Annotated in this window: 50 protein-coding genes (2 of these 50 cut by a window edge); 29 read left to right on the top strand and 21 right to left on the bottom strand. The window is 67.6% G+C overall.

The window, feature by feature from the left end; translation table 11 throughout:
• Nucleotides 1-527, bottom strand: the 5' portion of a protein-coding gene (locus HIV01_RS14125; RefSeq protein WP_200608104.1) for a LysR substrate-binding domain-containing protein. It extends 451 nt beyond the left edge of the window; the window shows 527 of its 978 coding nt (coding positions 1-527); the start codon lies at nt 525-527; its stop codon lies off the left edge, out of view.
• Between the two features lie 159 nt (nt 528-686).
• Here HIV01_RS14125 and HIV01_RS14130 point away from each other — a divergent pair, with 159 nt between their 5' ends.
• From HIV01_RS14130 to HIV01_RS14150, 5 genes are all read left to right on the top strand, one after another.
• Nucleotides 687-902 (top strand): hypothetical protein, encoded by a 216-nt coding sequence (locus tag HIV01_RS14130; RefSeq protein ID WP_200608106.1) that lies wholly within the window; start codon nt 687-689, stop codon nt 900-902.
• 146 nt (nt 903-1,048) lie between these two features.
• On the top strand, nt 1,049-1,312 hold the full coding sequence (locus HIV01_RS14135; protein WP_200608107.1) for a hypothetical protein: 264 nt from the start codon (nt 1,049-1,051) through the stop codon (nt 1,310-1,312).
• Nucleotides 1,313-1,419: 107 nt separating this feature from the next.
• Nucleotides 1,420-2,241, top strand: a complete 822-nt coding sequence (locus HIV01_RS14140) for an AraC family transcriptional regulator (RefSeq protein ID WP_200608109.1) — start codon at nt 1,420-1,422, stop codon at nt 2,239-2,241.
• Between the two features lie 57 nt (nt 2,242-2,298).
• Nucleotides 2,299-3,267 carry a DMT family transporter gene (locus tag HIV01_RS14145; RefSeq protein WP_200608111.1) on the top strand — a complete coding sequence of 323 codons (969 nt, stop codon included), beginning with the start codon at nt 2,299-2,301 and terminating at the stop codon, nt 3,265-3,267.
• A gap of 122 nt (nt 3,268-3,389) precedes the next feature.
• A complete protein-coding gene (locus tag HIV01_RS14150) occupies nt 3,390-4,454 on the top strand; it encodes a DUF4344 domain-containing metallopeptidase (RefSeq protein WP_200608113.1) in 1,065 nt (354 codons plus the stop codon).
• Between the two features lie 75 nt (nt 4,455-4,529).
• Here HIV01_RS14150 and HIV01_RS14155 read toward each other — a convergent pair whose 3' ends face one another.
• Entirely contained in the window at nt 4,530-6,755 is a 2,226-nt protein-coding gene (locus HIV01_RS14155) for an NADP-dependent isocitrate dehydrogenase (RefSeq protein ID WP_200608115.1), read from the bottom strand.
• Nucleotides 6,756-6,986: 231 nt separating this feature from the next.
• Nucleotides 6,987-7,694, bottom strand: coding sequence for a UPF0149 family protein (locus HIV01_RS14160; protein WP_207526975.1), 708 nt, complete (start codon nt 7,692-7,694; stop codon nt 6,987-6,989).
• Between the two features lie 116 nt (nt 7,695-7,810).
• Here HIV01_RS14160 and HIV01_RS14165 point away from each other — a divergent pair, with 116 nt between their 5' ends.
• Nucleotides 7,811-8,179: a YchJ family protein gene (locus tag HIV01_RS14165; protein ID WP_245156814.1), complete on the top strand. Its 369-nt coding sequence runs from the start codon at nt 7,811-7,813 to the stop codon at nt 8,177-8,179.
• A gap of 83 nt (nt 8,180-8,262) precedes the next feature.
• On the opposite strand, the gene HIV01_RS14170 is transcribed toward HIV01_RS14165, so the two are convergent.
• The 3 genes from HIV01_RS14170 to queF all read right to left on the bottom strand — a co-directional run bounded on the left by HIV01_RS14170 (nt 8,263) and on the right by queF (nt 10,075).
• Nucleotides 8,263-8,754, bottom strand: coding sequence for a hypothetical protein (locus tag HIV01_RS14170; protein ID WP_200608121.1), 492 nt, complete (start codon nt 8,752-8,754; stop codon nt 8,263-8,265).
• 52 nt (nt 8,755-8,806) lie between these two features.
• Complete coding sequence (locus HIV01_RS14175) at nt 8,807-9,106, bottom strand: LysM peptidoglycan-binding domain-containing protein (protein WP_200608122.1); 300 nt, start codon at nt 9,104-9,106, stop codon at nt 8,807-8,809.
• A 147-nt stretch (nt 9,107-9,253) separates the two neighbouring features.
• Nucleotides 9,254-10,075: an NADPH-dependent 7-cyano-7-deazaguanine reductase QueF gene (queF, locus tag HIV01_RS14180; RefSeq protein ID WP_200608124.1), complete on the bottom strand. Its 822-nt coding sequence runs from the start codon at nt 10,073-10,075 to the stop codon at nt 9,254-9,256.
• 127 nt (nt 10,076-10,202) lie between these two features.
• On the opposite strand from queF, the gene HIV01_RS14185 reads away from it, so the two are divergent.
• Nucleotides 10,203-10,844, top strand: coding sequence for a glutathione S-transferase family protein (locus HIV01_RS14185; protein ID WP_200608126.1), 642 nt, complete (start codon nt 10,203-10,205; stop codon nt 10,842-10,844).
• A 7-nt stretch (nt 10,845-10,851) separates the two neighbouring features.
• Here the strand turns inward: HIV01_RS14185 and HIV01_RS14190 are convergent, their stop codons facing one another.
• The 10 genes from HIV01_RS14190 to HIV01_RS14235 form a co-directional block, all read right to left on the bottom strand.
• Nucleotides 10,852-12,201: a M20 family metallopeptidase gene (locus tag HIV01_RS14190; RefSeq protein ID WP_200608128.1), complete on the bottom strand. Its 1,350-nt coding sequence runs from the start codon at nt 12,199-12,201 to the stop codon at nt 10,852-10,854.
• A gap of 80 nt (nt 12,202-12,281) precedes the next feature.
• Complete coding sequence (locus HIV01_RS14195; protein ID WP_200608130.1) at nt 12,282-13,592, bottom strand: M20 family metallopeptidase; 1,311 nt, start codon at nt 13,590-13,592, stop codon at nt 12,282-12,284.
• Between the two features lie 74 nt (nt 13,593-13,666).
• Nucleotides 13,667-14,032: an MmcQ/YjbR family DNA-binding protein gene (locus HIV01_RS14200; protein ID WP_200608132.1), complete on the bottom strand. Its 366-nt coding sequence runs from the start codon at nt 14,030-14,032 to the stop codon at nt 13,667-13,669.
• Nucleotides 14,033-14,068: 36 nt separating this feature from the next.
• Nucleotides 14,069-14,860, bottom strand: coding sequence for an HvfC/BufC N-terminal domain-containing protein (locus HIV01_RS14205; RefSeq protein ID WP_200608134.1), 792 nt, complete (start codon nt 14,858-14,860; stop codon nt 14,069-14,071).
• The gene (gene bufB, locus HIV01_RS14210) at nt 14,857-15,744 is read right to left on the bottom strand and encodes an MNIO family bufferin maturase (RefSeq protein WP_200608136.1); all 888 of its coding nucleotides are present in this window, start codon (nt 15,742-15,744) and stop codon (nt 14,857-14,859) included. Before bufB ends, HIV01_RS14205 begins: the two co-directional genes overlap by 4 nt.
• Nucleotides 15,741-16,190 (bottom strand): BufA2 family periplasmic bufferin-type metallophore, encoded by a 450-nt coding sequence (gene bufA2 / locus HIV01_RS18185; protein ID WP_245156815.1) that lies wholly within the window; start codon nt 16,188-16,190, stop codon nt 15,741-15,743. Before bufA2 ends, bufB begins: the two co-directional genes overlap by 4 nt.
• A 300-nt stretch (nt 16,191-16,490) precedes the next feature.
• A complete protein-coding gene (locus tag HIV01_RS14220) occupies nt 16,491-20,174 on the bottom strand; it encodes an indolepyruvate ferredoxin oxidoreductase family protein (RefSeq protein ID WP_207526976.1) in 3,684 nt (1,227 codons plus the stop codon).
• Between the two features lie 198 nt (nt 20,175-20,372).
• Entirely contained in the window at nt 20,373-21,509 is a 1,137-nt protein-coding gene (gene nagA / locus HIV01_RS14225) for an N-acetylglucosamine-6-phosphate deacetylase (RefSeq protein ID WP_200608139.1), read from the bottom strand.
• 4 nt (nt 21,510-21,513) lie between these two features.
• Nucleotides 21,514-22,548, bottom strand: a complete 1,035-nt coding sequence (locus HIV01_RS14230; RefSeq protein WP_200608140.1) for an SIS domain-containing protein — start codon at nt 22,546-22,548, stop codon at nt 21,514-21,516.
• A gap of 82 nt (nt 22,549-22,630) precedes the next feature.
• Nucleotides 22,631-23,374, bottom strand: coding sequence for a GntR family transcriptional regulator (locus HIV01_RS14235; protein ID WP_200608142.1), 744 nt, complete (start codon nt 23,372-23,374; stop codon nt 22,631-22,633).
• 172 nt (nt 23,375-23,546) lie between these two features.
• Between HIV01_RS14235 and zwf the strand changes: the two genes are divergently transcribed.
• The 5 genes from zwf to HIV01_RS14260 all read left to right on the top strand — a co-directional run bounded on the left by zwf (nt 23,547) and on the right by HIV01_RS14260 (nt 29,902).
• Nucleotides 23,547-25,022 carry a glucose-6-phosphate dehydrogenase gene (gene zwf / locus HIV01_RS14240; RefSeq protein ID WP_425600235.1) on the top strand — a complete coding sequence of 492 codons (1,476 nt, stop codon included), beginning with the start codon at nt 23,547-23,549 and terminating at the stop codon, nt 25,020-25,022.
• The gene (pgl, locus tag HIV01_RS14245; RefSeq protein ID WP_200608143.1) at nt 25,006-25,800 is read left to right on the top strand and encodes a 6-phosphogluconolactonase; all 795 of its coding nucleotides are present in this window, start codon (nt 25,006-25,008) and stop codon (nt 25,798-25,800) included. Before zwf ends, pgl begins: the two co-directional genes overlap by 17 nt.
• Nucleotides 25,801-25,827: 27 nt before the next feature.
• Complete coding sequence (gene edd, locus HIV01_RS14250; protein ID WP_200608145.1) at nt 25,828-27,654, top strand: phosphogluconate dehydratase; 1,827 nt, start codon at nt 25,828-25,830, stop codon at nt 27,652-27,654.
• An 80-nt stretch (nt 27,655-27,734) separates the two neighbouring features.
• Complete coding sequence (gene eda / locus HIV01_RS14255; protein WP_200608147.1) at nt 27,735-28,361, top strand: bifunctional 4-hydroxy-2-oxoglutarate aldolase/2-dehydro-3-deoxy-phosphogluconate aldolase; 627 nt, start codon at nt 27,735-27,737, stop codon at nt 28,359-28,361.
• 80 nt (nt 28,362-28,441) lie between these two features.
• Complete coding sequence (locus HIV01_RS14260; protein ID WP_200608149.1) at nt 28,442-29,902, top strand: DUF1254 domain-containing protein; 1,461 nt, start codon at nt 28,442-28,444, stop codon at nt 29,900-29,902.
• Between the two features lie 77 nt (nt 29,903-29,979).
• On the opposite strand, the gene HIV01_RS14265 is transcribed toward HIV01_RS14260, so the two are convergent.
• From HIV01_RS14265 to HIV01_RS14280, 4 genes are all read right to left on the bottom strand, one after another.
• Entirely contained in the window at nt 29,980-30,345 is a 366-nt protein-coding gene (locus HIV01_RS14265) for a cupin domain-containing protein (protein WP_200608151.1), read from the bottom strand.
• Nucleotides 30,346-30,739: 394 nt separating this feature from the next.
• On the bottom strand, nt 30,740-32,068 hold the full coding sequence (locus HIV01_RS14270; protein WP_200608153.1) for a peptidase MATCAP family protein: 1,329 nt from the start codon (nt 32,066-32,068) through the stop codon (nt 30,740-30,742).
• Nucleotides 32,069-32,218: 150 nt separating this feature from the next.
• Nucleotides 32,219-33,253: a LacI family DNA-binding transcriptional regulator gene (locus tag HIV01_RS14275; RefSeq protein WP_200608155.1), complete on the bottom strand. Its 1,035-nt coding sequence runs from the start codon at nt 33,251-33,253 to the stop codon at nt 32,219-32,221.
• Nucleotides 33,254-33,415: 162 nt separating this feature from the next.
• Nucleotides 33,416-34,729 (bottom strand): sugar MFS transporter, encoded by a 1,314-nt coding sequence (locus HIV01_RS14280; protein ID WP_207526977.1) that lies wholly within the window; start codon nt 34,727-34,729, stop codon nt 33,416-33,418.
• A 369-nt stretch (nt 34,730-35,098) separates the two neighbouring features.
• Here HIV01_RS14280 and HIV01_RS14285 point away from each other — a divergent pair, with 369 nt between their 5' ends.
• The 7 genes from HIV01_RS14285 (at nt 35,099) to HIV01_RS14315 (ending at nt 45,895) form a co-directional block, all read left to right on the top strand.
• Nucleotides 35,099-36,109: a glucokinase gene (locus HIV01_RS14285; protein WP_245156816.1), complete on the top strand. Its 1,011-nt coding sequence runs from the start codon at nt 35,099-35,101 to the stop codon at nt 36,107-36,109.
• 139 nt (nt 36,110-36,248) lie between these two features.
• Nucleotides 36,249-38,933: a TonB-dependent receptor gene (locus HIV01_RS14290; RefSeq protein WP_200608161.1), complete on the top strand. Its 2,685-nt coding sequence runs from the start codon at nt 36,249-36,251 to the stop codon at nt 38,931-38,933.
• Between the two features lie 152 nt (nt 38,934-39,085).
• Entirely contained in the window at nt 39,086-41,107 is a 2,022-nt protein-coding gene (locus HIV01_RS14295) for a beta-N-acetylhexosaminidase (protein WP_207526978.1), read from the top strand.
• A gap of 27 nt (nt 41,108-41,134) precedes the next feature.
• Entirely contained in the window at nt 41,135-41,437 is a 303-nt protein-coding gene (locus tag HIV01_RS14300) for a carbohydrate-binding protein (protein ID WP_207526979.1), read from the top strand.
• Nucleotides 41,438-41,657: 220 nt separating this feature from the next.
• Nucleotides 41,658-42,266, top strand: coding sequence for a tetratricopeptide repeat protein (locus tag HIV01_RS14305; RefSeq protein WP_207526980.1), 609 nt, complete (start codon nt 41,658-41,660; stop codon nt 42,264-42,266).
• A 232-nt stretch (nt 42,267-42,498) separates the two neighbouring features.
• A complete protein-coding gene (gene ggt, locus HIV01_RS14310; RefSeq protein ID WP_200608166.1) occupies nt 42,499-44,226 on the top strand; it encodes a gamma-glutamyltransferase in 1,728 nt (575 codons plus the stop codon).
• 1 nt (nt 44,227) lies between these two features.
• On the top strand, nt 44,228-45,895 hold the full coding sequence (locus tag HIV01_RS14315; protein WP_200608168.1) for a putative 2OG-Fe(II) oxygenase: 1,668 nt from the start codon (nt 44,228-44,230) through the stop codon (nt 45,893-45,895).
• Between the two features lie 30 nt (nt 45,896-45,925).
• Here the strand turns inward: HIV01_RS14315 and HIV01_RS14320 are convergent, their stop codons facing one another.
• Nucleotides 45,926-47,413 carry an AAA family ATPase gene (locus HIV01_RS14320; RefSeq protein ID WP_200608170.1) on the bottom strand — a complete coding sequence of 496 codons (1,488 nt, stop codon included), beginning with the start codon at nt 47,411-47,413 and terminating at the stop codon, nt 45,926-45,928.
• A 125-nt stretch (nt 47,414-47,538) separates the two neighbouring features.
• Between HIV01_RS14320 and HIV01_RS14325 the strand changes: the two genes are divergently transcribed.
• From HIV01_RS14325 to HIV01_RS14370, 10 genes are all read left to right on the top strand, one after another.
• Nucleotides 47,539-48,444 carry an AEC family transporter gene (locus HIV01_RS14325; protein ID WP_200608171.1) on the top strand — a complete coding sequence of 302 codons (906 nt, stop codon included), beginning with the start codon at nt 47,539-47,541 and terminating at the stop codon, nt 48,442-48,444.
• A gap of 78 nt (nt 48,445-48,522) precedes the next feature.
• A complete protein-coding gene (locus tag HIV01_RS14330; protein ID WP_200608173.1) occupies nt 48,523-49,155 on the top strand; it encodes a ParA family protein in 633 nt (210 codons plus the stop codon).
• A 99-nt stretch (nt 49,156-49,254) separates the two neighbouring features.
• Entirely contained in the window at nt 49,255-49,731 is a 477-nt protein-coding gene (locus HIV01_RS14335) for a SixA phosphatase family protein (RefSeq protein WP_200608174.1), read from the top strand.
• A gap of 23 nt (nt 49,732-49,754) precedes the next feature.
• Nucleotides 49,755-50,369, top strand: a complete 615-nt coding sequence (locus tag HIV01_RS14340; RefSeq protein WP_200608176.1) for a YceI family protein — start codon at nt 49,755-49,757, stop codon at nt 50,367-50,369.
• On the top strand, nt 50,369-52,438 hold the full coding sequence (locus HIV01_RS14345) for a phospholipase D family protein (RefSeq protein ID WP_200608178.1): 2,070 nt from the start codon (nt 50,369-50,371) through the stop codon (nt 52,436-52,438). Before HIV01_RS14340 ends, HIV01_RS14345 begins: the two co-directional genes overlap by 1 nt.
• Nucleotides 52,439-52,830: 392 nt before the next feature.
• Nucleotides 52,831-53,028 (top strand): hypothetical protein, encoded by a 198-nt coding sequence (locus HIV01_RS14350; RefSeq protein ID WP_200608180.1) that lies wholly within the window; start codon nt 52,831-52,833, stop codon nt 53,026-53,028.
• Nucleotides 53,029-53,073: 45 nt separating this feature from the next.
• Nucleotides 53,074-53,262: a hypothetical protein gene (locus tag HIV01_RS14355; protein WP_200608182.1), complete on the top strand. Its 189-nt coding sequence runs from the start codon at nt 53,074-53,076 to the stop codon at nt 53,260-53,262.
• A 364-nt stretch (nt 53,263-53,626) separates the two neighbouring features.
• Entirely contained in the window at nt 53,627-53,986 is a 360-nt protein-coding gene (locus HIV01_RS14360; RefSeq protein WP_245157008.1) for a hotdog fold thioesterase, read from the top strand.
• Nucleotides 53,987-54,074: 88 nt separating this feature from the next.
• On the top strand, nt 54,075-56,648 hold the full coding sequence (locus tag HIV01_RS14365; RefSeq protein ID WP_207526981.1) for a glycoside hydrolase family 3 protein: 2,574 nt from the start codon (nt 54,075-54,077) through the stop codon (nt 56,646-56,648).
• A gap of 170 nt (nt 56,649-56,818) precedes the next feature.
• A protein-coding gene (locus HIV01_RS14370) for a lysophospholipid acyltransferase family protein (protein WP_200608187.1) crosses the window boundary here: on the top strand, nt 56,819-57,533 show its 5' portion. The gene runs 92 nt beyond the window's last position; only the first 715 of its 807 coding nucleotides appear in the window; it begins with the start codon at nt 56,819-56,821; the stop codon falls past the right edge of the window.

Genomic DNA, 57,533 nt, shown 5'->3' on the forward strand with positions numbered 1-57,533 from the left:
TAGCCCAGGCGTTCGAGCAGTGCCGGACTCGCGGTCGGCGTCACCCAGTCGTCGAACAGGTGCACCGCTTCCAGTCCCGGCCACTTGCCCGGACCGAAGCGGATGCCGGCATCGATCACCGTTTCGCGGGCGAAGTCGACCACGCCGATGTTCGATTGCAGGCTGATCTCCAGTTGCGGATGCGCGGCGAGGAAGCGCGGCAGGCGTGGCACCAGCCAGCTCGATGCGAACGACGGCATCAAGGTGATCGTCAGCGAGTCGTCGCGGCAAACGCGCGGCTGCAGCGCACGCTCGATTGCGTCCAGGTGCGGCGCGATGCGTTCGTACAACGCCTGGCCGTCGTCGGTGAGGCGCACGCCGCGTGCGCCGCGCACGAACAGGCGTCGTCCAAGCCGCTCTTCGATGGCGCGGATCTGATGACTCAGGGCGCTGACCGTCAGGTGCATCGACTCGGCCGCGCGGGTGAGGTTGCCCATGCGCGCGGCGGCGGCGAATCCGATCAGGGCCTGCAGGGGCGGACGACTCATGGACGGTTTCCAGTGCCGGTTGTCATGCCAAGACTTGAGCAGAACTCAATCCTTGGTTGCAAAACTGTCGCTTTTACTTCGAAACCTGCGGGCCTATCTTGCATCCTGTTCAAGGAAGTTGTCCACGCCAGGCAGGCAAGATCAATCCGGGAGTCCGCCATGAACATCTTCACCAACCTGCTGTTCCTGCAGACCAATCAGCCCGATCCGCACCCGTTCGACGAGGACGATGACCGTTACTCGCACGGCTACGGCAATCGCGCCGCATCGGAGAAGTACTTCGCTCCGCTCGGCCACGCGCGCGCTGCCCGCCGCGCTGAGGAGACGCGCTCCACTCCTGAGTTGGATGCCTGCGCCGTCGGCTGCTGCGCCTGAATGGCCCGGTTGGCAACGCGGAACAAAACGGCAACGCACGCGAAGGCGTGATGTAACCGTCGACCGCTAGCCTGGACATGAAGTCGAGAGGGCGCCACGGATGGCGCCAGGGCTCGGCTACTCCCTCCCCCCAACGGAGTAATGCCATGCAGCTGTTCAAGAACGAGTCCTTGCGCGACACCGGTCCCATCGGCCACGAGCTGACCTTTGGCAACCCGCTGTTTGGCCAGCGCTACGCTCGCCACCCCGGCCAGCCACGCGCGTTTGCACTCTCGAGCGCAGGCCTGCACGGCGACGACATCGATGAATCGGCGTTCGCCCGCTCCATCCACGCTCCCGAAAGCGAGGCCCCCGAAATCGAGGCCGAGCCGCCCCTCGTCTATCCGCCGCTGCACCTGATGCGCCTCTGAATCGCCGCCGTCCGAATCCGCGCCCTCGAAATCCGCGCCGTCATGCCCGCCGATCAGCACGGGCATGACGGCTGCAGGCAGGGCGCGGCGAGTGGCATCATCGGCGCATGCAAGGCGTCCCCCTCCAGTTCGAGCACCCGCAGGACGTGGCGCAGTTCCGCCGGCCGGCGCACCGCCCCGGCATCGAGCTGTATCGCGCGCACATCGTCCGCCACGCCTTCGAGCCGCACACGCACGAAGCCTTCGGCCTGGGCGCGATCGAATCCGGGGTCGAGCGCTTCCGCTATCACGGCAGCGAGCACCTGGCACCGGCGGATTCACTGGTACTGATGAATCCCGATGCGTTGCATACCGGTCGCGCCGAGACCGATGGCGGCTGGCGCTACCGCATGGCCTACATCGATCCGGACGTGGTGGAGTCCGTCACCGGCGAGCGCGGCTGGTGGTTCGCCGATGCCGTCGCCCACGATCCTGCAAGCGCGAAGCAAGTGACGGCGTTGCTCGACGGCCTGTGGTGGGCACGCGAACCATTGGCGTTCGACAGTCTGTTGTCGCAGTTGCTCGACACCTTCGCCCGCCAGGCCCGGCGCCCACCGGTTGCACGCCAGGCTGCGCCGCGCTTCGCGCCGGTCATCGAGTACCTGCGTGCGAACCTCGACCGGTCGATGACGCTGGAAGAACTGGCCGGCGTGGCGGGACTGAGCCCCTTCCACTTCCTGCGCAGCTTCCGCGCGGTCCACCACGCCACGCCGCAGCAGATGCTGATGGCGTTGCGCCTGTTCGAAGCCAAGCGACTGCTGGCGGGTGGCCAGGCACCCGCACGGGTGGCTGCCAGCGTCGGCCTGAGTGACCAGGCCCACCTCACGCGCGCCTTCGCCGCCCGTTACGGCGTGACGCCGGCGCGCTACCGCCGGCAGCTGCGCCAGTAGCCCGCGACCGCAATCTGGTTCAAGACAAATGCCGCCGATCCGCCCACGCTGCACCCCATGTGGATCGGAACCCTCTACGCGCTAGCTGCCGGCCTGATGTGGGGCCTGGTCTTCGTTGGCCCGCTGTTGCTGCCCGAGTATCCCGCGGCGCTGCAGTCGGTCGGCCGCTACCTCGCCTTCGGCCTGATCGCGCTGCCGCTGGCGTGGATGGACCGCGCCGCGCTGCGACGGCTCTCGCGCAGCGACTGGCGCGAAGCAGTGAAGCTGGTCCTCATCGGCAACCTGCTCTATTACCTGTGCCTGGCCAGCGCCATCCAGCTTGCCGGTGCACCGCTGCCGACGATGATCATCGGCACCTTGCCGGTGGTGATCGCGATCAGTGCGAACCTGCGCGACCACCGTCGTGATGGTCGCCTGCCGTGGCGCGCGCTGCTGCCATCGCTGTTGCTGATCGCCGCCGGCATCGGCTGCGTAAACCACGTCGAACTGCAGGCACTGCGTGCCGATCCCGACGCTGATCCGGCTCGCTACGCCCAGGGCGCGCTACTCGCGATCGTCGCCGTCGCCTGCTGGACCTGGTACCCGCTGCGCAACGCCGACTGGCTGCGTGCCCACCCGGACCGCAGCCCGCGCACCTGGGCGACGGCGCAGGGCGTGGCCACGCTGCCGCTGGCCGCGGCGGGCTATGGCCTGCTGTGGATCGGCATGGCGCTAGCCGGTGCGGAATTCCAGATGCCGTTCGGTCCGCGGCCGTGGTTCTTCATCGGCCTGATGGCGGCGATCGGCCTGTTCGCCTCCTGGCTGGGCACGACCTGCTGGAACGAAGCCAGCCAGCGCTTGCCGACCGCGCTGGCGGGGCAGCTGATCGTGTTCGAGACCCTGGCAGCGCTGGCCTATGCCTTTGCGCTGCGCGGTCAGATGCCGGGCGCATTGACGCTGCTGGGCATCGCGCTGCTGATTGGCGGCGTCATGTGGGCGGTGCGGATCCGCCCGGAGCAGGCCGTTGCCGAGGTCCACGCTTCCTAGGGTCCACGCTTCCCAGGGTCCGGGCACCTGAACACGACGACGGTTCCGTCGTCACGCCCAAGCCGCTACGATCCGGGCGTGGCCGTGGTACGCCACGCCTGTGAAGCGCAACGGGGAAGCGCATGTCGCCAAGAGTCCTGATCGTCACGTTGTCGTTGGCCCTGGGTGCGGTCAGCGGTGCCTTCGGCTATTCGTTGATCGTCGCCAAGCGTGAGCCGGCGAAGCTGGCCGCGGCACGCGCCGAGGGCCGGGCCGAAGGTCGCGCCGACGCCGAGAAGGCGGTCAGCGACGAACTGGCCGCGCTCAAGCCGGTCGTGTTCGGCAAGGCCGCCAATGCCGAGTCCAAGGTCGGTGGCGTGCAGTTCGGCTTCGAGTACGTCAAGCCGAAGACACCGGCGCTGGAGGAGTACTACAAGCTCGCCCATGACGGCGACATGCTGCACAAGCTGCCGGAAGTGCAGGCCATCGACGGCATGCTGATGCTGCCGCGACAGATCAACTACCTCACCGCCGAGTGCGGCGAGCCCAACGCGTTCTACTCGCCCGAACGCGGCGAAGTGGTGATGTGCTACGAGACGATGAAGGTGCTGCTCGAGCGCGGTCGCGAGATCGCCGCGCAGAACAAGCTCGGCGACGACTATGCGCAGCGCTACCTCGAGGCGAACGTGCGCTTCATCCTGCTGCACGAGACCGGCCACGCGCTGATCAACATGCTGCAGATCCCGATCACCGGGCGCGAGGAAGACGCGGTCGACCAGCTGGCCACCACGCTGATGCTGCGTTTTGCAGGCCTCGACGAGTCGACCACGGTGGTGACCGAGAACCTGCGCATGGCCTCGAACTGGTTCCTTGCGCGCAGCACCGGTGAGTACAACCTCGATGCCTACGCCGACCAGCACGCGCTGGGCGAGCAGCGCTACTTCAACCTGCAGTGCCTACTGTACGGCAGCGATCCGGCGCGTTACCTCAGCATCGTCACCGATGGTGACCTGCCGGAAGCGCGCGCGAAGGGTTGTCCGGAAGAGGCACGACGCATCAGCCGTTCGTGGCTGCGCCTGCTGCTGCCGTACGTGGCGCCGAAGTTCGAGATGACCGAAGAGAAGGCCAACCGCTTGTTCCAGCAGCGCGAGCAGGAGCGGGATCGCAACGCATCGTTGCCTTACGTGCGTCCTTCGACGTCGCAATAGCGCAATCGCGCTGGCCAGACAAAAAAAGGCCCGGCTTGCGCCGGGCCTTTTTCATGCAGCGATGGTGATCCGGCCTTACAGCGCCGCCACCGCCGCATTGAACGTCTCGCTCGGGCGCATCGCCTTCGACATCAGCGCGACGTCCGGGTGGTAGTAGCCGCCGATCTCCACCGGCTTGCCCTGCACCGCGGCCAGCTCCTCGACGATCTTCGTCTCGTTGCTCTCCAGCGTGGCGGCGAGCTTGGCGAAGCGCGCCTTCAGGCCTGCATCGGCATCCTGCGCGGCCAGCGCCTGGGCCCAGTACATCGCCAGGTAGAAGTGGCTGCCACGGTTGTCGATACCGCCGACCTTGCGCGACGGCGACTTGTCGTTGTCGAGGAACTTGCCGTTGGCGGCATCGAGGGCATCGGCGAGCACGCGTGCGCGCGCATCGCCATGGCGCTCGGCCATGTGTTCGATCGAGGCAGCCAGCGCCAGGAACTCGCCGAGCGAATCCCAGCGCAGGTAGTCCTCTTCGACGAACTGCTGCACGTGCTTGGGGGCCGAACCGCCGGCGCCGGTCTCGAACAGGCCACCGCCGGCCATCAGCGGCACGATCGACAGCATCTTGGCACTGGTGCCCAGCTCCATGATCGGGAACAGGTCGGTCAGGTAGTCACGCAGCACGTTGCCGGTCACCGAGATCGTGTCCTGGCCCTTGCGGATGCGCTCGAGCGACAGCTTCATCGCCTCGACCGGGGCGAGGATGCGGATGTCCAGGCCGCTGGTGTCGTGGTCGGCGAGGTAACGCTCGACCTTGGCGATCACGTTGGCGTCGTGCGCGCGCTTCGGATCCAGCCAGAACACCGCCGGGGTGTGGCTCAGGCGCGCGCGGTTGACGGCGAGCTTGACCCAGTCCTGGATCGGCGCGTCCTTGGTCTGGCACATGCGCCAGATGTCGCCGGCTTCCACCGCGTGCTCCATCAGCACGTTGCCGGCCTCGTCGAGCACGTGCACGGTGCCGTCGGCGGGGATCTGGAAGGTCTTGTCGTGCGAACCGTACTCTTCGGCCTTCTGGGCCATCAGGCCGACGTTGGGCACGCTGCCCATCGTCGCCGGATCAAAGGCGCCATTGGCCTTGCAGTCGTCGATCACCGCCTGGTAGATGCCGGCGTAGCAGCGGTCCGGGATCACCGCCTTGGTGTCCTGCAGCTTGCCGTCGGTGTTCCACATGCAGCCCGAGTCGCGGATCATCGCCGGCATCGAGGCGTCGACGATCACGTCGCTGGGCACGTGCAGGTTGGTGATGCCCTTGTCGGAGTTGACCATCGCCAGTGCCGGGCGGCGGGTGTACTCGGTGACGATGTCGGTCTCGATGGCGGCGGCCACGTCGGCCGGCAGCGACGACAGGCGCGCGTACAGATCGCCGATGCCGTTGTTGGGATCGAAGCCGGCCTGCTCGAGTTCCTTGCCGTGCTTGGCCAGCACGTCACGGTAGTAACGCTTGACCACGATGCCGAACATGATCGGGTCGGAGACCTTCATCATCGTCGCCTTCAGGTGCAGCGAGAAGAGCACGCCCTGCGCCTTGGCATCCTCGATCTGCGCATCGACGAAGCGCGACAGCGCCGAAGCGCTCATCACCGAAGCGTCGATCAGCTCGCCGGCTTTGACCTTGATGTTGGTCTTGAGCATGTTGCGGCGGCCGTCCTTGCCAACCAGGTCGATGGAGACCGTGCCGGCCTTCTCGACCAGGTACGACTGCTCGCTGCCGTAGAAGTCACCGGCGTCCATGTGCGCGACGTGCGACTTCGATTCGCTGTTCCACTTGCCCATGCGGTGCGGATGCTTGCGGGCGTAGTTCTTCACCGACAGCGGGGCGCGGCGGTCGGAGTTGCCTTCGCGCAGCACCGGGTTGACCGCGCTGCCCTTGATCTTGTCGTAGCGGGCCTTGATCTCGTTCTCGCGCTCGCCCTGCGGCTCTTCCGGGTAGTCCGGCAGCGCATAGCCCTGCTGCTGCAGCTCGACGATGGCGGCCTTGAGCTGCGGCACCGAGGCGCTGATGTTGGGCAGCTTGATGATGTTCGCGTCCGGCGTGGTCGCCAGTTCGCCCAGCTCGGCCAGGTGGTCGCCGATCTTCTGATCGTCCTTCAGGAAATCAGGGAACTGCGACAGGATGCGACCGGCCAGCGAAATGTCGCGCGTCTCGACAGCTATGCCCGCGGTGGCGGTGTACGCCGCGACGATCGGCAGCAACGACTGCGTGGCCAGGAACGGCGCTTCGTCGGTCAGCGTGTAGATGATCTTGGGGGTGTTGGACATGTCGGCGTGACTCGCTTGCAGATGCAGTGTGGTCGGGAGGCCTGGGCAGGCCGGGCAGCACCGGGCGGCTCACGCCGGTGCTTGCCGATGGCGACGCGCGCCCGCAGGCGCGCAACCGTCGCATTGTCGCGGTTTAGCGGGGGCGGGCAAAGCGCCGGGGCGCAACGGTGTGGGTCATGAGCGCGTGGCCAGATCCATACGCGGCCGTGTTGAACCCGTCCCGCCCCGACCTCAGGCGGCTCCGCAGCACTTCTTGTACTTCTTGCCGCTGCCGCACGGGCACGGCTCGTTGCGATCGGGCGTGGCTTCGCGGCGGATCGGCTCGCGCGGCGTCAGCGACTCGATGCGCTGGTGATGCAGGTCGGCAAGCATGCCCGGCAGGCTGGCGATGATCTCCAGGCGCTCGCGGTAGCTGACCGGCGTGCCGGGCTGCTCCGGATCCTCGCCGATGACCTCGCCGCTGGCGAGACGGTCGAAGCGCAGGAAGATCTCGTCGATCCACTCGTGCTCGTCCAGCCACGTGTCCCAGGGGATCTCGCTCAGTTCGACGCCGCGGAAGAAGCCGAAGGCCCAGTCGCGACCGACATCGAGGTCGTCCTCCTGTTCCTCTTCCGGGTCCTCGGGCAGCCACAGCAGCGGCGCCAGATGGTCGGGCAGGTCGTCGTCACCAAAGCGCACGCGCTGGCTGACCATATTCCAGTGGCCCTGCAGCAGGGCTTCGACGGTCTCGCGCTCTTCGTCGTCCTTCCAGCGCGGCTGCGTGCCCCAGACCGGGCCTTGCCACTGCTCGAACGGGATGACTTCCGGGCCGACCGCGAGCGCGGACAGATAGCCGTCGAGTGCTTCCAGGTTGAAGCCCTTGAAGGGCACCGCGCGCTGTTCCAGCAGCTCGGCCAGTTGTTCGATCTGGGTGTCGTCGAGATAGGCGGGGACTTTCATGGGGGAACTCGCGATCACAGAAACGCGACATGGTAGTCGCATGCGTGTTTTCTCGCCGAGAATGGGGGTCCCCGTATCCCGGGCAGCCCGGTTCAGCGTCGCATTCCATGACAGTCATGTGTCCCTGCGGCCTCGGCCGCCCGTATGCCGCCTGCTGCGGGCTGCTGCACGCCGGCGCCATTGCCGAAACCGCCGAAGCGCTGATGCGATCGCGTTACAGCGCCTATGTCCTGGGCGACATCGACTACCTGCTGGCGACCTGGCATGCCGATACCCGACCCGCCCGGTTCGACCTGGGCGATGCCGCGGCAACGCGCTGGCTCGGGCTGGAGGTCAGGCGGCATGCGATGACAGGCGCCGACAGCGCCATCGTCGAATTCGTCGCCCGTTACAAGTCGGGCGGATCGCCGGCGGTGCGACTGCACGAACTGAGCCGCTTCGTGCGCGAGGACGGACGCTGGTTCTACGTCGACGGCGATCACTGATCTACGCGCAAAAAAAGGGGCGCGGCAAAGGACCGCGCCCATGCTTGCCCACCATGAGGTGGGGGAGAGAGAGTGTTGACGCCTTACTTGACCTCGAACTCGGTGGTCGAAGCCGGCGCGCCGTTGACGGTCACTTCGGCCTTGTACTTGCCGGTCGGCCACGGCTTGGCATTGGTGAACTCGAAGTTGGTCGTTTCCGCGCCCGTGGTGTTGAGGGCCTGCTTCATCTCGCCGGCGGTCTGGCCGTCCTGGAAGACCAGGCGGGTGGCGACTTCGGCATTGCTGGCCGTGCCGTCGGTGGCGACCGAGACGATGATCTTGTCCTTCGGCGTGAAGGCCATGGTCGGTGCGGCGATCTTCTTGTCGGCGCCCGCGGCCGTGCCGAGGGTGACGCTGGAAACGGCCACGCCTGCCGGCACCGGAGCCGGCATCGGTTCGGCCGGCGCAACCGGCGCGGTCTCGACCGGCGGCGGGGTTACTGCGACGGGTTCTTCTTTCTTCTTGCAGCCCACCACGGCGACCGATGCCAGCAAGGCAACAGCGACGGCGTAGTGCAGGCGATTGCGGTTCATCATGAGTCGATCTCCTTGGAACTCTGACGCAAAGGGAAAGGGGGAGGGAGTGAGGTCAGTCCTGCGGCGGAATCTTCAGCACCTGCCCTGGCTGGATCCTGTCGGGATCGTCCAGCTGGTCGCGGTTGGCCTCGAAGATCGCGTTCCACTTGTTCGCACTGCCGTAGAACTGCTTGGCGATATGCGAAAGGGTGTCGCCCTTGGCGACGGTATAGGTCTGCTCGCCGACTTTTTCGGCGGTGGTGTCGACCGATGCGGTCACGCCAGAGAAATCGGCCTTCTCGACCTTCTCGGCGGTGGTGTCGACGTTGGCGCTGACGCCGGAGAAATCGGCTTTCTTGTCCGGTGTGGTCATGGGTGGGCGGCTCCTGCCGGAATGGCGGGAGCACCATGACATGCGCCTTGTTAAGGAAATATGGCGGCCGGGTGAGCCTTGTCTCAGTTCACCGGCGCTTGCATGAGTCCGGTCTCATTTCGCTTGCGATGAGATGAACGAACGCTGTTACTGCCGTTCGTCGCGCCCGGCGGTGGGCTGCTCGCTGCCCGGTGTTGCGCGCCACGGATTGATGTCCAGGCCACCGCGACGCGTGTAGCGAGCCTCCACCGACAGACGCTGCGGTGACGCATGCGCGACCAGATCGGAAAAAATGCGTTCGACGCACTGCTCGTGGAACTCGGCGTGGTCGCGGAAAGAGACCAGGTAGCGCAGCAGGCCAGCGCGATCGAGCTGCGGACCGTGGTAGGTGATCACCACGCGCGCCCAGTCGGGCTGTCCGGTGACCGGGCAATTCGACTTCAGCAGCGAACTGGTCAGCGTCTCGGTGACGACATGCGCTGGATCGGCGGCAAGGTGCGCCGCATTCGGCGGGCCGTAATCGTCGATGGCGACATCGAGTCCGTCGATGCAATCGACGATGGCGTTGTCGGCACTCTCGTCGATCGGCGGCAGGCCGAAGGCGACCTCCACCGGCGCACCCGCGGCGCGCGTCAGATCGGCGGCCATGCGTTCGCGCACGGCCTGGTCGCTGTCGAAGCGCGAGGAGTTGAACGAGTTGAGGTACAGCTTCAGCGACTTCGACTCGATCAGGTTCGGTGCCGTCGCCGGCACCGTGATCGTCGCCGTGCCGACGTGCGGCTTGCCATGGGCATCGAGCCAGCTCAGCTCATAGGCATGCCAGCGGTCGAGGCCGATGAAGGGCAACGCATCGTCGTCGATGCCGATGTGGCCGCGGCCGAGCGCACGGGCGATCGGGAACAGCAGGGACGCGTCGTACTCGCGCGGGTAGTCGACGTGGCGGCCGAGCGGCAGGTCTTGGTGGGTCATGGCGGCGATTTTACCTGCGGTGGCGAGCGCCAACCTGACCGGTGAGCGGGCGGCGCTGCAAGGATCGGATAGCGGGGGCCGTGGCAGCGGTCGAAACTGCCGCCATCGACCACACCGGGACCCTCCTATGCTCACCCTCTACGACTACCTGCCTTCCCGCAACGCCTGGAAGGTGCGCCAGCTGCTGCAGCACCTGGGGCAGCCCTGGCAGACCCGCATCGTCAGCATCTTCGAGGGCGAAGGGCGCCGGCCGGACTACCTGGCGATCAGCCCCACCGGCACCGTGCCGGCGCTCGAACTGGACGACGGACGCACGATCGCCGAGTCCAACGCGATCCTGATGTACCTCGCCGAAGGGTCGCAGTACCTGCCCGACGATGCCTACGGGCGAGCCAGGGTCTGGCAATGGCTGTCGTTCGAGCAGGAGCGCATCGAGAGCCAGATCGGTGCGCTGCGCCATTGGACGCTGACCGGAAAGCTGGCGCGCCGGCCGGAGGCGCTGGTCGCGATCAAGCGTGCCGCCGGTGCGAACGCACTGGCCATCCTCGAACGCGAATTGTCGACGCGCGAGTTCATCGCCGGCGACCGCTATGGCATCGCCGACATCGCGGTGTTCGCGTATGCCGGCGTGGCCGGTGAAGCGGGATTCAATCTGGATGCCTATCCGAACGTGAGCGCGTGGATCGAGCGCGTGACGCAACAGCCGGGGCACCTGGCGCAGGTGCACCCGTACTCGATGGATCCCAACTCGGTGAAGGAGTTGGGATGACGGGCTCTCAGTCGTTGCCCGTCTGCGCCACCGCAACCGCCTGCGGCTGATGCAGGTAGTCCAGCGTCACCTGCAGCAGCGCGCGCAGGCCCAGGTCCAGCGCCGACTCGTCCAGTGCGAACTGCGGCGAGTGGTTGCTCGGCGCCGTCACCGGGTCGATGCCCTTGGCCGTGGCGCCGACGAAGAAGAACATCGACGGCACTTCCTTGGCGAAGTAGGAGAAGTCCTCGGCGCCCATCTGCAGCGACGGCTCGACCACGTTGTCGGCGCCGGCCACCGCCTGCAGGCTTGGCAGCATGCGCGCGGTCAGCGCCGGATTGTTGAACGTCACCGGATTGCCCTGGCTGTCGGGGACATTGGCGATCGCGGTGGCGCCGTTGGCGCTGCTGACATGCTCGGCGACGTTCTTCAGGTCGCTGAAGATCTTCTGCCGCATGCCTTCGTCGAAGGTGCGGATGGTGCCGACCATTTCGACTTCGTCGGGAATGATGTTGTAGCGGATGCCGCCGTTGATCGCGCCGAAGGTGACCACCGCCGGCAGCTTGGCGATGTCGGTGCGACGGCTGACGATGGTCTGCGCGGTGCCGATGACGTCGGCGGCGGCGACGATCGGATCGATGCCGCCCCACGGCCGCGAACCGTGCGTCTGCCGGCCCTTGATCTTGATGGTGAACTTGTCCGAGGCCGCCATCAGCGGACCCTGGCGAACGCCGATCTGCCCGGCCTGCAAGGTCGAGAACACGTGCAGTCCGAACATCGCGTCGGGCTTGAAGGTCTTGAACACGCCTTCTTCCAGCATCAGCGATGCGCCGCCCTCCTCGCCATCGGGCGCGCCTTCCTCGGACGGCTGGAACACCAGCATCACCGAGCCGGGCAGGTCGGCCTTCATCTTCACCAGCGCATCGGCGATGCCGAGCAGGATGCCGGTGTGGGCATCGTGGCCGCAGGCGTGCATCACGCCGACGGTCTGCCCGCGGAAAGTCGCGGTGGCCTTCGAGGCGAACGGCAGGTCGACCTGCTCGGTCACCGGCAGTGCGTCCATGTCGGCGCGCAAGGCGACGCGCGGGCCGGGCTTGCCGCCCTGGATGATCGCCACGACGCCGTTATGGGCGATGCCGGTCACCGGCTTCAGGCCGAGCGCGCGCAGGTGCTCGGCGACCTTGGCTGCGGTGCGCGTCTCGCGGTTGGACAGCTCCGGGTTCTGGTGGAAGTCGCGGCGCCAGGCCACGACCTTCTGCTGCACGGACTTGGCTGCGGCGGTGACCTCCGGCCGCTCGGTGCCTTCCGCGGCATGGACCGGTGAGGCGAGCAGGGCGGCAATCAGGGCAGGCAGGACGTGCAGGACGGGACGACGCATCGATTACTCCGGTGTGGTCGGTGCCGCGATCGACGACCGCGGCAGGGATTCGAAAGGGAAAGTTTGCCGGGGCGCCGGGGTCAGCCGCCGCCGTGCAGGTAGTCCAGCGCCACCTGCAGCATCGCGCGGGTGCCGACGTCGAGCGACTGCTCGTCGAGCAGGAACTGCGGCGAGTGGTTGATCGGTGCGCGCGCCGGATCGATGCCGGCCGAAGTGGACCCGACGAAGAAGTACAGGCCCGGCACGGTGTTGGCGAACTGGGCGAAGTCCTCGGCCACGGTCACCATCGGCATCTCGACGACGTTGTCGGCGCCGACCGCGCGCTGCAGCGACGGCCGCACGCGGGTGGTCAGCGCGGCGTCGTTGATCGTCGCCGGTGCATTGCTGGCCACCTCGAGCTTGGCGGTCGCGCCGCTGGCGTGGGCGAAGTCCTCGGCGGTGCGACGGAAGCGCGTGATCACGTCCTCGCGCACCTTGGCGTCGAAGGTGCGCAGCGTGCCGACCACCTTGGCCTCGTCGGGGATGATGTTGAAGCGCACGCCGGCATTGAACTGGCCGGCGGTCAGCACCACCGGCGTCGCGGCGATGTTGACCTGGCGCGCGATCAGGCTCTGCGTGCCGAGCAGGATCTGCGCGGCGACGGTGATCGGGTCGACGCCGTCCCACGGACGCGAGCCATGGGTCTGCTTGCCGTTGACCGTCAGGCTCCACTCGTCGGCGGCGGCGAGCATCGGACCGCTGCGCACGCCGACCTGCCCGACCGGCAAACCGGCCCAGACATGCAGGCCGAACACGGCGTCGGGCTTGAAGTCGCGGAACACGCCTTCGTCGAGCATGAGCTTGGCGCCGAAGGTCTCACCCGGATTCGGCGGACCTTCCTCGGCCGGCTGGAAAACGAACATCACTTCGCCCGGCAGCTCCTGCTTCTGCGCCGCCAGCGCGGTCGCCACGCCCAGCAGGATCGCGACATGGGCATCGTGGCCGCAGGCGTGCATCACGCCGACCGCCTGGCCGCGATACTGCGAGGTCACCTTCGATGCGAACGGCAGGCCGGTCTGCTCGGTCACCGGCAATGCGTCCATGTCGGCGCGAATGGCGATGCGCGGACCGGGACGGCCGCCCTTGAGCACGGCAACGACGCCGGTATGGGCAATGCCGGTGCGCGGTTGCAGGCCGAGCTTGCGCAGCTGCTCGGCAATCACTTTCGCCGTGCGGACTTCCTGGTTGCCCAGCTCGGGATGCTGGTGGAGGTCGCGGCGCCAGGCGACGACCTGCGGCTGCACTGCCTTGGCGGCGGTGGTCGCATCGGGTGACGGGGCATCTGGCGTCTGCGCGCTCGCGGACGGGGCCAGCAATGCGGCGAGCAGGGCAGGCAGGATCAAAGGGCGCATCAAGCAGGCACTCCGGGACACTCCGGGAATAGAACCCGATGCTAGCCGGCGCGACCTGCCCCGTGTAGTCCGGATCAGGCGTCGTTGCCCAGCACCTGCGCCTGGCGCTTGCGGCTCAGGCCGTCCAGCGCGCGCCGGTACGACCACTCCACCAGCTCGACCAGGTAGTCCTCCGGTACCCGGCGCACATCGACGATGGTTATCCAGCGGAAGCGGCCCATGAAGCGTGCCGGCTTCATGCCGGGGACATCGGTGAGCTCGACGAAGCGCTCCGGCGAGACCTTGATGCTGAAGCGCCAGCGCTCGGGTTCGCTGGTCTTGAAGTAGGCGAAGGTCTTGTCGCCGACGTTGTAGACCAGGATGTTGCGCGGCTCGGGATGCAGCGTCACCGTCGCGCCGCGCAGGCCCGCGCAATGGGCCTGCAGTTGCAAGGTATCCATGGGCGGGATTCTGGCACCGTCGGCTGCCAGAAACTGTCAGTACAGTCGCGACAGCCATCCTTCGGCGCACCATGACTGCAGATGGCCGATGGCGACGACGGGCACGTCACTCACCTCAAGCTCAGTGGCCAGTGCCTCGCACAGGCCGGCGAAACTTCCGCCGTGGAGGAGGTGGCTGATCGCCAGCCGTTCGACCGGATCGATCGAGCGGAATCGGCAGACCCGCTCTTCGTCGCGCCACAGCGCCCAGCTCGCGTGCGCGGCAACCGCGGCCGGCGGCGACTGCCCGGCCTTGATCGCCTGCCAGGTCTCGACGCTGTTGTACCCGCCCTCGAACAGCCGGAAGCTGGGATGCAGCGCCAGCCGCAGGCTCGCCCAGTCCGCCTGAGGCAGAGCCCGCAGGTCGTCCCAGGCCAGGCGAACGCCATCGGCCGCGTCGAATCCGTCGAGCAGGCAGCGCTCGAACCGGGCCAGCTCCGCCAATTGCGGGTGCGCAGCGAAGGGATCGGCCCTGGCAAGGAAACCGGGCAGGCCCGAGCCGAAATCGCGCAACGAGCGAACACGTGAGGGATGCATTGCGATGAAGTCCTCGCACATGCGCGCCCACAGCTCATCGCCCAGGTAGGTGCCCAACACCGGGTGGTCGTGCTCGAGCGCCTCGCGCAGCCGCGCGCCATAGGCGTTCCCATAGATGCCAAGGCCAAGCTCCGCGGGCATCCGGCCAGCGGCGAGCAGGCCGTCGACGTTGTCATCGCTACCGCGAACCTGCGCCAGGAACTGTCGTTGCAGCCGCGCCAGCGGATCACTCGTGGCCGATCGGGAAGTCATGCCGCCATCGCCGGCATGGCGCGCGCAAACGCCGCGCGTGCCAGATCGAGTTCGGCCAGCAGCTCCGGCAGCGGCGGAAAGTGGTCGTCCCGCTCGATCATCGTGCTGACCGCGCCGAACCGTGCGATCGCATTCTCGTACAAGGACCACACCGAGTCGGGCACTTCGTGGTCGTGGGTATCGACGCAGTACGTGCCGTAGTCGCTGTGGCCGGCCAGGTGAATCTGCCAGACACGATCGGCGGGAATCCCGGCGAGGTAATCGTGCGGATTGAATCCGTGATTGCGCGCGCTGACCTGGATGTTGTTGACGTCCAGCAGGATCCGGCAGCCGCTGCGCCGTGCGATGCAGGCAACGAACTCCCATTCGGGCATGTCCGACCCGTGGAACTCGACATAGCTGCTCAGGTTCTCCAGCAGCAGTTCACGGCCGAGATACTCCTGCACCCGCTGCACGCGTTCGACCACGTGGGCGATGGTTGCTTCGTTGTACGGCAGCGGCAGCAGGTCGTGGCTGTTGATGCCATCGACGCCGGTCCAGCACAGGTGATCGGAGACCCACGCCGGTTCGATGCGATGCATCAGCTCGCGAAGACGCTTGAGGTAGGCGCGGTCGAGCGGGTCGGTGCCGCCGATCGACAGCGACACGCCGTGCATGGCGATCGGATGCTGCGCGCGGATCCGATCGAGATAGTGCAGCGGCTTGCCACCGTCGACCATGAAGTTCTCGGAAATGATCTCGAACCAGTCGACCGTCGGCGGCGAAGCCAGGATCTGTTCGAAGTATTCGGGGCGCAGCCCCAGCCCGAAGCCGAGCCACGGACGGGACTCCGGCGCACGCGCGCCGGAGTCGCCTGCGCCGCTGTTCGCGACGCGCTTGCTCACCCGGCGTTGCCGCCGGTGTTGGCGCAGCTGGCGGCCGGCAGGGTGACGAAACCCTTGCCCTTGCAGCTGCCGTGGCCCTTGCAGGCGTTGTCGGCGGTCTTGCAGTCGTTGTGTCCCTTGCAGGCGTTGACGCCGTAGCAGTGCACCTGGCTACCGGCCTCGGCCTTGAAGCTGATCCTGGGATCGACGCGGGTGCCGCCGATGTCGCCACAGGCCTTCTTGGATGCGGCGACAAAGCCCTTGCCCTTGCAGCTGCCCTCGCCCTTGCAGGCGTTGTCGGCGGTCTTGCAGTCGTTGTGGCCCTTGCAGGCATTGACGCCGGAACAGTGCACCAGCTCGGCCGCGTCCGATGACTTGGCCTTGGCGCTGGCGGGTGCGGCGAAGGCCATGCCGGCGGCGATCAGCGCCAGGGCAACGCCGGAAACGGGAACGATAGGGGACTTCATATGGGGATATCTCCAGTAGCGGGGCAGGGACGCGAACTTGCGAATCGGCCGCGACGGCTGGGAGATGGGCGTTGCCCTCGCCGTGCCACCGCGTCCTCGGTCCATAAGAGGTGGCACAGGGGTAGGAAGGTGCGCACGAGGGCTGGCATCGCAGAGGCAACGGCATTGCAAAACGCGGCGAACCTCCTCGATGCGCTGCCGGGAGGCTTCCCGTCGATGCAAAAAGAAAAGGCCGGCTCCTCGGAGCCGGCCTTCGCATTCAAACGATCGCGCGCTGGAACCAGCGTCGCGCCGGGGCGCTTACGCCACCTTGACGATCCGCAGCGGGTTGTCCCACTCCTTCAACAGCTCGGCCTCGCGCGCCTTGGCCTTGTGCAGGTGGTCTTCCTTGACGTGGCCGTAGCCGCGAATGTGCTCGGGGATGCTGGCGATCTCGGCGGCGAGGCCGACATTGCTGCGGTCGAGCTTGCCGAGCAGGCCTTCGATCGTCTTGAAGTAGTCGACGATCAGCTGGCGCTCCATCTTGCGCTCCTCGGTCTTGCCGAAGATGTCGAAGGCGCCACCGCGCAGGAAGCGCAGCTTGGCCATCCACTTGAACGCGGTGAACACCCACGGACCGAACTCCTGCTTGATCAGGCGGCCCTGCGCGTCCTTCTTCGCCAGCAGCGGCGGCGCGAGGTGGAACTTCAACTTGTAGTCACCGTCGAACTGCTGCTCCAGCTTCTTCTGGAAGTCGCCGCTGGTGTACAGGCGCGCGACCTCGTACTCGTCCTTGTAGGCCATCAGCTTGAAGGCGTAGCGGGCGACGGCCTCGGTCAGGTCGGTGGTGCCGGCGACGTTGCGCTCGGCGGCGTGCACGCGGGCGACGAAATCGCTGTAGCGGCGGGCGTAGGAGGCGTCCTGGTACTCGGTCAGGAACGCCACGCGGCGCGAGATGACCTCGTCGAGCGAACGCGACAGGCGCGCGTCGTCGAGCGGCAGGAACGCGACGTTGTCGCCGCCATGGGCAGGCACGTGGCGCAGTTCGTCTTCCTTGCGGGTCGTGCGCGGCGCGCTTGTGGCGCCCCACTCGTTGCCTTCCCAGGCACCCGGCGACAGCATCGGCAGCTCGTGCGGGGTCGACTCGGCAGCGGTCTGGGCGTTGCGCACCAGGCCGGCCGACTCGGCCACGGCCTGCGGATCGATCACGGCCAGGCGGCCCCAGGCGAACGCGGTCTTGTTCATCTCGATCGCGGCGCCGTTGAGCTCGACCGCACGCATGATCGAATCCAGCGACAGCGGCACCAGGCCCTGCTGCCAGGCGTAGCCGAGGATGAAGAGATTCGACGCGATCGCATCGCCCATCAGCGCGGTGGCGAGCTGGGTGGCGTCGACCACGTGCGGATCCTTGCCACCGAGCGCGACCTTGATCGCGGCGATGATGTCGGTCGCCGGGAACTGCATGTCCGGACGCGTGGTGAACGTGCCCGGCATCGCTTCATAGCTGTTGAGCACGACCGAGCTGCGGCCCGAACGCACCTTCGACAGTGCCCAGTAGTCGTTGACCACGACCATGTCGCAGCCCAGCACCAGGTCGGCCTCGCCGGCGGCGATGCGCACGGCGTGGATGTCGGCCGGAGTGCGGGCGATGCGGATGTGGGTGGTGACCGCGCCGCCCTTCTGGGCCAGGCCGGTCTGGTCGAGCACGCTGGCGCCCTTGCCTTCGAGGTGGCCGGCCATGCCGAGCAGCGCGCCGATCGTCACCACGCCGGTACCGCCGACGCCGGTGATCAGGATGTTCCAGGGCTGGTCGAGCGACGGCAGCTTCGGCAGCGGCAGGTCGCTCAGGCGATCCTTTGCACCGGAACCCTTCTTCTTGCGCAGGCCGCCGCCTTCCACCGTCACGAAGCTCGGGCAGAAGCCGTTGACGCAGGAGTAGTCCTTGTTGCAGTTGGATTGATCAATCTCGCGCTTGCGGCCGAACTCGGTTTCCTTCGGCAGCACCGACACGCAGAACGACTTCTTGCCGCAGTCACCGCAGCCCTCGCAGACCAGCGAGTTGACCATCACCCGCTTCTGCGGATCGACCATCTTGCCGCGCTTGCGGCGGCGGCGCTTCTCGGTGGCGCAGGTCTGGTCGTAGATCAGGACGCTGGTGCCCTTCACTTCGCGCAGGCGCTTCTGGACGTTGTCCAGTTCCTTGCGGTCGAAGAACTCGATATCCGACGGGAAGAGCTCGCGCTTGCTCCACTTGGCGATGTCGTCCGACACCAGCACGATGGTCTGCACGCCTTCCGAGCGCACCTGGTGGGCGATCTGCGGCACCGACAGCGTGCCGTCGACCGGCTGGCCGCCGGTCATCGCGACCGCATCGTTGTAGAGGATCTTGTAGGTGATGTTGACGCCGGTCGCGACCGACTGGCGGATCGCCAGCGAGCCGGAGTGGAAGTACGTGCCGTCGCCGAGGTTCTGGAACACGTGCGGCGTTTCGGTGAACGCCGCCTGCCCCGACCACGTCACGCCTTCACCGCCCATGTGGGTGAAGGTGTCGGTGCTGCGGTCCATCCAGGTGACCATGTAATGGCAACCGATGCCGCCGAGCGCGCGCGAGCCTTCCGGCACGACGGTCGAGGTGTTGTGCGGGCAGCCGGAGCAGTAGTGCGGCACGCGCGGGAACTGCGCGCGCGGCAGGGCCAGCTCGGATTCCTTCTCGGCCATCCACTTGAGCACGTTCTCGATGTGCTCGGAGTTATGGAACTTCTGGATGCGGCGGCCAATCACGCCGGCGATGGTCGCCGGGGTCAGTTCGCCCGTGGACGGCAGGATCCACTCGCCTTGCTCGTCGTACTTGCCGACGATCGACGGACGCTGGCCGCTCCAGTTGTACATGTACTCCTTCATCTGGCGTTCGATGAAGGCGCGCTTTTCCTCGACGACGACGATGTCCTCCAGGCCCTGCGCGAAGCGGGTGATGCCGACCGGCTCCAGCGGCCGGGTCATGCCGACCTTGTAGACGCGGATGCCCAGGTCGGCGCAGGCGTTCTCGTCCAGGCCCAGGTATTCCAGCGCCTGCAGCACGTCGAGGTAGGACTTGCCGGTGGTGACGATGCCCAGGCGCGCGCGCGGCGAATCGATGACGGTGCGGTCGATGCCGTTGGCGCGGGCGAAGGCCTGCGCGGCCTTGACCGCATAGCGGTGCAGGCGCATTTCCTGGTCCATCGGCGGATCGGGCCAGCGGATGTTGAGGCCGCCGGCGGGCATCTCGAAGTCCTCCGGCAGGATGATCTGCATCGCCAGCGGGTTGACGTCGATGGACGCCGACGACTCGACCGTCTCGGCGATCGTCTTGAAGCCGACCCAACGGCCGGTGTAGCGCGACATCGCCCAACCGAGCACGCCCATGTCGAGGATGTCCTGGACGCCGGCCGGGTTGAGGATCGGCATCATCGCGCTGACGAACTCGTCTTCCGAGCCGTGCGGCAGCGTCGACGAGCGGCAGGCGTGGTCGTCGGCGGCAAGCGCGAGCACGCCACCGAACTTCGACGTGCCGGCGGCATTGGCGTGCTTGAACACGTCACCGGTGCGGTCCACGCCCGGACCCTTGCCGTACCACATGCCGTACACGCCTTCGACCTTGGCGCCCGGGAACAGGTTGGTTTGCTGGGTGCCCCAGACCATGGTCGCGCCGAGGTCCTCGTTGAGGCCCGGAGTGAACTTCACGCCGGCCGCTTCCAGGTGCTTGCGCGCGCGCCACAGCTCCAAGTCGAAGCCGCCCAGCGGGCTGCCGCGGTAACCGGAGATGAAGCCGGCGGTGTTGAGGCCGGCGGCCTGGTCGCGCAGGCGCTGCATCAGCGGCAGGCGCACCAGCGCCTGCACACCACTGAGGTAGATGCGGCCTTGTTCGCGGCTGTACTTGTGCTCGAGCGAGTAGTCGGTATCGAGCACCGAGTTGGTAAGCGCGGTGTTCGCCGAGGACGGCGAGCTGAGTTCGGCGGTGCTGGTCATGCGTGGCTCCGGCGCGCCGGGGGGCGCGGGGGTGGCTGCGGACGCCCGTAACCATGCCTCGCGACCGGTGGCCGCGACGCAAAAGTCCGAGCAAAGACTCGGAATTGTAGCAGTCAGACCACTCTGAGCCGGGTATCGGGCACGGCGAACCCTCGCGGCGGGCGCCGCGCCCCATTCAGCCAATCCCGCAATCCGTGCTCAGCTCTGGCCGTTGATCCAGGTGCCCCGCACCTGCAGCGCCTCGTCCAGTACCACCAGGTCGGCGCGGAAGCCCGGCGCGATTCGCCCCAGTTCGCCGCCCAGGCCAAGGAACTCGGCCGGGTAGGTCGAGGCCATGCGGCAGGCTTCCTCCAGCGGGAGACCCAGCCGCTCGACCGTATTGCGGACCGCGCCGGCCATGTCCAGCGCCGAGCCGGCGAGGGTGCCGTCGGCGGTGGTGCACTTGCCGTCGCGGCAGGTCATGGTCACGCCGTAGAGCTCGAAGTCCTCGCGCTCGCCACCGACCGGTGGCATCGCGTCGGTCACCAGCATCATCTTTCCGGGCGGTCGCGCCGCGATCGCCACCCGCAGTGCGGCGTCGTGGACGTGGTAGCCATCCACGATCAGGCCGCACCAGGTGTACTTGTTCTCGAGTGCGGCGCCGACCCCGCCGGGTTCGCGACTGTTCATCGGCGTCATCGCGTTGAACAGGTGGGTGACGCCGCGGATGCCGGCGCTGAAGCCGTCGCGCATCTGTTCGTAGGTGGCGGCGGTATGACCGGCGCAGAGGATCAGGCGCCGCGCGGCCAACTCGCGCAGCGTGTCGGCAGAGAAGCGCTCCGGCGCCAGGGTCAGCATCGTGCGGCCGTTGCCGAGCGAGGCGACCAGGTCGAGTTCGTCCTGGTCCGGAGTGTGGAACTTGGCCGGGTCGTGCACGCCCTTGCGCGCGGCATTGAGGTACGGGCCTTCGAGGTGGATGCCGAGGATGCCCGGCACGCCCTGCGCGATCGCCTCGCGAGTGGCCGCGATGGCGCGCGCCATCACCTCGGTGTCGTCGCTGATCAGCGTCGGCATCATGCCGGTGGTGCCGTACTTGCGGTGCGCGCTGGCAATGGTGCGCAGGCCCGCCACGGTCGGCTCGTCGTTGAACAGCACGTCGCCGCCACCGTTGACCTGGGTGTCGATGAATCCCGGCACCAGGTAGCCGCCGGCGAGATCCACGACCGTTGCGCCCTTGGGCGCCTGGCCGGGCAGCACGGCGACGATGTGGCCGTCTTCCACGATCACGCAGACGTCGGTCTCGAAGCCGTGGTCGGTGAGGACGTGGCCGTTGTGGAAGGCAGTGGTGGTGGTCATCGCGTCACACCGTCTCGGTGACCTTGTTGAGGTGCGGCGGCACGTCGGGGTTGTGCCCGCGCGCCACGGCCAGTGCATTGACCGCCTTGTAGAAGCTCTGCACCGCCAGCAGCGGCGTGCAGGCCGGATGCGGCGAGGCCGGCATCGGCAGGGCATCGTCGCGATGCTCGCCCGGACGTGCCAGCCAGACCGGTGCGCCGCGCTTGTGGAACTCCTCCACCACCGCCACGGTGCCGGCGCCGGTGTCGTCATCCTGGGCAAACGCCAGCACCGGGAAGCCGGGGCCAACGATCGCCATCGGGCCGTGCTTGACCTCGGCCGAGGAGAACGCCTCGGCGTGCAGGCCGCAGGTTTCCTTGAACTTCAGCGCCGCTTCCTGGGCCGCGCCGAGGCCGAGGCCGCGACCGACCACGAACAGGTTGTGCGCATCCTTCAGGCCTTCGACCAGCGGCGACCAGTCCTGCGCCCAGGCGGCGCGAAGGGCCGCCGGCAGTTCTTCGGTGGCCTTGAGCAGCGCGGCGTCGCCGCTCCAGCGTGCGGTCAGCTGCAGCAGCGCGGCCAGCGAGGACAGGTAGCTCTTGGTCGCCGCGACGCTGGTTTCCGGGCCGGCGCGCAGCGGGATCACGGTGTCGGCGATCTTCGCCAGCGGCGAGTCCTCGACATTGACCAGGGCCACGACGAGCGCGCCGGCGGCCTTGGCGATCTCGGCATTGCGGACCAGGTCCGGGCTCTTGCCCGACTGCGAGATCGCCACGAACAGCGCGCCTTCCATGTGCGGCTGGATGGCATAGACCGAGCCGACCGAGGGCGAGGCCGAAGCGGTGATCAGGCCGAGCGTGGTCTCGAACAGGTACTTGCCGTAGGTGGCGGCGTGGTCGGAGCTGCCGCGTGCGCAGGTGACGATGAAACGCGGCGGATCCTGCTTCAGCCGGGCGACAAGTGCGTCGATGATGCTGGCATTGGCGGCAAACTGGCCGGCAACGACGTCAGCGGTCTGCTGCGCTTCGGCGTACATCCTGGTCGCGGTGGGGGCGATCATGCGGTGGTCCTGGAGAAGAAAAAACCGCCACTTCCGACTGCGCGGGAATGGCGGGTGGAGAGAGGGGTCGGGTCGCCGGCGCTCATTCGCTCTGCAACTCGGCAACGAAATCGTAAGCATCGCCGCGGTAGAACGAACGCGTGTATTCAACGATGCGGCCGTCATCAAGGAAGGTGCGGCGCTCGATGAAAAGGCCGGGGCTGCCCTCGGCCAGGTTCATCAGCCGCGCCTGCTCGGCGTCGAAGGCGATCGCGCGCAAGCGCTGCAGCGCACGGGTCGGGCGCAGGCCGAGCTTGGTGAAAGCCTCGTACAGCGAGTTCTCGACCAGGCTCGGGTCGGCCAGTACCGACTGCGGAACGACGGTGCGTTCGAGCGCCAGCACGATGTCGTCGGCGATGCGCAGGCGGTAATAGCGAACGACCTGGGCGCCCGGCGACAGGTTCAGCGCCATCGCCTCGTCGGGCGTGACCTCGCCGACGCTGCGCTCGAGGAAGCGCGAGGTCGGGTCCAGGCCACGCGCGCGCAGGTCGTCGGTGAAGCTGGTGAGCTTGGAGAAGGATTTGACGATGCGCTCGGCGACGAAGGTGCCGGCGCCCTGGCGCTGCATCAGCAGGCCATCGCCGACCAGGCCGGCAATGGCCTTGCGCACGGTGACCCGCGACAGGTCGAGCAGCTTGCTCAGCTCGCGCTCGCTCGGCAGGGCCTGGCCGGCGGTCAGTTCGCCGTTCTCGATGGCGTGCTGCAGGGTCCGGCGCAGGTGCTGGTAGGCCGGCGCGCGTCGCGCATCGGCCTGGCGGCTGAACTCGTTGACGAGATAGTCCTGCATGGACAAAAGATACCAGTGAGATACCAATGACGGCAACCCGCCCCCGAATACGTATTCAGGACTCGACTAAAGTCGGGGGTTTGCGGACCTGGTATTTGACTGGTATCGTCACTGGTATGGTTCTGGTCTGGTTCTCTTTGACAACCCCCACCCCCTCCGCGCGGAGCGTCCCGTGAGCCCCTCCATCGCGCCGATGGCGCCCTTCGATCTGATCATCTTCGGCGGCACGGGCGACCTGGCCCTGCGCAAGCTGCTGCCGGCCCTGTTCCACCGCTATGTCGACGGCCAGATCGTCGCCGGCACCCGGATCCTCGGTCTCGCCCGCGACACCCTCGGCGACGAGGCCTACCGCGAACGCGTCCGCGAGGCTCTGCAGAAGACCCTCGCCGACGACCCGCGTTCGCCGGCGGCACTGGAACCGTTCCTGGAGATGCTCGGCTATCGCCGCATCGACCTCAGCGCCGACACCGGCTGGGCGGAACTGGCGGGCGAGCTGTCCGACGAGTCGCGGGTCCGCGTGTTCTACCTCGCCGTCGGCCCGGACCTGTTCGGCAGCGTCGGCGCCCGCCTGCAGGCGCATGGCCTGACCGGTGCCAACACCCGCGTGGTGGTGGAAAAGCCGATCGGCCACGACCGCGCCAGCGCGGTGGCCATCAACGATGCACTCGGCAAGGTCTTCGACGAATCGCAGATCTATCGAATCGACCATTACCTCGGCAAGGAAACGGTGCAGAACCTTATCGCGCTGCGATTCGGCAATGCCCTGTTCGAGCCGTTGTGGAAGGCCGAGCACATCGACCACGTGCAGATCACCGTGGCCGAGACCGTCGGCCTGGAGCGTCGAGCCAGCTACTACGACAAGTCCGGCGCGCTGCGCGACATGGTCCAGAACCACATCCTGCAGCTGCTGTGCCTGGTGGCGATGGAACCGCCGTCGTCGCTTGCCGCCGATGCGATCCGCGACGAGAAGCTGAAGGTGTTGCGCTCGCTGAGCCCGATCGAGAACGGCGCGACTTCGCAGCTGACGGTGCGTGGCCAGTACCGTGCCGGCGCCGTCGAAGGCCGTCCGGTGCCGGGCTACCTCGAAGAGCTGGGCCGCAACGATTCGCGCACCGAAACCTTCGTCGCCCTCAAGGCCGAAGTGCGCAACTGGCGCTGGGCCGGCGTGCCGTTCTACCTGCGCACCGGCAAGCGCCTGACCGATCGCATGTCGGAGATCGTGGTCACCTTCCGCCAGGTGCCGCACTCGATCTTCGGCGAGCTGGCCGAACCGATCTACCCGAACCAGCTGGTGATCCGCCTGCAGCCCGACGAGGGCGTGAAGCTGTGGCTGATGAACAAGGTGCCCGGCCCGGGTGGTCTGCGCCTGCGTCGCGTGCCGATGGACCTGAGCTTCGCCGAGACTTTCGGCGGCCGCCAGCCGGAAGCCTACGAGCGCCTGCTGATGGACGTCGTGCGCGGCAACCCGATGCTGTTCATGCGCCGCGACGAAGTCGAAGCGGCGTGGGCCTGGATAGATCCGATCCGCGCCGCGTGGGAGGCCAGCGCCGACGCGCCCAAGGCCTATACCGCCGGCAGTTGGGGCCCGAGTGCGGCAGTAGCGCTGATCGAGCGCGACGGAAGGACCTGGCATGAAGACGCTGTCTGACCCTCTGAAAGCCGCACCGCCATCCGGCGCGCAGGCTCAACGAATCCATGCGGAGCGATTCACCGTGCTGACCCCGGATCCCCTGCCGCTGCGCGAGCACCTCTTCGATGACCGTGCCGATCTCGCCGTGGCGCTGGCCGAGGCGGTCGCCGCCGACCTGCGCGCGGCCATCGCCCGACGCGGCCATGCCCGCCTGGCGGTATCCGGCGGCACCACGCCGCGCGCTTTCCTGATCGAGCTGTCGAAGCAGACGCTGGACTGGGCGCACGTCACCGTGGTGCCGGTCGACGATCGCTGGGTTGCGCCCGACCACCCGCGCTCCAACGAGCGCCTGCTGCGCGAGACGCTGTTCCAGGGCGACGCCACGCAGGCACAACTGCTGCCGCTGCGACGCCCGACCGAAACCCCGGAAAGCGCATTGCTGCCGGTGCTGACGCAGGTCGCCAACGAGGCGTTGCCGCTCGACGTGGTGGTGCTGGGCATGGGCGAGGACGGTCACGTCGCATCGCTGTTCCCGGATCTGCAGCGACGCGACATCGGCCTCCAGCCCACCGGCCGTGCGCCGGTGCTGGCGGTTCGCAGCGCCTCGGCGCCGGAGCCGCGGATCACGCTGACGCTGAGCGCGATCTTCACCGCGCCGTCGCTGTACCTGCATATCGAAGGCGCGAAGAAGCGTGGCGTGCTGGATGGCGCCGCATGCGATCCGCGTTCGAAGCTGCCGATCCGTTCGGTGCTTTCCGGTGCGCCGGTGGTGCCGATGCTGTTCTGGAGTCCTTGAAAGGACTGACCCCGGGAATCGAAGTCCATGTCTGCCCTGCACCCCGTAGTTGCCGAAGTCACCCAACGTATCGTCGAGCGCAGCCGCGATCGCCGCGCCGCCTACCTGGCGCGCATCGATGCCGCCGCCGGGCGCGGACCGCATCGCGCCACGCTGTCGTGCGGCAATCTCGCCCACGGTTTCGCCGCGTGCTCCGCCAGCGACAAGGCCGCATTGCGCAGCGGCCAGGCGCCGAACCTGGGCATCGTCAACGCCTACAACGACATGCTCTCGGCGCACCAGCCGCTGGAGCGGTTTCCCTTCCTGCTCAAGCAGGCAGCGCGCAGCGTCGGTGCGACCGCGCAGGTTGCCGGCGGCGTGCCGGCGATGTGCGACGGCGTCACCCAGGGCCGCGCCGGCATGGAGCTGTCGCTGTTCTCGCGCGAAGTGATCGCGCTGTCCACAGCGGTGTCGCTCTCGCACGACATGTTCGACGCCGCGCTGTACCTGGGCGTGTGCGACAAGATCGTGCCGGGCCTGCTGATCGGCGCATTGAGCTTCGGCCACCTGCCGGCGATCTTCGTCCCGGCCGGGCCGATGACCTCGGGCCTGCCCAACGATGAGAAGTCGCGCGTGCGCCAGCGCTATGCCGTCGGCGAAGCCACGCGAGAGGAACTGCTCGAGGCGGAAGCGCAGAGCTACCACGGCGCCGGCACCTGCACCTTCTACGGCACCGCCAACTCCAACCAGATGCTGATGGAGCTGATGGGCCTGCACCTGCCCGGCGCCAGCTTCATCAACCCGGACAACCCGCTGCGCGATGCGCTGACCGCGCAGGCCGCGCGCCGCGCCGCGCAGATCACCGCGCTCGGCGACGACTATCGCCCGGTCGGCCGCATCATCGACGAGCGCGCCATCGTCAACGGCGTCGTCGGCCTGCACGCGACCGGCGGCTCGACCAACCACCTGCTGCACCTCATCGCGATTGCCGCGGCGGCCGGCATCGAGCTGCGCCTGGAAGACTTCGATGCGTTGTCCTCGGTGGTGCCGCTGCTGGCGCGCGTGTATCCCAACGGCAGCGCCGACGTGAACCATTTCCACGCCGCTGGCGGGCTTGCCTTCCTGATCGGCGAGCTGCTCGATGCCGGGCTTGCGCACGGCGACGTCGAAACCATTGCCGGCCCCGGCCTGGCGCGCTATCGCGTCGAAGCCAGGCTGGCGCCGGACCAGCAGGTCGAATACGTGCCGGCGACCGGACGCAGCGGCGATCCCACGGTCCTGCGTCCGGTTGCCGACCCGTTCCGTGCCGACGGCGGCTTGCGCGTGCTGCATGGCCCGCTCGGCACGGCCGCGATCAAGGTCTCGGCGGTTCCGGAGGATCGCTGGGTCGTCGAAGCGCCGTGTCGCGTCTTCTCCGAACAGGGCCAAGTCAAGCACGCATTCGAGCGCGGCGAACTCGACCGCGACGTGGTCGTCGTGGTGCGCTTCCAGGGGCCGCGTGCGAACGGCATGCCGGAGCTGCATCAGCTCACGCCGACGCTCGCCGTGTTGCAGAAGCGCGGCCACCGCGTTGCACTGGTAACGGACGGGCGCATGTCCGGCGCGTCGGGCCAAGTGCCTGCGGCGATCCATGTCAGCCCCGAGGCGGCGTGTGGTGGCGACATCGGCCTACTGCGCGATGGCGACGTGGTTCGCGTCGACGCGCGCAACGGCAAGCTCGAAGTACTGGTGGCGGCGGACGAATGGAAGCTGCGCGAGCACGCCAGCGCCGATCTGTCGTCCAGCCATGTCGGCATGGGGCGCGAGCTGTTTGCGGTGTTCCGCAATGCGGCGGCGACGGCTGACCTGGGTGGCGGGATCTTCGGCGTTGCCTGAGCAAAGACACTGGGGAGCGCCGCTTGAAAGAGCCGGCCTTCGCGGGAACGACGATGAATTCATACCTGGAGAACTCATAGATGGGTCTGCTTGAATCCGTACTGCACGTAGCCCCGGTCATGCCGGTGGTGGTGATCGAGGACGCCCGCCACGCCGTGTCAATGGCGCGCGCGCTGGTCGCCGGCGGTATCCCCGCGATCGAGATCACGCTGCGCACGCGCGCGGCACTCGATGCAGTGCGCGCGATCGCCAACGAAGTGGAAGGCGCGATCGTCGGCGTCGGCACGGTGCGCAAGCCGCAGGACCTGCTCGATGCGCAACAGGCCGGCGCGCGCTTCGCCGTCTCGCCGGGCTCGACGCCGGACCTGATCGCCGCGGCCAAGGATTCGCCGCTGCCGTGGCTGCCGGGTGCGGCCACCGCGAGCGAGGCGATGACGCTCTCCGAGCACGGCTTCATCTTCCAGAAATTCTTCCCGGCCGAAGCCGCAGGCGGCGCCGCGGCGCTGCGTTCGCTGCACGGCCCGTTGCCGGAGATCCGCTTCTGCGCGACCGGCGGCATCGGCGCGCACAACGCCCGCGATTACCTCGCCACGCCGAATGTCGCCTGCGTCGGCGGCTCGTGGATCACGCCGTCGCGTCTGGTGGCGGCTGAAGAATGGGGCGCGATCGAAGCGCTGGCCCGCGCGGCGACGCTGCTGCGCGCCTGAGCCGCGAAAGCAAAGCGTGAAGGGCGCGCACACAGAGTCCGTCCTAGCATCGCCCCACCGTCGAAGCGTGGGGCCGTGCCATGAAGCATTCCTTGTCGGGCGTCCGACTGTCCGCATTGCTCGTCGCAGTCGCCCTGTCGCTGGCGCTGCCCGCCTGCAAGCCCGAAACGCCGCCGGCAACACCTACGGCTGAGCAGCCCGCGGCAGCAGGCCAGGCCGATCAGGCCACCGAAGCCCGCGCCATCGCCAAGGACGCCTACATCTGGGGCTTCCCGATCGTGGAAAGCTACAAGTCGATGTACGCGCAGGCCATCGACGCCAAGGGTCCCGACTTCCACGCGCCGTTCAACCAGATCGGAAGCGCCGCCAGCGTCGCGACGCCCAAGGACACGGCGATCATCACGCCGAACTCGGACACGCCTTACTCGTTCCTGTGGATGGACCTGCGTGCCGAACCGGTGGTGATCACGATCCCGGCACTGGGCGGGAAGCGCTACTTCTCGGTCCAGCTGATCGACATGTACACCCACAACTTCGCCTACATCAACAAGGCGCTGACGCAGGGCAAAGCCGGCAAGTACCTGATCGCCGGTCCCGACTGGAAGGGTGAGACGCCCAAGGGAATCGACAAGGTATTCCCGGCCGAGACGCAGTTCGCCTATGCCCTGTTCCGCACGCAGCTGTTCGCACCGGACGACCTGGCCAACGTGAAGAAGCTGCAAGCCCAGTACACGGCCCAGCCGCTCAGCCAGTTCCTCGGCACGCCGGCACCGGCATCGGCGCCGAAGATCGAATTCCCGGCATACGACGCGGCCAAGGCCAACAGCCTGGGCTTCTTCGGCTACCTCAACTTCCTGCTGCAGTTCATGCCGCCCAATCCGGCCGACGCCGACGCGCGCAAGCGGTTCGAAACGATCGGCGTCGCCCCGGGCCAACCGTTCGACGAAGCGGCGCTGTCGCCGCAGACGCGCCAGGCCCTCCTCGACGGTATCGCCGATGCCGACAAGGACCTGCAGGAGTTCACCGCCACCAGGATCAACACCGAGCAGGTATCCAGCGCCGATCTGTTCGGCACGCGCGACTTCCTCAAGGGCAACAGCCTCTACCGCTTTGCCGGCGCCAAGCTCGGCATCTACGGCAACTCCGGCTCGGAAGCCGATTACCTGAGCTATTTCGTCGACGCCAAGGGCGCACCGCTGGATGCCTCCAGGCACGATTACACGCTGCACTTCGGCAAGGATGCCCTGCCGCCGACCAATGCCTTCTGGTCGATCACCATGTACGACGGCAAGAGCAAGCTGCTGATCGACAATCCGATCAACCGTTACCTGATCAACTCGCCGATGCTGCCCAGGCTCAAGCGCGATGCCGACGGCGGCCTGACGCTGTACCTGCAGCACGCCTCTCCCGGCAAGGACAAGGAAGCCAACTGGCTGCCGGCGCCGAACGGGCCGTTCTACGCGATCCTGCGCAACTACAGCCCGGCACCGGCGGTGGTCGATCGCAGCTGGAAGAAACCGCCGCTGGAAGTGACGCGCTGACGGCAGCCGTCCATTCAAAAGCACGGAAGGGAGCCATCGGGCTCCCTTCCTGCTTTCGACAGCCGTTGCCGCAAACACTACTTGAGCTCGATCACCACCGTCTTGACCGCGGTCTTGCCGGAGTTGGTGGTGTCGTGCGTGACCGGGCCGCTCCAGATCGCTTCGCCGGGCTTGCGGGTCATGGTCTTGGACTCGCCATTGGTGACCTGCGTCGCCGTGCCGCCGGTGACGAAATAGACGACGTTGTCGCCGTGGGAGTGCAAGCCGGTGCTGGCGCCGGGTGGCATGTTCAGTTCCAGCACGCGCACCTTCTCGTTGTCGAGCAGGACCTTGACGTTCTTGCCTGCGGTCGTGGCCATGTCCTGCGCGCAGGCGACCGAAGCAAACAAACTTGCGCACGCGAATCCGACCAGGCACATGGCCGGCACGATGATGGCTTTCATGAGGGAGTCTCCGTGGCTCACCGCGAGCGCGAAGATCCGATCTCAGGGCATGCCTGCACGCATGGACGCAACCGGAGTGGTCACTCGCAGTTCGGGGTGCCGGCCTGGTCAACCCGTCCACCCCGGGGCCGGTAACCGGGCGGACCGCGATGCGCGGCACCGTCCTTCGATGCCGGAACCGGGGATTTCCCGTCGCTGGATGCGCGGGCTGCAGATCGGGCCGGTCGAGACCAATAACGCCGGCCGGTGGCGGACAAGGCCATGGGTTACCTGGCCCCGACGGGGAGCGGACGCAGCGTCTGGAAGAACAGCAGGGGCTTGTCCCCGCTCTCGCCCGAATGCAGCGTGACGACGCGCCCATCGGCGGGGCCGCGGATGCGATTGCTGCGCGGGATCAGCCGCCGATGCCCGATTCCTCGACCGTCTCGGCTTCGGCGTCGACGAAGCGTTGCAGCGTCAGATGCTCCAGGCGCAGGCGCTGCACCACCATGGAGAACGCCATCACCGACAGCACCCGCTGCGGGTCGCGCGCCCACGGTGGCAGGTAGCGCGGCGGCACGATCAGGCCGTTGTTGCGGTAGGGCTCCAGCACCACCGTGTCGGCGACGGTCACGCGTCCGCAGAACAGCAGCGGCAGCAGTTCGCCGCGGCCTTCGTGCAGGGCCTTGCAGATGAAGGCGTAGATCCGCAGCACGCCTTCCAGGTAGGCGCCGTCCTTGGTGAAGCAGACCAGGCCGCGCACATTGCCGCCGCGGAAGATGCGTGCCGCGCTGCGGTAACTCTCGACATCGCTCTGCCCGGCATCGAGGAAGCCGCGGAAGACCTCGATGAAATCGGCGCCCTTGAGCGCCTGTTCGACCATCACCACGCGCAGCGCGACGCGGCGCAGCCGCGCGATATCGATCGCACCGGTGATGATCTCGGAGAACGTCGCCAGCCCTTCCTGGGCACGGGTGGTTCGCGGTGCGCCGCAACCCAGCGATGTCAGGTAGGGCTGGTGCTTGCCGTTGAGCGCGGTCAACGTGTGGATGAAGGCTTCGTGCTGGATCAGCTGTTCCAGGTCGCGCTCGGAAAACATCGCCGTCGCCCGCAGCGTCACCCGCTTGCTGCCGGCGGTGGCCTTGGAGGCCAGGTTCGGATCGAGCACGACCTCGACCTTGTCGTGGGTGAAGAACGGATCGATGCGCTCGCGCAGGCGCCGGGCGAACTCCGGCGCCTCGATGTCGACCGGTATCTCCGGCAGCAGGCGGTCGTTGATCAGCTCGTCGGTTACGCGCAGCAACTCGCGGGCTACGTCGGCATTGGTCGATTCCTGGTTCGGATAGAGATGGTCGGGGCGGCCGTAGAGCAGGGCCGAGCAACGGGTGTACTCGGGCGTGCCGATCGCGCCGAGCATCTGCGCGGCGACGCGATAGCTCCAGGCCGACTTGTACAGCCACATGCCCAGCGGATGGCCGCGGTCGATGCGGCCGAGCAGGTCGTCGAGGCCTTCGATTTCCGCTTCCATCGGCTGCGGCTGCGTGGTCGGTTCCGGCAATTCGGGACGGCCGACCCGCCAGCCGGCCAAGAAGCGATCCTCCAGCTCCATCGGCCAGTCGATGGCCTTGAGCACGCGGATGCCGCGGCCGAGTTTGACCAGGGTGCGGTCCTGCTCGAACAGCGGGACCAGCGCCGGATCCTTCAAGGCATCGGGCGCAGGCGGGGCGGTGGGCAGGGCCGACATGCGAAGCTCCCCTCGGGCGAGGAATCGTGGCCGCAGCAGCCTGCGCGATGGCGCGATAAAGGCAGGTGATGGCCGACGCTTGAGCGAGCGCAAATGGATCCCGGCTTTCGCCGGGATGACGGTGCGAGGCCTGGTGCGAGGCCTGCGGTGTCAGGCCTTCGGACGCGGCGGCGCGGTCGAACCGCGCACCACCAGCTCGGGGCTGAAACCCTCGTTGGGCAGCGGCCGGCTCGGTGCGTGCTCGCGGATTTCCTGCAGCAGGCGGTGCGCGGCGTGGCGGGCGATTTCCTGCGTCGCCTGCTTGGCCGTGGTCAGCGCCGGCCAGCTCTGCTTGGAGAACGGGCTGTCCTCGAAGCCGGCGATCGACAGGTCGTAAGGCACGTTCATGCCGCTGGACTTGGCTGCCGCCAGCACGCCGGCGGCGATCTCGTCGTTGCTGCCGAAGATCGCGGTCGGCCGGTCGGCCAGCGCGAACAGGCGGCGGGCGCCGCGGAAGCCGTCGTCGAAGGAGTAGTCGCCCTCGACCACCAGCTCCGGGTCGAGCGTGAAGCCGTACTCGTGCAGCGCTTCCTCGTAGCCCTTGTAGCGCTCCCAGGACGAGCCGTGCGACTTGCCGCCCCAGAGGAAACCGATGCGGCTGTGGCCGAGCTGGATCAGGTGCTCGGTGATCTCGTAGGCCGCGTCCTTGTCATCGACGTAGACGCAGGCGCTGCCGTCCTGCGGGTCGGCGGCCGCCGACACGATCCGGACCAGGCGCACGCCGTGGGCGACCAGCTCGGTCACCAGTTCGTTGCGCTCGGACATCGGCGGGGCCAGTACCAGACCGGCCAGGCGCGAATGCTGGACCAGGTCGATCAGCTCGCTGGCGAGGTTGGGCGAGGACGAATCGCAGGGGTGGATCTGCAGGCCGTAGCCGGTCTCGCGGCAGACCGACAGCACGCCGTTCTGCACCGCGATGACGTAATAGGGATTGGGGTTGTCGTAGACCAGGCCGAGCGCATAGTTCTGCGCGCTGCGCAGGCTGCGTGCCGACGGGTCGGGCTGGTAGCCCAGGTCGTCGATGGCGCGCTGCACGCGGGCACGGGTGCTCGCCTGCACGCTGGGTTCGTCGTTGATGACGCGCGAGACGGTCTTGAGCGACACCTCGGCGCGCTCTGCGACGTCTTTTATCGTGGGTCTGCGCACCGAAGCCTCGCGTGGTTCCGGCGGAGTTGCCGCCGGTGGAACCGCCGCGTCGTGTGACGCGGCGTAAAGACGACTAGCCTACCCACCAGCGCAGGTGATGTGAATCGAATTTCCTGCGTCGCCAACAGCATCCGGTGGCGTGTGGACTGGTCGCACGGATGGTCAGCCGCGCTGCGAAGCCGGCGCACCGCTGGCGACGGCGGGAGCATGGCCAACGCTGTGCCCGCGCAGCGCGAAGTACAGGATGTACAGGTAGCACGGCACCATCAGCAGCACGAACACGAGCTGGAAGTCGTGCTGCTGCTTGAAGTGCACGAACAGCTGCGGAATCACCGCGCCGCCGGAAATGCCCATGATCAGCAGCGCAGACCCATATTCGGTGAGCCGGCCCAGGCCCTGGATCGCCAGCGGGAAGATTGCCGGCCACATCATCGCGTTGGCGAATCCCAGCGCGGCGACGAAGCCGACCGAAACGTAGCCGGTGGTCAGGAACGCACCGACGGCGAGCAGCACGCCCAGGATCGCCGAGAGCGACAGGTAGCGCTCCTGCGAGATGAAGCGCGGAATCGCGACCAGGCCGATCAGGTAGCCCAGCAGCATCCCGCCGAGCGTCAGCGAAGTGAAGAACTTGGTCTTGTCCAGCGGCAGGCCGAAGCCCTCGCCGTAGGTGCCGATCGCGTCGCCGGCCATCACTTCCACGCCGACGTAGACGAAGATGCACAGCGCGCCGAGCCACACGTGCGGGAACTGGAACAGGCTCTTCTTGCCGCCGAGCCTGCCGCTGTCGCCTTCGGAGTTGACGTCTTCCGGGCGGATCTCCGGCAGCGGCGAAAACAGGATCGCAACCGCCAGCAGGGCCAGCAGCCCGGCCATCAGCATGTACGGGTCGTGGATGCGCGCGGCGAACTCGTTGAGCAGCTGCTCCCTGGTCGCCGCATCGGCGCCTTCGACCTGCGCGGCGAGGTCGCCCATGCCGTGCATCACCAGCGTGCCGATGACGAGCGGGGCGAGGATGCCGGCGACCTTGTTGCAGATGCCCATCACCGCGATGCGCTGGGCCGCGCCCTCGATCGGGCCGAGGATGCTGATGTAGGGGTTGGAGGCGGTCTGCAGGATCGCCAGGCCGGCACCGATGATGAAGATGCCGGTCACCGCGCCGCCGTAGACCCGCGCCGTCGTGTACTGGCCGAACACCACCGCGCCTACGGCCATCAGGAACAGGCCCAGCGCCATGCCCTTCTTCATGCCGGTCTTCTTCAGGATCATCGAAGACGGCAATGCCAGCACGAAGTACGAAATGTAGAAGGCGAACGGAATCAGGAACGCCAGCGCTTCGCTGACGTTGAAGGCGAGCCTGGCGAACGAGATCAGCGGGCCGTTGAGCCAGGTGACGAAGCCGAAGATGAAGAACAGCGCGCCGATGATCGCGATCGAGCCGTAGTGGCTGCGCGAGCCGGTGGCGATGGTGGTGGACATTGGTTCCCCTCCCAAGGAATGCGGTCAATGTCGCACGATGACTCATGCGACATCCGTCGGCCAACGTTGTCACAAGTCGGGACGCCACGCTAGAGGCCCCTTCCTATAAGGGTTTCAGGGTCAGTCCCATGGTCACGCCTTGCTGCGTCGCAGCAAAAATCGACCCCGTCGGCGCCCGGATTCCGGCCTTTCTGACAATTTCGTAACTTTCTGTTGACAACGTTGTCAGAGGCGAGCCAAATTCGGCCCGTGCCGGTGGGGAACCGGCGCCAGCGGAGGGAACATGCAGTGGGATTCGAAGGAAACGCCAAGCCAGTCATGCCCTCTCGTGAGCGCGCAGCCCATGCGCGCCGGCCGCGGGTGAGCGCCGTGCCTACGCTCGTGCATCCCGATACCCGCTTCATCGCCGCCGACGTCGGTGGCACCCACACCCGCGTCGGCCTGGTCCGCGCCGGTGGTTCCGACGAATCGCACGTGGTGGTCCTGGCGCACCGCAAGTACGTCTGCGCCGACTACCCGAGCCTGGCCGCGATCCTGGCCGACTTCATCGCCGGCAACAGCGCCTGCGCCGGCATCGACCGGGTCGCCATCGCCAGCGCCGGCGTCGTCCTCGACGACGCGGTCATCAATTCCAACCTGCCGTGGCGCATTTCGCTGTCGCAGCTGCGCAGCGAGCTGCACCTGAGCGAGCTGCAGTACATCAACGACTTCCAGGCCGCCGCGCACGCCGCGCAGTGCATGGATCCGGGCGACTCGCTGCTGCTCACCCCGGGCGTCAGCGACGCCTCCGCCGGCCCGGTGCTGGTGGTGGGCCCGGGCACCGGCCTGGGCGCAGCGATCCGCATCCCGCATCGCGGTGGCACCGTGGTGCTGCCGACCGAAGCCGGCCACACCGCCTTCGCCCCGGGCAACGCCCGCGAAGCGGCGATGCTCGACTGGGCGCGCCAGCGTGGCCAGACGCATGTGCCGACCGAGCGCTTCGTTTCCGGCCCCGGCCTGGTGCACCTGTACGAGGCGATCTGCGCCATCGACGGCATCGAGCCGAGCCTGCGCGCCCCGGCCGCGATCACCGAGGCCGCGCGCCAGGGCGACGTGCCCGCACGCGAGGCCGTGATGACTTTCTGCGCCCTGCTGGGCAGCGTGATCGGCGACCTGATCACCGTCAGCAGCGCCAAGGCGGTGTTCATCGCCGGCGGCATCCTGCCGCGGCTGAAGGACTTCCTGCCGCAAAGCCAGTTCCATGCACGCCTGCTCGACAAAGGCGTGATGCATGCCGCGCTCGAGCGCGTACCGGTGCGGCTGATCGACAACGAGCGCCTTGGCGTCATCGGCGCGGCCAGCTGGTATCTCGAGCACTCGTCGCTGCAGGCAGGCGAATGAACCAGGCACGAAACAGCAGTTTCAGGACAACGGATCCGGGTCGCGGCACACGCCGGGCGCGGACCAGAAAACTGGCTCCGTAACGCCGACGCAAGAAACGGCATAGCGGAGTCGCACACAGCCCGTGGGAGGGAGAGCAATGAAAGTCCGCAAAACAGCACTATCGGCCAGTATCGTCCTTGCGCTGAGCATCGCCGGCAGCGCCGCCGCACAGCAGACCAGCACGTCCAGCGCCGACCAGCAGGCACCGGCCTCCTCGCAGGAGGCCACCGACATCGACGCGGTCGTCGTCACCGGCATCCGCGCCAGCCTGATGAAGTCGCTCGACACCAAGCGCAGCGCCGACGCCGTCGTCGAAGCGCTGACCGCCGAGGACATCGGTGACTTCCCGAACACCAACGTCGCCGAAGCGATGATGCAGATCCCGGGCGTCACCATCGACCGCCGCTTCGGCCAGGGCGAGCGCGTCAGCATCGACGGCACCGATCCCAGCCTCAACCTGACCTTCCTCGACGGCCACCCGGTGGCACAGTCGATCTGGTTGTTCGGCGAGCAGCCCAACCGCGGCTTCGACCAGACCCAGATCGCCTCGGAAATCATCGGCCGCCTGGAAGTGTTCAAGTCGCCTGAAGCCCGCCTGCCGGAAGGCAGCCTCGGCGGCACGGTGATGATGCACACCCGCAAGCCGCTGGACATGGATGCCAACAGCATCGCCGGCAGCATTGGCTACAACTACAGCGACCAGGCCAGCGAAGGCAAGCCGAGCGGCTCGATCCTGTATAGCTGGAAGAACGACGCCGAGACCATCGGCTTCAACGTCGCCGCCCAGCACTACGAAGAGCAGGTCGATCGCCAGGGCATCGAGATCTTCGGCTATGTCGACGCCTCGACCTTCGAGAACGTGACCGGGGTGAGCCCGGATGCGCAGGTTCCGAACTTCATCAACGCCGCATGGTTCCAGCAGGAGCGCAAGCGCGACAGCGTCGCCGCCAACCTGCAGTTCAAGGCCAACGACGACCTCGAGTTCAACCTGAGCGGGCTGTACATCAAGGAACAGTTCGATAACTACAACCAGTCGATGTACAACTTCCTGACGCTGACCGCCGACGAAGTCGACCAGCTGACCGAAGGCAACAACGGCATCGTCACCAGCGGTCATTCCGGCGCCGGCAGCAACGTGTTCTACGACAACAACGCCCGCGTTTCCGAGCCCACCACCAAGGGCCTGGACCTGACGTTCGACTACGACGGCGATGGCTGGGGCATGTCCGGCCAGATCGGCCAGAGCAAGGCCGACAACGACCTGGTCCAGTACTTCATCGAGCCGGCCTACCGCGGCGGTTTCAGCTGGGACATCAACAAGGGCATCACCTTCGACGATCCGGCGTCCGCACGTGACCCGGCACGCTGGCGCGCCGACGGCTTCTTCGGCAACACCGGCATCTTCAAGACCGAGTCGGAAGACAACTACGGTCAGCTCGACTTCAGCAAGAAGTTCACCGGCGGCGCGATCTATGAAGTGCAGGCCGGCGTGCGTCGCCACGAGCACAAGGAAGACTTCTCGCTCAACGTCTACGGCATCCCGCCGGTCGGCGACCTCTCGCAGGTCGGCACGATTGGCTTCGCCGACACGATGGACGGCTTCGACGGCTTCTCGAGCGATCACGGCAACCACATCTATGCCGGTCGCGACAACGTCATCAACTGGGTGAAGAACGCCCCGCCGAACTTCGCCAATCCGGATGCGGCCAGCTTCATCAACAACACGTACTCGATCGAGCAGACCAACACCGCCGCATACGCCCAGGCCAATTTCTCGGCTGACAACCTGCGCGGCAACCTCGGCATCCGCTACGTCCAGTCGGACATCGAAAGCACGGCATTCAACGTGGGCGGCGATCCGATCACGCTGCCGCCGCAGGCGGACTGGCTGCAGACCAGCAAGAGCGACAATGACTACTGGCTGCCGTCGGTCAACCTGATCTATGACGCCACCGACGATGTGGTCCTGCGTTTTGCCGTCGCCAAGGTCGTTGCCTGGGCGCCGTACAACCAGATGGCCAACAACATCTTCCTCAACGACACCACCCTGACCGGTTCGGGTGGCAATGCCGAGCTGGATGCGTACGAGTCGACCAACTTCAACCTGTCGGCCGAGTGGTACTTCGACGAAGGCGCACTGGCGGCGATCAACTTCTTCCACAAGGACATCGCCAACTTCATCGAGACCGACGCCCTGACCGAGCGCCAGTTCAACTCGACCAGCGACGACGTGGATCCGAACCCGAACGACGGCATCCCGACCCAGTTCCAGAACCTGGTCGCGGCTGGACTGTGCTCGGCCGATGGCTTCTGCGATTACAGCATCCAGCGTCCGCGTAACGCCGGCAGCGGCAATGTCGAGGGCGTGACCCTCAGCATCCAGCAGCCGTACGGCGACACCGGCTTCGGCCTGGTCGCCAGCTACACCTACGCCAATGGCGAGACCGCCGCCGGCAACGACCTGCCGTACCAGTCGGAAAACCAGGTCACCTTCAGCCCGTACTACGAGAAGGGTCCGCTGTCGGCGCGTCTGTCCTACGATTGGCGCAGCAGCTATCTGGCAGGTGGCTTCGTGTCCGGCGCACCGCCGGTCAGCGTCGACGCCTACGGTTCGCTCGGTGCAAGCCTGGGCTGGCGCTTCAACGACAACTGGCAGATCAACTTCGACGCGCAGAACCTGCTCGACGAGGAGTACTTCCAGTACTTCGGCGACAAGAGCCAGCCGGCCAACCGCTACCTGACCGGCCGTCGCTACGCACTGTCGTTGCAGTTCAAGTACTGATCACGGCGCAGTTGTCCGCGCCATGAGGTAAAAACAGCGGGCCCGGTCATTCCGGGCCCGCCGTTTGTTGGAATCCAGAGATTCGAAGTTCGCAGCTGGCGTCCGCACGATCACTACAGCTGACGTAGCCAGAAGAAGACGAAGAGGACGCGATGAAGCCGCAATCCGCATTGACCGCCGTGGCAACCATGACCCTCGCCATCGGCCTGGCTGCCTGCCAGCGACCCGACGCCACCAACGCCCCCGCCGTGGGCGAGACCACACCCGCGGCAGCGACGTCCGCCGCCGTAACGCCGGTCATCCCGCGCCCGGCCAAGGTCGAACCGGGCCAGGGCCGCTTCGTGCTTTCTCCGGATACGCGCATCGCGGTGGTCGGCGGTGACGCCGAGGCCACCCGCATTGCCAATGATTTCGCCGCGCGCCTGCAGAAGTCGCGCGGCTTTGCCCCTGTTGTCGGCACCGATGCCTCGGCGAAGATCACCCTCACCGTCGATCCCAAGGCGTCGCTACCCAGCGACGAGGCCTACACGCTCGACATCACCACCCAGGGCGTGAAGCTCACCGCGCGCGCGCCGGCCGGGCTGTTCTACGGCGCGGTCACGCTGTGGCAGCTGGCCACCGCCGATGGCGCGCAGGGCACCGCCGCGATCGCCGCCCAGCGCATCGAGGACGCACCGCGCTTCCAGTGGCGCGGCATGATGCTCGACGTCGCCCGCCATTTCCGCAGCACCGACGAGGTCAAGGCGCTGCTCGACCAGCTGGCGCTGCACAAGATCAACACCTTCCACTGGCATCTGACCGATGACCAGGGCTGGCGCATCGAGATCAAGAAGTACCCGAAGCTGACCGAAGTGGGCGGGTGCCGCATCCCGGCCGGTGCCGCCGGCCGCGATGCCAAGGGTGAGCCGAAGCCCTACTGCGGCTACTACACCCAGGACCAGATCCGCGACGTGGTGAAGTACGCCGCCGATCGTTACATCACCATCGTCCCGGAGCTCGACCTGCCCGGCCATGCGCAGGCCGCCATTGCCGCGTATCCCGAACTCGGTGTGACGGGCAAGGCGCCGCCGGTATCGCCCGACTGGGGCGTGCACACCTGGCTGTTCAACACCGAAGACGGCACCTTCACCTTCCTCGAGAACGTGCTCGACGAGATGATGGCGTTGTTCCCCGGCAAGTACATCCACCTCGGCGGCGACGAGGCCGCGAAGGACCAGTGGCAGCAGTCCGCGGCGGTGCAGGCAAAGATCCGCGAGCTCAAGCTCAAGGACGAGATGCAGCTGCAGAGCTGGTTCATGGGGCGCCTTGGCAACTACATCGAAACGCACGACCGCCGCCTGATCGGCTGGGACGAGATCCTCGAAGGCGGTCCGCCGGCCGATGCCACCGTGATGTCGTGGCGCGGCACCGACGGCGCGATCGAAGCGGCGCGCGCAGGCCACGACGTGGTGCTGGCGCCGTCGCCGGACCTGTACCTCGACCACATCCAGAGCGAGTTGCCGGACGAGAACCCCGGTCGCCTCGACGTGTTCACGCTGAAGCAGTACTACAGCTACAACGTCATCCCGGCGCAGCTCAATCCGGAGCAGGCCAAGCACGTGCTCGGCGCGCAGGCCAACCTGTGGACCGAGCACCAGCGCACCAACGAACGCATGCAGCGCGCGGCATTCCCGCGCGTGGCGGCATTGGCCGAGAACGTCTGGACGCCGACCAGCCGACACGATTGGCAGGACTTCCTGCAGCGCATGGTGCCGGACATGGCGCGCTATCGCGCCAGCGGTTTCCAGGCCTCCGACAGCGCCTTCGCCGTGCGCTTCGCCGCGGCCCCGGCGGCTGATGGCAAGGGCGCGCTGACGTTGTCCACCCAAAGCCAGTTCGGTGAAATCCGCTACACCACGGACGGCAGCGAACCGACGGCGTCGTCGCCGGCGTACAGCCAGCCGCTGACCGTGGCCGTGCCGACGACCGTCACCGCCAACGCCTTCGCCGACGGCATCGCCGTAGCCGCGCCGCGCAAGTTCACCGTCGACCTGCGCAGCCTGCGCTCGCGTGGAAGCCACGTCCTGCAGTCGTGCAAGAAGGGCCTGGCGCTGCGCATGGAAGACGACGCGCCGGCCGCCGGCGAGGGCAGCGAGCGCGCCCTGCTGCTGGCCGACGTGTTCGATCCGTGCTGAGTCTACGACGACGCCGAACTCGATGGCATGACTCATCTGGAAGTCCGGGTCGGGCAGCTGCCGCACAACTTCCAGTTGTGGCGCGATGCCAAGCTGGTGGTCACGCGTCCGGCCACTGTCCCCGGCGGTGCCCTGGAAGTGCGCCTGGACGGTTGCGAGGGCAAGCCGGTGGCGACGCTGCCGCTGGCCCCGGCGCGCAAGTCCGACGGCCTGACCACCCTGCAGGCGACGCTGCCGGCCACCACCGGCAAGCACGACCTGTGCTTCATCTTCGCCTCGGGCGAGTACAACCCGATGTGGGTCGTGGACGAGGTCGCGCTGCTGCCCTGAGGCCTGCCGGCGCCGTGTGGGAGCGGCTCCGGGCCGCGAGGGCCGGTTGGCCCTTCGGGACCGGGGGCCCTCCCACAGCTTTGCCAGTGCTGCCCTCCGGCTTGCCGGGGGGCGGCCAATCGGCGCAACCGCACGCGCCGAGCGTGACGCGGCGCGCCAATTGCGGGTTAGGATTGGCCCGTTACAGGGGACCCCACACATGCTTGCTCGCAGCCTACTCATGACGGCCTTGTTGGCCGCCACCGGCGCCGTGTCGGCGCAAACCTTGCCCAAGCCGGCCGAGTTTTATTTCGCCGCCGATGCCAATACCGTCAAACCGGTGATCGCCGTGCGCGAAACCGGCGACGTGGCGATGGAAAAACTCGCCAAGACCGTCGAGCGCAACCCGCGCGCCAAGGCCGAGGTCGCGCAGCTCGCGCACCTGGCAATGGATGCCGGACGCGCCGACCTCGGTCGCCAGCTCTATGCGCGCGCACTGCGACAGATCGATCGCAGCGACGGCATGTGGCGATCGGTGATCTGGAACTACGGCTGGGACCTGTATCGCACCGGCGACAGCGAAGGCGCGTTCGCGCAGTGGCGCACGCTGCTGGAAGCGCGCAGCGTGACTGCTTCGTGGATTCCGCCGACCTTCGCCATCGCGCTGTGGTCGCTGGGCCGCAAGGACGAAGCCGTGCAGTGGTATGCCGCGGCGGTACGCACCGAGCCGCAGCAGTGGAACACGGCGAGCCAGTTCGCGCGCCTGCTGCCGGAGTGGCGCGAAGACGAGCGCGCCACGCTGACCGAAGTGCAGGCCGCCTGGGCCGCCAATCCGCCGACCTTGCCTTGATGGGGTGACCCCGCGCTGACGGGGTCATTCCTTCCTTCGACTTCGCTGCGCTACGCTCAGGACGAACGGTGTTTATCCAGGCCCCGTTCGTCCTGAGCGTAGCGGCGTAGCCGCGAAGTCGAAGGAAGCGAAGCCCATCCGCCCCCGTATCCGCCGCGAATGGGCAAACCGGCACGGTCGCCAGCACGGCGGCCCGCGCTAGGATGCGTTTTTCCCATGCGGATCACCCGGCATGCGTCTGCTGTTCACCGCTGTCCTCCTGAGCCTCCCTCTTTCCGCCATGTGCGCCGACCGCATCACCGGCAAGCCCTTCGCCACTCGCAGCGAGGTCTACGCCCCGCATGCGATCGCCGCGACCTCGCATCCGCTGGCCACGCAGATCGCGCTGGACGTGATGAAGAACGGTGGCAGCGCGGTCGATGCCGCGATCGCCGCCAACGCCGCGCTTGGCCTGATGGAGCCGACCGGCAGTGGTGTCGGCGGTGACCTGTTCGCGATCGTCTGGGATCCGAAGACGAAGAAGCTGTACGGCTACAACGGCTCGGGCCGTTCGCCCAAGTCGCTGACCCTGGCCGAGTTCCAGCGTCGCGGCCTGACCGACATCCCGCCGCATGGCCCGCTGCCGGTGACGGTGCCCGGCGCGGTCGATGCCTGGTTCGCGCTGCATGGCCGCTTTGGTCGCAAGCCTATCGCCGACGACCTTGCGCCGGCCATCCGCTATGCCCGCGAAGGCCATCCGGTCCACGAAGTGATCGCCTATTACTGGGGTCGCAGCGTGCCGACGCTGTCGAAGTGGCCGGGCTTCACCGAGCAGTTCACGATCGACGGCGGCGGTACCGGTAAAAGACGCGGCCCGCAGACCGGCGAGATGTGGCGCAACCCGAACCTCGCCAACACCCTCGAGAAAATCGCCAAGGGCGGCCGCGATGCGTTCTACAAGGGCGACATCGCCCGCACCATCGACGCCTACTTCAAGGCCAACGGCGGCTTCCTCAGCTACGACGACATGGCTTCGCACCAGGGCGAATGGGTCGAGCCGGTCAGCACCGACTACCGCGGCTACGACGTCTGGGAACTGCCGCCCAATGGCCAGGGCATCGCCGCGCTGCAGATCCTCAACCTGCTCGAGCCCTATGACATGAAGTCCTACGGCTTCGGCAGCCCCGAGCACGTGCACCTGTTCGCCGAGGCCAAGAAGCTCGCCTTCGCCGATCGCGCGCGCTGGTATGCCGATCCGGCTTTCGTCGGTGCGTCCGCCGGATCGACGGTGAAGAAGCTGATCTCCAAGGACTACGCCGCCCAGCGCGGCAAGCTGATCTCGATGGACAAGGCCGCCAGGGAAGTCCAGCCGGCCACGCCGAAGGAACTCGACGAGGGCGACACCATCTACATGACCGTCGCCGATTCCGACGGCATGATGGTGTCGCTGATCCAGTCCAACTATCGCGGCATGGGCAGCGGCATGGCACCGCCGGGACTGGGCTTCATCTTCCAGGACCGTGGCGAGCAGTTCGTGCTCAAGGAAGGCCACCCCAATTCGTTCGAGCCGGGCAAGCGCCCGTTCCACACCATCATCCCGGCGTTCGTGACCAAGGGCGGCAAGCCGTGGCTGAGTTTCGGCGTGATGGGTGGCGCGATGCAGCCGCAGGGCCACGTGCAGATCCTGCTCAACCTGATCGACTTCGGCATGAACCTGCAGGAAGCCGGCGATGCGCCGCGCATCCAGCACGACGGCAGCACCGAGCCGGCCGGGCAGGCGACGGTGATGAGCGACGGCGGCGAGCTCGACCTGGAAACCGGCTACTCCTACGAGACCGTGCGCGCACTGATGCGCAAGGGTCACTCGGTGCGCTTCGCCGACGGCCCGTACGGCGGCTACCAGGCCATCATGGTCAATCCCAACGGCGGCTACGTCGGCGCCAGCGAATCGCGCAAGGACGGCCAGGCGGCAGGCTACTGACATGCAATCTCCCGAGGTGACGGCGCTGCTGCGTCGCGCCTGGGCGGCGCTGCAGCAGGGCCAGCCGGTCGCGGCCCGCGCCGATTGCGAAGCGGCCCTGCAGCGGGCGCCGGAGTCGTTCGACGCCTGGCGCCTGTATGCCGTGGTGCTGCAGGGGCAGGGCGACACCGGCCGTTGCCGCGGCGCGCTCGAACGCGCGCTGGCGCTGCGTCCCGGCGACGGCGGTACCGCCCTCGACCTGGGTACGTTGTGGCTGCAGTCCGGTGACGGCGCCACCGCCTTGCCGTTGCTGGCAACTGCCATGCGCGCGTTGCCGGAGGAACCGCGCGCGGCATTCCGCTACGGCACGGCGGCCTTCCTGTGCGCTGATTTCGCTGCCGCCGCGTCCGGCTTCGAAGCCGCGACCCGGCTCGACCCGCAGTGGACCCAGGCCTGGAACAACCTCGCCGCCGCGCGCGGGCGATTGCAGCAATACCCGTCGGCGATCACGGCTGCGCGCAATGCGCTGCGACTGGATCCCAATGCCGCCAGCTCGCACCAGGCGCTGGCTTCGCTGCTGTCGAACCTGTTCGACCGCCCCTCGCTGGAGGAAGGCCTGCGCTGTGCGCTGCGCGCGTTGCAGCTCGATCCGTCACTGGCCGAGGCACACCGCAACGCCGCCATCGTGCTGCGCAAGCTCGGCGAGCCGGCGCGCGCGGAAGCGCACGCACGACAAGCGCTGCAACGGGCACCGCGCGATATCGACACCATCGACACGCTGGGCGAGCAACTGCTGCTCAACGGCGACACCGCCGGCGCCGTGGCGACCTACGCACAGGCGCTGGCCGCGGGCGTGAACTCGCCGATCCTGCAGCGCCAGCACGGCATCGCCCTGCTCCAGGACGGTCAACCGCAGCCGGCCAGCGCAGCGTTGTCGCAGGCATTGCAGGCGCAACCGGACGACCAGCGCGCAATCGCCCACCTCGGCGTCGCCCTGGCGGCGCAGGGTCGGGCCACCGCCGCGAGCCAATGGCTGGGCCTGCATCGGCACGTGCACGCCGTGGAGCTGTCGCCGCCGGATGCGTACATCGATCGCGACAGCTTCCATACCGCACTGGCCGCCGACATCCGCCGCCACAGCCAGCAGCGCTGGGAACCGGCCGGACTGGCGGCGCGCAATGCCTATCTCAGCGGCGATCTGCTCGCCGACCGCACCACCGCGATCGTCGGCTTCGAGGAACGATTGCGCGCGGCGATCGAAGCCTTCGTGCAGCGCTGCCGCGCACAGGCGGCCGGCGAGCGCGCCGACAACAACGTCCCAGGGGACGCGCTCCCAGGCGACATGTTCCTGCGCAACGTGCCGGGCAATTACCGCCTGCACGTCTGGGCGACCCAGGCCGCCGAGCGCGGCTACATCGACACCCACATCCACGAGGACTCGTGGTTGTCAGGCGCCTATTACGTGGAGTTGCCGCCGGCGATCCGTGCCGATGACAGCAGCCATGCCGGCTGGATCGAGTTCGGCCGGCCGTTCGGCAAGCTTCCGCAATGGCCGGAGTCGGAGCTGCGCCGGGTCTGCCCTGAGGCAGGCACGCTGCTGCTGTTCCCGTCCTACCTGTTCCATCGGACGCTGCCTTACAGCGGCAGCGGCGAACGCATCAGCATTTCCTTCGACCTGGCCGCCATCTGAGGGCAGCCTTCTGGTCCGACCGCCGGCCTGTCAGTCCGCCGGCACCGTCCGCCCGTTGGCCCATTCGCGCAGCGACTGCACCTGCTCGGCCATCAGCACCGACAACGGTCGGGTCTGCTTGATCTCGGCGCGCAGGGTGAAGTCGTTCAATGGCGCCTGTGCCGCGTGCGCCGAGTACAGCGCGGCGACGATGGCCTGCTCGATCTCGGCGCCGGAAAAGCCATCGCTGGCCGCGACCAGCGAGGCCATCTCGAAGCTGGTCGGATCCAGCGAGCGCCGGCGCAGGTGCAGGCCGAACAGCTGCTCGCGCGCGGCCGCGTCGGGCAGGTCGACGAAGAAGATCTCGTCGAAGCGGCCCTTGCGCAGCAGCTCCGGCGGCAGCGCATCGATCTGGTTGGCGGTGGCGACCAGGAACACCCGCGACTTGCGCTCGGCCATCCACGTCAGCAGGTAGCCCAGCACGCGGCGCGAGACGCCGCCGTCGCTGTCGCCGCCGTCGCCGGCCAAGCCCTTCTCGATCTCGTCGATCCACAGCACGCACGGTTCCAGCTGCTCGGCCGAGGTCAACGCCGCGCGCAGGTTCTTCTCGGTCTCGCCATGGAACTTGTCGTAGAGCGTGCCGAAGTCCAGCCGCACCAGTGGCACGCCGAAGCCGGCGGCGACGGCCTTGGCGAGCATCGACTTGCCGCAGCCCTGCACGCCCAGCAACAGCACGCCCTTGGGCGGGTCGAGCCCGGGCGGCGCCTCGCCGCTGGTGAACACGCCGCGACGCTGCTCGATCCAGCGCTTGAAGCGGCGCGCACCGGCGACCTCTTCCATGCGCGCGCTGTCGTACTCGTAGTGCAGGTGGCCGCTGCGGTTGAGCAGCTCGAACTTGAGCTTGGCCAACTGCGGCAGGTCGCCCGGGCCGAGCGCACCGTCGTCGTGCAGCAGGTGGCGGGTGATGCGACGTGCATCGATCGGGTCGAGGCCGCGCAGGTTGCGCACGATCTGCTTCACCGCCTCGGCGTCGGCTTCGACCCGGCGCCCGCCATGCTCGCGGGCGTAGGCCTCGGCCTCCTCGCGCACCAGCTTGAGCAGTGCATTGGCGTCGGGCAGGCGCGGCGTGAAGCGCACGGCCAGTGCATCCAGTTCCGGCGGCAGTTCGACCTTGTGGCCGACCAGCACCAGCACGTGCGGCTGGCAGTCGCGGCGCTGGATGATGTCGCGCAGCAGGCGCTGGGTGCTGGCGTAGCCCAGGTAGGGATGGATATCCAGCAACAGGTAGATGCCGCGCTGGGTGGCATCGCGGATCGCATGCAGCGTGGTGGACGCATCCGGCGCGACTTCCGGCGGGTCTTCCTTGTCCAAGTCGATCCGGCGCAGGCCCTCGGTGATCGACCAGCGGTGCAGCGCGCGCCACACCTGCATCAGTGCTTGCCGGAACAGTTCGACCACGCGCGCCTCGTCGCGGGTCTCGATGACGATCAGGGGAGTGTTTGCGCGGATAAGCGCGGTCAGGTCCTGCAGTTCGCTCATCGCGCGTGGCTTTCCGGGGCGTCCGTGTCGGTGATTGATGATAGCGGCAGCACCGGCGGATTAGAGGCCGGGCGAAGGCGCCAAGCGCCGAAGTACCATGCCCGTTCCCACGCACGGACCCGAACATGGCCTTCGACGCCTTCGCCCTGATCCTGGCGATGCTGGTGCTGGGCTATGTCTTCCAGCGCCTGCGCGCATTGCCGGCGGATGCGGGGCGGACCCTGAACCTGGTGGTCCTGTACGTCTGCCTGCCGGCTGCAGTGCTGCGCTACGCCCCGCGCCTGCAGCTGGAACCGGCGTTGCTGGCCGTCGCCGCGGTGCCGTGGCTGCTGCTCGGCGCAACCGTGGTGCTGGTCTGCCTGCTGTCGCGATGGCTGCGCCTGCGCCGCGACGAGCACGCCGTGCTGCTGCTAACTGTCGCCCTGGGCAACACCAGCTTCCTCGGCTATCCGCTGACGCGCGCGCTGATCGGCGAGCACGCGCTGCCATACGCCGTGGTCTACGACCAGTTCGGCGTGTTCCTGATGCTGTCGACCTTCGGCCTGTGGGTGCTGGCGCACTACGGCGGCGAACACACGCCCACTGCGCGCGACATGGCGCTGCGGGTAGTGAAGTTCCCGCCGCTGTGGGCACTGCTGGTCGGCTTCACCGTCATGCCCGAGCACCCGCCGGGCTGGATCGAGGGCGGCCTGCAACGGCTGTCCGAAGCGCTGTTGCCGCTGGCGATGCTGACGATAGGACTGTCGGTGCGGCTGACCCTGCCGCGCGACGAACTCAAGCCGCTGGCGGTCGGGCTGGCGCTGAAGCTGGCGCTGATGCCGGCCCTGGCTGTGCTGCTGGTGCCGCTGCTGGGGTTGCAGGGCGAGATGGCCCGCGCGACGGTGCTCGAATCGGCCATGCCGCCGATGGTCACCGCCGGCGCGCTCGCGATCGGCCACGGCCTGGCGCCGCGACTGGCGGCGGCGATGGTCGGTTACGGGGTGTTGCTGTCACTGTTGACCCTGCCGCTGTGGGCGCAGTGGGGTAGCTGACCCTCCCGGCGCGCTCATGCCATGGTTTCGCCGCAGCGCCCCGGTGTACGCTGCGGCTTCCATCCAGAGGGAGTTCGCATGAAGACCGTGCTGGTGGCCAGTTCCAAAGGGGGCGTGGGCAAGACCACGATCGCCACCCATATCGCCGCGCAATCGGCCATCGATGGCCTGCGTACCGCGCTGGTCGATGCCGATCCACAGGAATCCTCCACCCGCTGGGCACAGCGCCGCGCACTGCTCGACAGCGCCGTGTTGCCGCTCGACGGCACCCGCCGCAAGGCCTGGCGCAAGCAGCTGCCCGATGACACCCAGCGCCTCGTGATCGACGCACCTGCCGGCGCGATGGCCGACGATCTCGACAGCTTCCTCGACCAGGCCGACGCCATCCTCGTCCCGATCCAGCCCTCGGCGCTGGATATCGACGCCACCGTGCCGTTCCTGGATTCGCTGTCCCGCCACCCGCGGGTGCGCAAGGGCTCACTGCGCGTGGGCCTGGTCGGCAACAAGATCAAGCCGTGGACCAATGCCTCGCAGCAGGCGCTCGAGCTGCTGGCCGCCTGGCCGTACCCGGTGGTGGCGCAGCTTCGCGACAGCCAGGCCTATGTGGTCCTGACCGGACTGGGCAAGAGCCTGTTCGACTACCACTCCGCGCAGGTGCGCGAGCACCAGGACGACTGGCAGCCTTTGCTGAAGTGGTTGAAGAAACCGTGAGGAGAAAGTTGATCAGTTCGACATCACGCCGGTCGAGGATAATGCACGCTCGATCTTCATCCGATTCCTCGGTCCAGACGCGAAAAGGTAGCGACGCGAATGCGTGAATTGATCCTGCTGCGCCATGCCCACGCCGAACCTGCCGGTAACGGCCAGGCCGACCTGGACCGCCCCCTCTCGGCCGAAGGGCTGGCCGAGGCCGAAGCTGCCGGCCGCTGGCTGGCGGCCAACAAGCTGGTGCCCGACTGCGTGCTGTGTTCGCCCTCGCGGCGTACCCGCGAAACACTGGAAGCCGTGCTGGGCGCGATCGGCTATGTCGACCAGCGCATCGAACCGTCGATCTACGAGGCGACCCCGGGGACGCTGATCGCCCTCGCCGATACCCACGGCGAGTCCGAGCGCTTGATGGTGGTCGGCCACAACCCCGGTCTGGAACGACTGGCCGCGCTGCTGCACAGCGGCCAGTCCGGCGATTACCGCGGCATGCCGCCCGGCGGCATCGCCGTGCTGAGCGTGCCCGCCGGGACCAGCCTGGAGCCGGGAGTGGCCCAGCTCAGCGCTTTCTGGTGGCCGTGACGACGAGTTCGCGATGCGCCCCCGTGGCGCTGCTGTCCTGCGTGCTGATGTCGTGCCTGTGGACGTGCCTGTTATGGGGCTGGGGCTGGCCTGTGCTGGCCCGCCAGGCGTCGGCACCCGCTGCCGCGCCCGCAGCGGCGACGGTGCAGGCATTCGATACGCGCTACACGCGCTTTGGCTTCGAGCTGCGCACGCGCTGGGGCCAGCGCGTGGTCGGCGTCTTCCCGCAGTACGAGGGCGACGTGATGCTGTTGCCCGACGGCCGCCACCTGGTCCGCATCGTGCTGCGCACCAGCGCGGTCGTGGTCGCCGAATCCCAGCGCTACACCGCCATGGCGCGGGGTCCGGGCTTCTTCGATTCGGAACGCTACCCGCTGATCGAGTTCGAATCCGACCCGCATCCGCAGCAGCTGATCCAGTCCGGCGGCCGCCTGCGCGGCCGGTTGACGATCCATGGCGTCAGCCGGATCGAGTCGTTCGAGCTGTCGCCGGCGACGTGCGACCGGCCGGGCAAGGATTGCGAGGTGGTCGCCAGCGGCAGCATCAGCCGCTCTGACTACGGCCTCGACGGCTGGCAACTGGCCCTGACCGACCGGGTCCGCTTCACCATGCGCGTGCGCGTCATCGAGGCCAGGTGATGCCCAGGCAGCTGCGGTGGGCGGCGGTCGCATTGGCGCTGGCGGTGTCCGGCTGCGCCTCGCTGTCCAATGCCGAGCGCGACCGCGCCAGCGCGATGGTGGTCGCGGCGCGGCCAACACAGCTCGATTGCGTGCGCGACGACGCCTGCGCGCAAGCTTCGCCGCTGCGCCAGCTGGCCTCGCGTGCCTTCGCCGGATCGACCGAGCAGGCACCGCACCATTACGCGCTCATCCTCGATGTCGGCCCGGATGCCTTGCTGGCGCGTATCAACCTGATCCGCAGTGCCACCACCGCGATCGACCTGCAGACCTACATCTTCGACGAGGACGACGCCGGCCGGCTGGTGATGGACGAGCTGCTGGCCGCCGCGCGCCGTGGCGTGCGCGTGCGCGTGCTGATCGACCAGCTGTCGGCGCTCAAGCATGTCGACACGCTGGCGGCGCTGGCCGCTGCCCACGCCAACTTCGAGCTGCGCCTGTACAGCCCGGTGCTCGGCCGCGCCCAGACCAGCTACCCGCAGTACGCGCTGGCGGCCGCATGCTGCTGGAACAAGCTCAACCAGCGCATGCACACCAAGTTGCTGCTGGTCGACGGCGCCGTCGGCATCACCGGCGGCCGCAACTACCAGGACGACTATTACGACTGGGACGACGAGTACAACTTCCGCGACCGCGACCTGCTCGTCGCCGGTCCGGTCGCGCACGTGATGGGCGCGGACTTCTCGCTGTTCTGGAACGACCGCCGCAGCGTCCCGGTCGAACGCCTCAACGATGTCGGACATCGACTGCTCAATGGCGGCGTGCCGCCGTTGCCGGTCGCGGTGTACGAGCGGCCGCAACGTGCGCAGGCGATGCAGCGCGACGCCGCCGATGCCACCCTGGTCACGCAGCGACTGGCCCGGCAGGCGATGCTGGTGGGCGACGTGCGCTACATCTCCGACACCCCGGAGAAACACCACAGCAATGGCGCCGACCAGCAGGCGGTGGCATCGGGATCGCTGCGCGAGCTGATCGAGTCGGCGCGCAAGGAAGTGCTGTTGCAGACGCCCTACCTGGTGCTGTCGGATGCGGCGCAGGAAATGTTCCGGCAACTGCACCAGCGCCCGCGCGAGGAGCGGCCGCGCGTGATCGTCTCGACCAACAGCCTGGCCGCGACCGACGCCTTCATCGCCTACGCCCTGTCGTACAAGTACAAGCGCCGCTACCTGCGCGAGTTCGGCTTCAATATCTTCGAATACAAACCGTTCCCGCGTGATGCGCCGATCGATGTCGCCACCACCGGCGCGACCCTGCCGGCGTTCGATTCGTCGGGCGCGGGCGGCGACGTGGTGCCTGACGACGCAGCTCCCGACGGTTCCGATGCCGATCCGACCTCGCTGGAACCTGAGAACGCGCTGACCGGCGAAGGCATCGAGACCGAGCCGCCGGGCCGCGCGCCTGCAAGCCCGCAGCAGACGCACCGCGAGCTGCGCGAGCGTTACGACCGTCGCAGCGCGCTTGAACGCGAGCAGTACCGGCGCGCGCTGTCGCGCGAGTACACCGCGCTGCGCTACGGCTCACGCAAGGCCAACCAGCCGGTGCCGCTGGAACGTGCCGGCGTGCGCATCGGCATGCATGCCAAGTCGATGGTGATCGACGAGAGGATCGGCGTGGTCGGCACGCACAACTTCGATCCGCGCGGTGATCACTACAACACCGAGAGCGCGGTGGTGATCGAGGACGTGGCGTTCGCGCAGGCGTTGGCGCAGAGCATCCGTCGCGACATGGAGCCGGCCAACTCGTGGGTGATCGCGCGCCGCGACAAGCCGCCGGTGTTCTCCGGCCTGGACTATTCGATCGGCAAGATGTTCGAGGCGATGCCGATCTTCGACCTGTGGCCGATGCGCTATGCCACCAGCTACGAGTTCGTTCCCGGACCGGAGTGCCCGCAGCCGTTGCTGCCGAGCGATCCGGGCTTTCGCGCCTGCTACACCCCGGTCGGTGACTTTCCGGAAGTGGCGCTGGGGCTGAAGGGGATCACCACGCGGATCTTCACCGCGTTCGGCGCGGGGCTGGCCCCGATTCTCTGAGGCTGGGCAGCCCCTTTCAGGACTCCAGGCAACTACGGGGACAGCTCCGTGGCCCCGTCCGGGACCACCTTGGGTCCGGTTTCGCGCACTGGCCACTTCGACCCCCGCCCGCGAGTCCCCATTCAGCATGCTTACCGTGACGCCCGTCACTGTCCCTGTTGGCCCGGATCGGGGGTCTCCGGGCCGTCAGCGTGACCCGGAGCGATCACCCCTGCCATCAGTCATGGCAACGGTTCGCTCGAAATAACTATCTATATCAGCAAGTTCCGAATGCGGTCCCGCTTCACCAGGTAGGTCTTCGGTGGGGTGACTTCTGGCCCATGGCGGAATCGATCTGGTGTTGTAGTCTACCAACACACCAAGTCACACCCCCACTGACAAAGGACAACGCCATGAACGCCATCCGCCTCTCCAACCTGTTTGCCAAGCCGGCCGCCCCGGCCCGCCTGACTGCCAACCTGCTCAACGCCGCCCCGGCCCGCGCCCATCGCGAACGCGATTTCGGCATCGGCTACGGCAACAGCAGTGGCTATGCCAGCAACCGCCGCTACACCTCCGAGTGGGGCCCGACGCGCTTCCGTTGCGCCTGAACCGCTACTCGCCACACCGCAATACCTCTTCGCCAGGACCACGCCATGAACGCCTTCACCCGCACCCCGACCGTCCCCGTCTCCGCTGCTCCGCGCTCGAACGTAGTTCCGATGCCGCAGCGCCATGTTCACCGCGAGCGTGACTTCGGCGTCGGCTACGGCAACAGCAGCGGCTATGCCACCAGCCGCCACTACGCCCAGGACTGGATGCAGCCGCGCTTCCGTTGCGCGTGATCCGAGCGAAGAACCCACCGGATGAACGTATCGAATGACGCTGTCGCAGCAGTAACTCCTGATCAGCACCAACCGCTCCACCCGTACCACCGCTCCACACAAGGCACCTCTCACTTCCCCCTGGCCCGGGGCCGGCTCGTCGGACTCTCTCCGTGGCGACGCGCCGTCCTCCGGGCCGATTTTTTTGCTCCGTGACACCTCGGTTCGCCACCCTCTCCTGAGCCGCCGCAATGGCTGGCAGTCACCGCCCGCGCTGGGCTAAGGTGACCAAATGAGCGACGACACCCCCCCCCCGCCGCAGCGCTCGCCGTTCCGCGGCATCCCCGACCTTGCCGATCTCAACGCGCTGTCCAAGGGCACCGCGATGGAACCGCTGGGAATCGTCTTCACGCAAATCGGCCCCGACTTCGTCCGCGGCACCATGCCGGTTGATGAGCGCACCCGTCAGCCCTACGGGTTGCTGCACGGCGGCGCCTCGGTCCTGCTGGCCGAGACCCTGGGCAGCAGCGCCGGCAATCTGTGCGTCGGCAGCGACGAGGTCTGCGTCGGCATCGAGATCAACGCCAACCACCTGCGCGCCGCGCGCGACGGCATCGTCACCGGTACCGCACGACCCATCCACGTCGGCGCGCGCACCCAGGTCTGGGACATCCGCATCGAAGACGAGCGCGGCCGCCTGGTCTGCATCTCGCGCCTGACCCTGGCGGTGGTGGCGCGCACCTAGACCTAAGGTCTAACCGGCTCTTTATTGACGTCGCCAGTCGAAGGGCCGCAGTCTTGCCCCGCCAGCGAAAGCGCCTGGCGTGGGGATCATGGAGACGGCCTTGGACACAGCAGTGCGTGCGGTGCGACCGCGCAGGAAGGGCATCTGGGCAGGACTGGTGGCAGTGGGCCTGGTGACAGGCACCGGCGCCGTCGTTGCCGCCGACGATGGCAGCGTCCATCCCGAGCTGTGGCCGAAAGTGGCGCGCGCCGTACCGCTCGACCGCGCGATGGAGCGCCGCATCGACAAGCTGCTGGCGACGATGACGCTGGAAGAGAAAGTCGGGCAGATCGTCCAGGGCGACATCGCCACGCTCACCCCCGATGACGTTCGCAAGTACCGCCTCGGTTCGGTCCTGGCCGGCGGCAACTCCGACCCCGGCGCCAAGTACAACGCACCGCCCGAGGCATGGCTGGCCCTCGCCGATGCCTTTTACGAAGCGTCGATGGACACCAGCGGCGGCGGCAAGGCGATCCCGATCCTGTTCGGCATCGATGCCGTGCACGGCCAGAGCAACGTTGTCGGCGCAACCGTCTTCCCGCACAACGTCGGCCTGGGCGCCGCGCGCGACCCCGCGCTGATCCGCGAGATCGGCCGCGTCACCGCGATCGAAACCCGCGTCACCGGCATGGAGTGGGCGTTCGCCCCGACCGTGGCGGTGCCGCAGGACGACCGCTGGGGTCGCGCCTACGAAGGCTATTCGGAACAACCCCAGGTGGTGGCCGCGTACTCGGCGGCGATGGTCGAAGGCCTGCAGGGCAAGCCCGGCACGCCGGGGTTCCTCGACGGCCAGCATGTGATCTCCTCGGTCAAGCACTACGTCGGCGACGGCGGCACGGCCGAAGGCAAGGACCAGGGCGACAACCTCGCCAGCGAACAGGTACTGCGTGACGTGCACGCGGCCGGCTATCCGCCGGCGGTGGCGATTGGCGCGCAGGCGGTGATGACCTCCTTCAGCAGCTGGCACGGCATCAAGCTGGCCGCGAACAAGGGCCTGATCACCGACGTGCTGAAAGAGCGCATGAACTTCGACGGCTTCGTCGTCACCGACTGGAATGCCCACGGCCAGGTGCCGGGCTGCAGCAACGATGGCTGCCCGGCGGTGGTCGTCGCCGGCATCGACATGTTCATGGCGCCCGACACCTGGAAGGCGGTCTACGAAAGCACGCTCGCCGCCGCACGCTCCGGCGAGTTGCCGGTGGCGCGCCTGGACGACGCCGTGCGCCGCGTGCTGCGGGTGAAGTACCGCCTGCACCTGTTCGACGCCGGCAAGCCTTCGCAGCGCCCGATCGGCGGCAAGTTCGAACTGCTCGGTGCACCGGAGCACCGCGCCATCGCCCGCCAGGCCGTGCGCGAATCGCTGGTGCTGCTCAAGAACGCCAACCGCGTCCTGCCGCTCGATCCCAAGCGCAACCTGCTCGTCGCCGGCGACGGCGCCAACGACATGGGCAAGCAGAGTGGCGGCTGGACACTCAACTGGCAGGGCGTGGGCAGCACGCGCGCCGACTTCCCCAATGGCCAGACCATCTGGGAAGGACTCGACAGCGCCGTGCGCAGCGCCGGTGGCCACGCCGAACTGGCGATCGATGGCCGCTACACGCGCAAGCCCGACGCCGCCATCGTCGTGTTCGGCGAGGATCCCTATGCTGAGTTCCAGGGCGACATCCCGACGCTTTGGTACAAGCCCGGTGACGATCGCGACCTCGAACTGATCAAGCGCCTGAAGGCCGAAGGCATCCCGGTGGTGGCGGTGTTCCTCAGCGGCCGGCCGTTGTGGATGAACCGCGAAATCAACGCCGCTGATGCATTCGTCGCCGCCTGGTTGCCGGGCAGCGAGGGCGGTGGCATCGCCGACGTGGTGCTGCGCGGCAGCGACGGCAAGGTCGCCCACGACTTCAAGGGACGACTCGGCTTCTCCTCGCCGCGTCGCGCCGACCAGTACATCAACAATGTCGGCCAGCCGGACTACTCGCCGCAGTTCGCCTTCGGTCATGGCCTGGGTTACGGCGACGACGGCAACCTGGCGAACCTGTCGGAAGAGCCGGGCGTTTCGGCGGCGATGGGGCGGCCGGGCGTGTATTACGCCCGTGGCGTGCTGACACCGGGAATCACCATGCGCCTGCAGGGCGCGAGCGGTGCGGCGGTCGATGCACCGACATTGCCGGCCGCGTCTGCCGACGGCAGCATCAAGGTGCGTGGCGTGGACCACATGGCGCAGGAAGACGCGCGCCGTTTCGAATGGTCCGGTGCCGGCACGGCGACCGTGTCGCTGCATTCCGATGCCGCCAAGGAACTCGTTCGCGAGACCAACGGCGACGTGATGCTGGTGCTGACCGCGCGCGTGGATTCACCGGCGCAGGGCGATGTCTCGATCGGCGTGGGTTGCGGCCCGGGTTGCGGTTCGACGCTGCCGCTCGCCGACACCCTCGCCAGCCTTGAACCCGGGCGCTGGACCACGCTGGGCATCCCGCTCAAGTGCTTCCAGGCCGCCGGCGCCGACATGAGCAAGGTCGACACCTTGCTGACCTTGAAGGCCAAGGGACCCAGGCAGCTGTCGCTGTCGAAGGTTTCGCTCGGTGCGCAGGGCGATGCCGAGAAGGTGATGGCCTGCGCGCTGAAGTGAACCATCCGCGCAATTGATCCGTGCAGGAGCCGTCCGGCTCCTGCACGAACCAGCCAGGCACTGCGTAATCCGCACGATCGAACGTAACGGCCATTCATCGCCGCAACATCCACCCACGTATGGCGAAACATCGCTGGCCGCGGCGACATCGCTTCGGTATCGTGCCATCAATGAATGCGCCGTCCCCCCATGCCGGCGCGACGGCGCCGACCGCGGCGCCCGCCGCGCGCGTCCTCCGTTACCTCGTCCGCGTGCCACTGCTGCTGTGGCACGTCGTCGTCGACCTGCCGCTGGTGTTGCTGCTCGGTACGCCACTCACCGCCGGCGTGCGCGTCGGCAACGAGCGCCTGGACCATCGCGCGATCCGCGCCTGGTCGGCCGGCCTGATGTGGATCTTCGGCTTCCGCCTGCGCCGTTTCGGCGAACCGCTGCAGGGCGCGGCGATGTTCGTCGCCAACCACGTCAGCTGGATCGACATCGAGACCCTGCATAGCCAGCGCATGATGGGTTTCGTCGCCAAGCGCGAGATCGAAGGCTGGCCCCTGGTCGGCTGGCTGGCAGCGCGCGGTGAAACCATTTTCCATTCCCGCGGCAGCACCGAATCGCTCGGCGGCGTGCTGCACGAGATGCTGGCGCGCCTGCGTGCCGGCCGCTCGGTCGGCGTGTTCCCCGAAGGCGGCACGCGCGGCGGCCGCGAGATCGGCCCGTTCCATGCGCGCATCTTCCTGGCCGCGGTCGAGGCCGGCGTGCCGGTGCAGCCGGTGGCGTTGCGCTATGGCGAGGGCGGCGAAGCCCAGCACATCGTCGCGTTCCAGCCGGGCGAGAGCTTCCTGGGCAATTTCGTGCGCCTGCTTGGTGAGCCGACGCGACTGGCCGAAGTGCATT

The organism is Lysobacter arenosi (genome assembly GCF_016613475.2).
Classification (GTDB): Bacteria; Pseudomonadota; Gammaproteobacteria; order Xanthomonadales; family Xanthomonadaceae; genus Lysobacter_J; species Lysobacter_J arenosi.

Bases quoted from the DNA above. Each gene is read 5' to 3' on its own strand.
- HIV01_RS14130 (WP_200608106.1), top strand. From the start codon at position 687: ATGAACATCTTCACCAACCTGCTGTTCCTGCAGACCAATCAGCCCGAT.
- HIV01_RS14135 (WP_200608107.1), top strand. From the start codon at position 1,049: ATGCAGCTGTTCAAGAACGAGTCCTTGCGCGACACCGGTCCCATCGGC.
- HIV01_RS14140 (WP_200608109.1), top strand. From the start codon at position 1,420: ATGCAAGGCGTCCCCCTCCAGTTCGAGCACCCGCAGGACGTGGCGCAG.
- HIV01_RS14145 (WP_200608111.1), top strand. From the start codon at position 2,299: ATGTGGATCGGAACCCTCTACGCGCTAGCTGCCGGCCTGATGTGGGGC.
- HIV01_RS14150 (WP_200608113.1), top strand. From the start codon at position 3,390: ATGTCGCCAAGAGTCCTGATCGTCACGTTGTCGTTGGCCCTGGGTGCG.
- HIV01_RS14155 (WP_200608115.1), bottom strand. From the start codon at position 6,755: ATGTCCAACACCCCCAAGATCATCTACACGCTGACCGACGAAGCGCCG.
- HIV01_RS14160 (WP_207526975.1), bottom strand. From the start codon at position 7,694: ATGAAAGTCCCCGCCTATCTCGACGACACCCAGATCGAACAACTGGCC.
- HIV01_RS14165 (WP_245156814.1), top strand. From the start codon at position 7,811: ATGTGTCCCTGCGGCCTCGGCCGCCCGTATGCCGCCTGCTGCGGGCTG.
- HIV01_RS14170 (WP_200608121.1), bottom strand. From the start codon at position 8,754: ATGATGAACCGCAATCGCCTGCACTACGCCGTCGCTGTTGCCTTGCTG.
- HIV01_RS14175 (WP_200608122.1), bottom strand. From the start codon at position 9,106: ATGACCACACCGGACAAGAAAGCCGATTTCTCCGGCGTCAGCGCCAAC.
- queF (WP_200608124.1), bottom strand. From the start codon at position 10,075: ATGACCCACCAAGACCTGCCGCTCGGCCGCCACGTCGACTACCCGCGC.
- HIV01_RS14185 (WP_200608126.1), top strand. From the start codon at position 10,203: ATGCTCACCCTCTACGACTACCTGCCTTCCCGCAACGCCTGGAAGGTG.
- HIV01_RS14190 (WP_200608128.1), bottom strand. From the start codon at position 12,201: ATGCGTCGTCCCGTCCTGCACGTCCTGCCTGCCCTGATTGCCGCCCTG.
- HIV01_RS14195 (WP_200608130.1), bottom strand. From the start codon at position 13,592: ATGCGCCCTTTGATCCTGCCTGCCCTGCTCGCCGCATTGCTGGCCCCG.
- HIV01_RS14200 (WP_200608132.1), bottom strand. From the start codon at position 14,032: ATGGATACCTTGCAACTGCAGGCCCATTGCGCGGGCCTGCGCGGCGCG.
- HIV01_RS14205 (WP_200608134.1), bottom strand. From the start codon at position 14,860: ATGACTTCCCGATCGGCCACGAGTGATCCGCTGGCGCGGCTGCAACGA.
- bufA2 (WP_245156815.1), bottom strand. From the start codon at position 16,190: ATGAAGTCCCCTATCGTTCCCGTTTCCGGCGTTGCCCTGGCGCTGATC.
- HIV01_RS14220 (WP_207526976.1), bottom strand. From the start codon at position 20,174: ATGACCAGCACCGCCGAACTCAGCTCGCCGTCCTCGGCGAACACCGCG.
- nagA (WP_200608139.1), bottom strand. From the start codon at position 21,509: ATGACCACCACCACTGCCTTCCACAACGGCCACGTCCTCACCGACCAC.
- HIV01_RS14230 (WP_200608140.1), bottom strand. From the start codon at position 22,548: ATGATCGCCCCCACCGCGACCAGGATGTACGCCGAAGCGCAGCAGACC.
- HIV01_RS14235 (WP_200608142.1), bottom strand. From the start codon at position 23,374: ATGCAGGACTATCTCGTCAACGAGTTCAGCCGCCAGGCCGATGCGCGA.
- pgl (WP_200608143.1), top strand. From the start codon at position 25,006: ATGAAGACGCTGTCTGACCCTCTGAAAGCCGCACCGCCATCCGGCGCG.
- edd (WP_200608145.1), top strand. From the start codon at position 25,828: ATGTCTGCCCTGCACCCCGTAGTTGCCGAAGTCACCCAACGTATCGTC.
- eda (WP_200608147.1), top strand. From the start codon at position 27,735: ATGGGTCTGCTTGAATCCGTACTGCACGTAGCCCCGGTCATGCCGGTG.
- HIV01_RS14260 (WP_200608149.1), top strand. From the start codon at position 28,442: ATGAAGCATTCCTTGTCGGGCGTCCGACTGTCCGCATTGCTCGTCGCA.
- HIV01_RS14265 (WP_200608151.1), bottom strand. From the start codon at position 30,345: ATGAAAGCCATCATCGTGCCGGCCATGTGCCTGGTCGGATTCGCGTGC.
- HIV01_RS14270 (WP_200608153.1), bottom strand. From the start codon at position 32,068: ATGTCGGCCCTGCCCACCGCCCCGCCTGCGCCCGATGCCTTGAAGGAT.
- HIV01_RS14280 (WP_207526977.1), bottom strand. From the start codon at position 34,729: ATGTCCACCACCATCGCCACCGGCTCGCGCAGCCACTACGGCTCGATC.
- HIV01_RS14290 (WP_200608161.1), top strand. From the start codon at position 36,249: ATGAAAGTCCGCAAAACAGCACTATCGGCCAGTATCGTCCTTGCGCTG.
- HIV01_RS14295 (WP_207526978.1), top strand. From the start codon at position 39,086: ATGAAGCCGCAATCCGCATTGACCGCCGTGGCAACCATGACCCTCGCC.
- HIV01_RS14300 (WP_207526979.1), top strand. From the start codon at position 41,135: ATGACTCATCTGGAAGTCCGGGTCGGGCAGCTGCCGCACAACTTCCAG.
- HIV01_RS14305 (WP_207526980.1), top strand. From the start codon at position 41,658: ATGACGGCCTTGTTGGCCGCCACCGGCGCCGTGTCGGCGCAAACCTTG.
- ggt (WP_200608166.1), top strand. From the start codon at position 42,499: ATGCGTCTGCTGTTCACCGCTGTCCTCCTGAGCCTCCCTCTTTCCGCC.
- HIV01_RS14315 (WP_200608168.1), top strand. From the start codon at position 44,228: ATGCAATCTCCCGAGGTGACGGCGCTGCTGCGTCGCGCCTGGGCGGCG.
- HIV01_RS14320 (WP_200608170.1), bottom strand. From the start codon at position 47,413: ATGAGCGAACTGCAGGACCTGACCGCGCTTATCCGCGCAAACACTCCC.
- HIV01_RS14325 (WP_200608171.1), top strand. From the start codon at position 47,539: ATGGCCTTCGACGCCTTCGCCCTGATCCTGGCGATGCTGGTGCTGGGC.
- HIV01_RS14330 (WP_200608173.1), top strand. From the start codon at position 48,523: ATGAAGACCGTGCTGGTGGCCAGTTCCAAAGGGGGCGTGGGCAAGACC.
- HIV01_RS14335 (WP_200608174.1), top strand. From the start codon at position 49,255: ATGCGTGAATTGATCCTGCTGCGCCATGCCCACGCCGAACCTGCCGGT.
- HIV01_RS14345 (WP_200608178.1), top strand. From the start codon at position 50,369: ATGCCCAGGCAGCTGCGGTGGGCGGCGGTCGCATTGGCGCTGGCGGTG.
- HIV01_RS14350 (WP_200608180.1), top strand. From the start codon at position 52,831: ATGAACGCCATCCGCCTCTCCAACCTGTTTGCCAAGCCGGCCGCCCCG.
- HIV01_RS14355 (WP_200608182.1), top strand. From the start codon at position 53,074: ATGAACGCCTTCACCCGCACCCCGACCGTCCCCGTCTCCGCTGCTCCG.
- HIV01_RS14360 (WP_245157008.1), top strand. From the start codon at position 53,627: ATGGAACCGCTGGGAATCGTCTTCACGCAAATCGGCCCCGACTTCGTC.
- HIV01_RS14365 (WP_207526981.1), top strand. From the start codon at position 54,075: ATGGAGACGGCCTTGGACACAGCAGTGCGTGCGGTGCGACCGCGCAGG.